Origin of the sequence: Acidovorax sp. Root402 (assembly GCF_001425125.1) — a bacterium.
GTDB lineage: Bacteria > Pseudomonadota > Gammaproteobacteria > Burkholderiales > Burkholderiaceae_C > Acidovorax > Acidovorax delafieldii.
Genome location: NZ_LMDQ01000013.1, coordinates 220,590 through 277,024, shown reverse-complemented (window position 1 = coordinate 277,024; position 56,435 = coordinate 220,590). Strand labels below are relative to the sequence as shown.

The following is a 56,435-nucleotide window of genomic DNA, read 5'->3' as shown; positions in this document are numbered from 1 at the left end:
ACCGGTGCGGGGCGCATCCACACAATGGCGCCCACGATCACGGCCACACCCACCAGCGCATACGGCAGCGGGTTGCCGTTGCGGCCCAGCTTGTAGCCGTGGCGCATCACGAAGAACTGGCGGATGGCCGCGCCCGCGAACATCATCAGGATCAGCACCAGCCAGTTTTGCGGGTGGCTCCAGGTGAAGCTGTAGTGGTTGCTCAGCATGGCAAACAGCACCGGCAGCGTGAAATAGGTGTTGTGCACGCTGCGCTGCTTGCCGCGTTTGCCGTGGATCGGGTCCACGGGCTGGCCGGCCTTGATCTGGCTGATGACGGTGCGCTGGCCAGGGATGATCCAGAAGAACACGTTGGCGCTCATGGATGTGGCGATCATCGCCCCCACCAGCAGGAAGGCCGCACGGCCCGCAAACCAGTGGCAGGCCAGCCACGAGGCCACGCACACCAGCACCAGGACCAGCGCGCCCACAATGGCGTCGCCGTTCTTGCGCTGACCGAAGATGCGGCAGATGGCGTCGTACAGCAGCCAGAACACCACAAAGAAGCCCAGCGCCACCACGATGGCGGTGGCGGGCGCCCAGTCCATGCGCGACTTGTCGATGAGGTAGGTGCTGGCGCTGTAGAGGTAGGACACGGTGAACAGCGCAAACCCGCTGATCCAGGTGCTGTAGCTCTCCCAGAAGAACCAGTGCAGGTGTTTGGGCAACTGCGGCGGCGACACCGCGAACTTGACGGGGTGGTAGAACCCGCCGCCGTGCACGGCCCAGAGCTCGCCGCTCACACCTTGTTTCTTGAGGTCTTCGTCCTCAGGCGGCGTGAGGCTGCTGTCCAGAAAAACGAAATAGAACGACGAGCCGATCCAGGCGATGGCCGTAATGACATGGACCCAGCGCAAAAGCAGGTTGGCCCAGTCGAGAAAGTAGCTTTCCATATCTCAACCTTGGTAGCGCGTGCGCGCCACAACAGCAAACCTGCTCACCACTGCGGGCGCTCTGAGCAGACATTGAGGTCGCGCACCTTGGCCATTGGGTTGCTGGCCGGGGCACCGCTGCGACCGGTACGTCAAAGTGTATGCAGGAATTGTTCCCGATTCCAGCCCCAACCTGGGGCATTCGGGGCCGGAGTTACCCTCATTTCCCGGCCTTTGGCATGGGCGGTAGCGTCTGCAGCAACTGCGCTGCCACGGCCACGGCAATCACCTCGGGCTCCTTGCCCCCGATGCCGGGAATGCCGATGGGGCAGGTCACCTGCGCCAGCTCCTCGGGCGCGAACCCGCGCCCATGCAGGCGGTTGCTGAAGGTGGCCCACTTGGTTTGGCTGCCGATCAGCCCGATGAACGGCAGGTCGCCCTGCTCGCGCTGGCGGCGCAGGCAGGCGGCCACCACGTCCAGGTCTTCGGCGTGGCTGAAGCTCATGATCAGCACGCGGCTGCCGGGTGCCAGGCGGGGCACGGCCAATTGCACCGGCTCCGAGTGTTCGCAGACCACGCCCTCCGGCGGGTCGGGCGGGAAGATGCCATCCCGGCTGTCGATCCAGGTCAGGGCAAAGGGCAGTGGCGCCAGCACGCGGGCCAGCGCGTGGCCCACATGCCCGCCACCAAACAGGGCCACCGGGTGCACGTTGGGTGTGAGGCGCTGGGCCAGCCCCGGGGCGTCTTGCGCCGTAAGCAGCTCAAACCCCAGGTGCACCACCCCGCCGCAGCACTGGCCCAGCGCCGGGCCCAGCGCAAACCGCATCGGCCCAAGCGCCGTCACCGGCCCGCCCGCCAGGCGGCGGCGCGCCTCGGCAATCGTCTGCAGCTCCAGATGCCCGCCGCCGATGGTGCCCACCAGCTGGTCGGCAAATACCGCCATCCAGGCGCCGCGCTCCCGGGGCACGGACCCTTGGGTAGACTCCACGGTCACCAGACAGGCTGGCGCGGCCCCCAGGCCGTCCAGCAGCATTTGCAAATTTGTCACCGCGATCCTTTTCTTAACGGACGCAAAACGGGGCCAGGCAAGCGGCTCACCCTCCGGTGAGTCTGCTGCTGCATCCCCTTTGCAGCCGTCGTCATTTTGTAACGTACCACCTTCGCCGCTGGGTTATCGTGCCCGCAGCCTCAGGAACCTTTCACACCATGCCCGACACGCCCTCTCCCCGCTCCACCGGAAAGCGCAGCCACTGGTTGCTGGCAGGCATCATGGCCGTGGGTGCGGCGCTGGTCTCGGCCTGCAAGTCCCCGCCAGAGCCCACGCCAGCCCCCGCGCCCGACAGCGTCCCCTCCACCGGCCCCGATGCCAGCGGCGTCAAGGGCCCCGTGCCCGCCACGGCCGGGTCTGCGCGCCCCTCGGCCGCTGCCACACCGCTGGCCTACCGCCAGGATGCCGCCACGCACCTGTATGGCCTGAACCGCGAACGCATCTTCAAAGGCAAACTGCCGCCGCAGCTGTATGCCATTGGCGTGCTGCAGCTCGACATCGACCGCGCGGGCAAGATCACCCGCCTGCACTGGATGCGCGCCCCGCGCCATGCCCCCGAGGTGGTCACCGAGATCGAGCGCACAGTGCGCGCTGCAGCCCCGTTCCCTGTCCCGGCCCGCATGGGCAAGGTCACGTACACCGAGACCTGGCTGTGGGACAAGAGCGGGCACTTTCAGCTCGATACGCTGACCGAAGGGCAGCTGTAGCGACATCCCCCTGAGCGGCTAGGCCGCTTCCGCCTTCTGGCAGCGCTTGCTACGAGCCTCTGTAGGTCGAATAGCTCCAGGGGCTGACCAGCAGCGGCACGTGGTAGTGCTGGTCGGCATGCGCAATGCCGAAGTCCAGGCTCACCTGGTTCAGAAAATTCGGCTCGGGCAGCTGCACGCCCCGGGCCTTGAAGTAACCCGCCACATCAAAGCGCAGCCGGTAGGTGCCGGTGCGCAGGCTGGCGTTGTCGAACAGCGGCGCATCGGTGCGGCCGTCGTGGTTCAGCACCAGGCGCTTGATGAGGGTGGCGTTGTCGCCGTCGGTGGAATACAGGGCCACTTCCATGCCGGCCGCAGGGCAGCCGTTCATGGTGTCCAGAACGTGGGTGCTCAATCCCATGGGGGAATCTCCTGAAGTAAGAGTCTGTCCAATCGGCGACGATTGCCAGATCGCAGCGTGTAGACCAAAAGTGTATACACTTTTCACCATCCACCGTATCATGCAGCCATGGAATCTTCCTCGACCAGCGCCATTGTTGAAGCGCTGACCCGCGCCATCGTAGAGCACCGCCTGCAACCCGGTACCAAGCTGGCCGAGCAAAAGCTGGCCGACCATTTTGGCGTGTCGCGCACGCTGGTGCGCCAGGCGCTGTTCCAGCTGGCGCAAAACCGGCTGGTCACGCTGGAGCCCGCACGGGGCGCATTTGTGGCCACGCCCTCGGTCGAGGAGGCACGCCAGGTGTTTGCCGTGCGCCGCATGCTGGAAACCGAAATGACCCGCGCCTTTGTGCGCAGCGTGACGCCCGCCAAGCTCAAGGCCCTGCGCGCCCACGTGGCCAGCGAAAAGACCGCCATGGGCACGCAGGACGCCAGCACCCGCACCGAGTTGCTGGGCGACTTTCATGTGCGCATGGCCGAACTGATGGGCAACGAGGTGCTGGCGCAGATGCTGGGCGACCTGATCTCGCGCTGTGCCCTCATCACGCTGATGTACCAGTCGGCCAGCGCCGCCGAACACTCGCACGAGGAGCACGCCGACATCGTGGCGGCCCTGGCCGCGCGCGACGAAGAACGTGCCGTTGCCCTGATGCAAAGCCACCTCGAACATGTCGAAGCGAGCCTGACCTTTGACCGCAAGCGCCCTGCCAGCGATCTGGCCGCCGCCCTGGCCTCTTGAAAACCACCCCACCATGATCTACGACACCACCCAGGCCTACCCCCGCGACCTTATTGGCTACGGCAAGACCCCGCCCCATGCGCAGTGGCCCGGTAGCGCGCGCATTGCCGTGCAATTCGTCCTGAACTACGAAGAGGGCGGCGAAAACGCGGTGCTGCATGGCGATGCGGGCAGCGAGCAGTTCCTGTCCGAAATGTTCAACCCGGCCAGCTACCCCGAGCGGCACATGAGCATGGAAGGCATTTATGAATACGGGTCGCGCGCTGGCGTGTGGCGCATCCTGCGCGAGTTTGAAAAGCGCCAGCTGCCCCTCACGGTGTTTGGCGTGTCCACGGCCCTGCAACGCCACCCTGACCTCACTGCAGCCTTTGTGGAGCTGGGCCACGAGATTGCCTGCCATGGCCTCAAGTGGATCCACTACCAGCACATCCCCGAAGACATCGAGCGCGCGCACATGGCCGAGGCCATGGCCATCATCGAGCGCCTGACGGGCCCACGAGGAGGCTCGGAAGGCCAGGTGCACGGCCTGGGCTGGTACACCGGCCGCGACAGCCCTAACACCCACCGCCTGGTGGCCGACTACGGCGGCTTTGAATACGACAGCGACTACTACGGCGACGACCTTCCCTTCTGGATGAAGGTGCAAAAGACCGACGGCAGCGTGGTGCCCCAGCTCATCGTGCCCTACACGCTCGATTGCAACGACATGCGCTTTGCGCTACCCCAGGGCTATTCGCACGCCGATCCGTTCTTCCAGTACATGAAGGACACCTTCGATGCGCTGTATGCCGAGGGCGATCCGGCCGGCGACAACGCGCCCAAGATGATGAGCATTGGCATGCACTGCCGCCTGCTGGGCCGCCCGGGCCGCATCACGGCGCTGCAGCGCTTTCTGGACCACATTGCACAGCATGACAAGGTGTGGGTGGCCCGCCGCATCGACATCGCGCGCCACTGGAAGGCCGTGCACCCCTACCCCACCACAAAGGCCTGACGACCATGGCATGGACCCTTGACCAACTGAATGCCGCCACGCCCGCGCAGGCCCTCGAGGCACTGGACGGCGTGTACGAGCATTCCCCCTGGATTGCAGAGCAGGCGCTCACGCAGCGGCCATTCCGCTCGCTGGCACACCTCAAGCACGCCCTGGCCCACGCGGTGCGCACCGCCAGCACCGAGGCGCAGCTGGGCCTGATCCGCGCCCACCCCGAGCTCGCGGGCAAGGCCATGGTGGCGAAAAGCCTCACCGCCGAATCGACCAACGAGCAGTCCAAGGCGGGCCTGACGCAGTGCACGCCCGAAGAATTTGCGCGCATCCAGCAGCTCAATGCCGACTACAACGCACGCTTTGGTTTCCCCTTCATTCTGGCCGTGCGCGGACCGCGCGGCGCGGGGCTGAACAAGCAACAGATCATCGACACCTTTGCGCGGCGGCTCGACAACCACCCGGAGTTCGAGGTGGCAGAGGCCTTGCGCAACATCCACCGCATCGCCGAGATCCGGCTGAACGACAAGTTCGCCGCCGAACCTGTGCTGGGCAATGACGTGTGGGACTGGCATGAAAAGCTGGCCGAACACTCCGACCCCGGCTTTGCCGAAAAGGGCCAGCTCACCGTCACCTACCTCACCGACGCCCACCGGGCCTGCGCCCAGCGCATCAGCCACTGGATGCGCGACTGCGGCTTTGACGAGGTCGAGGTGGACGCCGTGGGCAACGTGGTAGGGCGGTATCGCGCCGCAACGCCCGGGGCGAGGTACCTCATGACGGGCTCGCATTACGACACCGTGCGCAATGGCGGCAAGTATGACGGGCGCCTGGGCATCTTTGTGCCCATGGCTTGCGTGCGCGAACTGCACCGCGCGGGCCGGCGCCTGCCGTTCGGCATCGAGGTGATTGCCTTTGCAGAAGAAGAAGGCCAGCGCTACAAGGCCACCTTTCTGGGTTCGGGCGCGCTCATCGGGCACTTCAACCCGGCCTGGCTGGACCAGAAGGATGCGGACGGCGTGACCATGCGCGCGGCCATGCAGCACGCGGGTCTGTGCATTGACGACATTGCCAAGCTGCAACGCGACCCGGCGCAGTACCTGGGCTTCATTGAAGTCCACATCGAACAGGGCCCGGTGCTCAACGAGCTGGATCTGCCGCTGGGCGTGGTCACCTCCATCAATGGGGGTGTGCGGTTTGTGGGCGAGATGATCGGCACCGCGAGCCACGCAGGCACCACCCCCATGGACCGCCGCCGCGATGCGGCCGTGGCTGTGGCAGAGCTGGCGTTGTACATCGAGCAGCGCGCCGCCCAGGACGGGGACTCAGTGGGCACGATCGGCCTGCTCAACGTGCCCGGCGGCTCCATCAATGTGGTGCCGGGCCGCTGCCAGTTCAGCCTGGACCTGCGTGCGCCCACCGATCCGCAACGGGACGCACTGGTGCGCGATGTGCTGGACCAGCTGGGCCAGATCGCTGCCCGGCGCGGCCTGCGCTACACGCTGGAGGAATCCATGCGCGCCGCCGCCGCCCCCAGCGCCCCGGCCCTGCAGCACCACTGGGAGCGCGCGGTGGACCACCTGGGCGTGCCCGTGTTCCGCATGCCCAGTGGGGCAGGCCACGATGCCATGAAGCTGCACGAAATCATGCCGCAGGCCATGCTGTTTGTGCGCGGAGAAAACTCCGGCATCAGCCACAACCCGCTCGAATCCACCACCAACAACGACATGCAGCTGGCCGTGGACGCCTTCACCCAGGTGCTGCACCAGCTTGCCGAGGAACAACAACCATGACCACCCCGAACCACCACGCCGCGCTGGACGCCTGGATCGACCAGCACTTTGACGAAGAAGTGCGCTTTCTGCAGGCCCTGGTGCGCGTACCCACCGACACGCCCCCCGGCAACAATGCGCCTCATGCGGAGCGCACCGCCGAGCTGCTGAAGGACTTTGGCTACGAGGCCGAAAAGCACGCCGTGCCCGCCGCCGATGTGTTGGCCTACGGCATGGAATCCATCACCAACCTCATCGTGCGCAGACCGTACGGCAGCGGCGGCAGGACCATCGCCCTGAACGCCCACGGTGACGTGGTGCCGCCCGGCGAAGGCTGGACACACGACCCCTATGGCGCCGAGATCGTCGATGGCGCCATGTACGGCCGCGCCACCGCCGTGAGCAAGAGCGACTTTGCGAGCTTCACCTTTGCCGTGCGGGCCTTGGAAGCCGTGGCCAGGCCCACCCAGGGCGCGGTAGAGCTGCACTTCACCTACGACGAAGAGTTTGGCGGCGAACTCGGCCCCGGCTGGCTGCTGCAAAAGGGACTGACAAAGCCCGACCTGATGATTGCCGCCGGCTTCAGCTACGAAGTGGTCACCGCCCACAACGGCTGCCTGCAGATGGAAGTGACGGTGCACGGCAAGATGGCCCATGCCGCCGTGCCCCACACCGGAGTGGATGCCCTGCAGGGCGCCGTGCACATCCTGAACGCGCTGTACGCACAGAACGACGAGTACAAGAAGGTCACGTCCAAGGTCGAGGGGATCAAGCACCCCTACCTGAACGTGGGCCGCATCGAGGGCGGCACCAATACCAACGTCGTACCCGGCAAGGTGATGTTCAAGCTCGACCGCCGCATGATCCCCGAGGAAAACCCGGTGGAGGTTGAAGCCAGCATCCGCCGCGTGATTGAACAGGCTGCAGGTGAGCGCGCCGGTATCAGCGTGGAGATCAAGCGCCTGCTGCTGGCGAATGCGATGACGCCGCTGGCGGGCAACAAGCCCCTGGTCGATGCGATCCAGCAACATGCCCAGGTCGTGATCGGTGAACCGGTCCCCGCCGTGGGCACGCCGCTCTACACCGATGTGCGTCTGTATGTGGAGCGCGGCATTCCCGGCGTGATTTACGGTGCAGGCCCCCGCACGGTCCTCGAATCGCACGCCAAGCGCGCCGACGAGCGCCTGCAGCTCGAAGACCTGCGCCGCGCCACCAAGGTGATTGCACGGACATTGAGCGACTTGCTCGCCTGAGGTCCCACAGGGCAGTAAGTAATGCACGCAGCACATCAGTGCTGCGCTTCAATGTCATGGCGAGATTGCCTCTGGCAGCCCTTTGACCGACCTACACTGGCGCGGGCGCATCCTTCGGCTGGGTGCGCCCGTTGTCATTTCCAGATTCCACACACCAGGAGATATCCCATGAACATTCGTCATACGCTGCTGGCTGGCAGCGTTGTGCTGGCCCTGGCCAGCCTCACGGCCTGCGGCAGCACGCCGCCGGTAGCCACGGCTGCACCCGCGCCCGCAGTGCAGCAGACCGCCTCGGCCCAGGCCGCCAGTGCAGCCTACGACTTCGACATGGATGTGTTCCACCCCGTGGTGGCACGCAATGGCATGGTCGCCTCCGAGCAGGAGCTGGCCTCGCAGATTGGCCTGGACATCCTCAAGGCCGGTGGCAACGCTGTGGATGCGGCCGTGGGCATTGGCTTTGCGCTGGCCGTGGCCCTGCCCAATGCGGGCAACCTGGGTGGTGGCGGCTTCATGATGGTGCACGACGCCAAGACCGGCAAGAGCGTGGCCCTCGACTTCCGCGAAGTGGCGCCATCGAAGGCCACGCGCGACATGTACCTGGACGCCAAGGGCAATGTGGTGGACGGCAAGTCGCTGTACACCCACTATGCCGTGGGCGTTCCCGGCACCGTCGCGGGCATGGAACACGCGCTCAAGAGCTGGGGCACCCTGCCCCTGTCGCGTGTGGTCGCTCCGGCGATTGAACTGGCGGACAAGGGCTTCCCGGTGAGCGAAACGCTCGCCAAGATCCTGCAGCAAGAGAAGAAGAACATGGGCAAGTGGCCCGCCACCCAGGCCATCTTCTGGAAGAACGGCGAGCCGCTCAAGGTGGGCGACGCGCTGGTGCAAAAAGACCTGGCGCAGTCCATGCGCCTGATTGCCCAGCAGGGCGCCAAGGCGTTCTACGAAGGCGAGATCGCCCAGAAGATCGCGGCTGAAATGGCACCCCACGCAGGCGCCTTCACCCTGCAGGACCTGCGCGAATACAAGGTGGCCGAACGCGTCCCCACGCGTGGCACCTACCGTGGCTACGAGATCGTGACCATGCCCCCACCCTCCTCGGGCGGCCCGCACCTGGTGCAGATCCTGAACATGCTGGAGCCCCTGCCCCTGGCCCAGTGGGGCCCCAACAGCGCGCAGACCATCCACCACATGGCCGAGAGCAGCAAGCTGGCATACGCCGACCGCTCCGAATACCTGGGCGACCCGGACTTCGTGAAGATCCCGCTGAAGGGCCTGACCTCCAAGCGCTATGCCGAATCGCTGGCCAAGGGCATCGACCCCAACCGCGCACGCCCGGCCAAGGAGATCAAGCCCGGCCAGCCCCAGCCGTATGAGAGCGACCAGACCACCCACTACTCGGTGGTGGACAAGGCGGGCAACGCCGTGGCCGTGACCTACACGCTGAACACCAACTTCGGCAGCGGCATCGTCGCCAAGGGCACGGGCATCCTGCTCAACAACGAGATGGACGACTTCTCGGCCAAGCCCGGTGTGGCCAATGCCTATGGCCTGGTCGGTGGCGACGCCAACGCAGTGGCCGCCAAGAAGCGCCCCCTGTCGTCGATGACGCCCACCCTGGTGCTCAAGGACGGCAAGCCCACGCTGGTCACTGGAAGCCCTGGCGGCGCGCGCATCATCACCACGGTGCTGCAGACGGTGGTCAACACCATCGACTTCGGCATGAACCCTGCGGAGGCCGCAGCGGCACCCCGCGTGCACCACCAGTGGACACCGGACGAGCTGCGCGTGGAAAAGGGCCTCTCGCCCGACACCATTGCCCTGCTCAAGCAACGCGGCCACAACATCGCGGTCAAGCCTTCGATGGGCCGCACGCAGACCATCCAGATCCGTGGCGGCGCGCTGTACGGCTACTCGGACCCCCGCAACCCCGACGGCAAGACCCTCGGCTACTGATTGCCAGCGCCCGCTTCATGCGGGCGGTCTGTACTTGTCAACATTTGCGAGGCCACGCCCCACAAGGGCGTGGCCTTTTTATTGCCGCCTCTGGCAACCCCATGCGGGCATACCCTCATACCGCCACTCTTCAGACTTGCCTACAGTTCTTGTATGCAAGATTTGCGTTCAAAAAGCTACTGAAGGAGTTGGCATGCCCCGGTTTTTCAAATCCCTTTTTGGTCAGGTGGTGCTGGCCTTGATAGCCGGTGTGGTGGTGGGCCTTGTGTGGCCCGACACTGCCATTGGGCTCAAGCCCCTGGGAGACGGCTTCATCAAGCTCATCAAGATGCTCATCCCGCTCATCGTCTTCTGCGTGGTGGTGCATGGCATTGCAGGCACTGGCGACCTGCAGCGGGTAGGCCGGGTGGGCGTCAAATCGCTGATCTACTTCGAGGTGGTCACCTCCATCGCCCTGGTGCTGGGCCTGGCACTGGCGTTCTGGTTCGAGCCCGGCGTGGGCATGAACGTGGACCCCAAGGCGCTGGACCCCAAAGCCATGGGCGCCTACGCGGAAAACGCCAGCAAGCTCACCGGCGGCGGCTTCACCGACTTCTTGCTCAAGCTCATTCCCACCACCGCCGTGAGCGCGTTTGCCAACGGCGATGTGCTGCAGGTTCTGCTGTTTTCCATCGTTTTTGGCTGCGCCCTGGCATTGATCGGTGAGCGCGGGGCGCGGGTCACCGGCCTGATCGACGACCTGTCGCATGTGCTGTTCAAGACCATGGGCCTGATCATCAAGCTGGCTCCGTTGGGTGTGCTGGGGGCCATCGCCTTCACCGTGGGCAAATACGGCCTGGGTTCCCTCAAGCAGCTGGGCATGCTGGTGGCGCTGTTCTACGCCGCGGTGGTCATCTTCGTCGTGGTGGTGCTGGGCCTCATCATGCGGGTGTCGGGCTTCAGCCTGTTCAAGCTGCTGCGCTATCTGCGCGAGGAACTGGCCGTGGGGTTTGCCACCACGTCGTCCGACAGCGTGCTGCCCCAGATCATGGCCAAGCTCAAGCACATGGGCATCCGCGATTCGACCGTGGGCCTGGTGATCCCCACGGGCTACTCGTTCAACCTGGACGCGTTCTCGATCTACATCACACTGGCCGCCGTGTTCATCGCCCAGGCCACCAACACGCCGATTTCCATGGCCGACCTGCTGACGATCCTGGCGATCTCGCTGGTCACCTCCAAGGGCGCTCACGGCGTGCCCGGCTCGGCCATCGTCGTGCTGGCAGCCACCTTGCAGGCCATCCCCGCCATCCCGGCGATTGGCCTGGTGCTGGTGTTGTCAGTGGACTGGTTCATGGGCATCGCCCGCGCGCTGGGCAACCTCATTGGCAACTGTGTCGCCACCGTGGCCGTGGCAGCCTGGGAAGGCGACATCGACCGCGAACGCGCCCACGCCGTGCTGGATGGTCGCGAGCCACCCTCGCCGCGTGCCTGATCGGGCAAGCCCCGACACAGCACGCGACAATCCGGCCATGAGCATCAACCAGACCCAGATCGCCCAGCAGGTGGTGGAATCCATCCTGGCGCAAAAACTCTCCCCCGGCGAGCGCCTGGGCGAGCAGGAGCTGGCCGATCTGTTCGGCGTGAGCCGCACGCTGGTGCGCGAGGCCCTGATGCAGCTGCAGGCACGGGGCTTTGTGGAAGTGCGCTCGCGCCGGGGCTGGTACGTGGTGGAGCCCTCGGTGGAGGATGCGCGCGACGCGTTCTCCGCCCGGCGCATCATCGAATCAGGCATCCTGGCCGATGCGGGCCGCCCGCTGCAGAGCGTGACCCGCCGCCTGCGTGCGCACATCGCCGACGAACAGCAGGCCATCGAAGGAGCTGACGCTGCCACACGCGCCTTTTTGCTCGCAGACTTCCACGTCTGCCTGGCCGAGGCGATGGGCCACCGCAGCCTGAGCGACATCCTGCGCGACCTCACGGCCCGCACCACCCTGGCGGCATCGCTGTACCAGTCGCAGCACGCGGCCGGCCAGTCTTGTGCGGAGCATGCCGCCATTGTGGAGGCGCTGGAGGCCGGCAACACCACCCTGGCCCGCGAACGCATGCTCGCCCACATTGGCCATGTGGAAGGCGCCCTCAACCCCGGCCAGCCGCTGGTGCGCGACCGCCTGCGCGAGTCGCTGGCACCGCTGACCAGTCAACGCACCAAGGCTGCATCCACGGACCTGGGCTAGCTGACGCCGGACGCGCCCGGCCCCCAAGCTTCCCATCGCCTGCGTCCACAGCCGGCGGGTACTTTGCTGCGCCCCTCTAAGGGTTAACCGGGATAAGCTTGCCCGGTCATTTTGTATACGATTTTTGTATGGACATCTGTGCACCATTCGGCACAGGTTTCCATTCCGTATTCAAAACCCAACCCCCGAAGGACACCCATGAACCCGCCCGTACACCCCGTGGACGAACACCTGCCCCTGGGGCGACTCACGGCGCTGGGCCTGCAGCATGTGCTGGTGATGTATGCGGGTGCCGTGGCAGTGCCGCTCATCGTGGGCCGTGCGCTCAACCTCACGCCCGACCAGGTAGCCAAGCTGATCTCGGCCGACCTGTTTGTGTGCGGGCTGGTCACGCTGATCCAGGCGCTGGGCGCCTCGCGATGGTTTGGCATTCAGCTGCCGGTAATGATGGGGGTGACCTTTGCCTCGGTGGCGCCCATGATCTCGATGGCGCAGACCACCGGCGGCACCGCCGGGGCCGGGCTGATCTTTGGCTCGGTGATTGGCGCGGGGGTGATCTCCATCCTGATCGCGCCACTGGTGAGCCGCATGCTCCGTTTCTTCCCGCCGGTGGTCACCGGCACCATCATTGCGGTCATCGGCATCAGCCTGATGCGCGTGGGCATCAACTGGATCTTTGGCAACCCCGTGGGCCCCACGGCGCCCAGCGTGCCCAACCCCGAGCACCTCAAGTGGCTGGCCGATGCCCAAGCAGCTGCCGGAGCCCCCGGCTCTTCGCTGCCTCCGGTGCCCAAGGGCTTTGCGGTGGTGCCCACGGTGCCCAACCCCAAGTACGCGGACCTGACCGGCGTAGGCATCTCGGCCCTGGTGCTGCTGTCTATCCTGCTGATAGCCAAGTTCGCCAAGGGCTTCATTGCCAACATCTCGGTGCTGTTGGGCATCGTGATCGGCGCAGTGGTGGCCGTGGGCATGGGACTGATGAACTTCGACAAGGTGGCCAAGGCACAGTGGTTTGACCTGGTGCTGCCGTTCGAGATTGCCAGCCCTGTCTTCGACCCCATCCTGATCCTGACCATGACCCTGGTGATGATCGTGGTCATGATCGAATCCACCGGCATGTTCCTGGCCCTGGGGGAGATGACCGACCGCAAGGTGGACCAGGCGGCCCTCACGCGCGGCCTGCGCACCGACGGCCTGGGCACGCTGCTGGGTGGCATCTTCAACACCTTTCCGTACACCAGCTTCTCGCAGAACGTGGGGCTGGTCGCCGTCACCGGCGTCAAGAGCCGCTTTGTGTGCGTGGCCGGCGGCGTGATCCTGATCGTGCTAGGCGTGCTGCCCAAGATGGCCGCGCTGGTCGAGTCGCTGCCCACCATGGTGCTGGGCGGCGCGGGCCTGGTGATGTTCGGCATGGTGGCGGCCACAGGCATCCGCATTCTGGGCGGGGTGGACTTCAAGACCAACCGCTTCAACGCCATGATCGTGGCCGTATCCATCGGCGTGGGCATGGTGCCGCTGATCGCGCCCAACTTCCGCCAGTGGATGCCGCATGCCATCCACCCGCTGATCGAATCCGGTATCCTCCTGGCCTCGATCACGGCGGTGGCCCTGAACGTTTTCTTTAACGGCGCCAGCCGCGACACCTCCGCCGCTGTCAACGCCGCACGCCAGGCCGACGCCCACTAGCGTCCCGCTTGCACGCTGCCGAAAACCTGACACCGCCCGCGTGGCTCCGCCCCCTGTCCGCCATGGCTGCCAGGGGGTTTTGGCTTCATGCTGCATACGCATAAACCTGCATGCCAGCCGCCCACGCCATCGGGTACCCTTGTTTTGCATTCCGCCGAGGACTTCCAGGATTTCCGTATGACACAGAACATTTCCGCCGCCGAACAGGCCCTGCGCGACGCTGCGCGCGAATACCACCGCAATCCCACCCGGGGCAAGATTTCGGTCACCCCCACCAAGCCGCTGTCCAACCAGCGCGACCTGTCGCTGGCCTACTCGCCAGGCGTGGCCTATCCGTGCCTGGACATCGCGGCCGACCCCTCCAAGGCGTTTGACTACACATCGCGCGGCAACCTGGTCGCGGTGATCACCAACGGCACGGCGGTGCTGGGCCTGGGTGACATCGGCCCGCTGGCCAGCAAGCCGGTGATGGAAGGCAAGGGCTGCCTGTTCAAGAAGTTCGCCGGGGTGGACGTGTTCGACATCGAACTGGCCGAACGCGACCCCGACAAGCTCATCGAGATCATCGCGGCGCTGGAGCCCACGCTGGGCGGCATCAACCTCGAAGACATCAAGGCGCCCGAGTGCTTCTACATCGAGCGCGAACTCAGCAAGCGCATGAACATCCCGGTGTTCCATGACGACCAGCACGGCACGGCCATCATCAGCAGCGCGGCGCTGCTCAATGGACTGGAGCTGGTGGGCAAGCAGATCGACCAGGTGAAGATTGCCGTGTCGGGCGCGGGAGCGGCCGCCATTGCCTGCCTGAACGTGATGGTGGGCCTGGGCGTGAAGATCGAGAACGTCTTCGTGTGCGACTCCAAGGGCGTGATCTACGAAGGCCGCCCCGGTGGCTACGACGAGTCCAAGGCGCGCTATGCCCAGAAGACCGACGCGCGCACGCTGGCCGATGCGGTCAACGGCGCCGACGTGTTCCTGGGCTGCTCGGCCCCCGGCGTGCTCACGGCCGAGATGGTCAAGACCATGGGTCCCAAGCCCATCATCCTGGCGCTGGCCAACCCCGAGCCTGAAATCCGCCCAGAACTCGCCAAGGCCATTCGCCCCGACTGCATCATCGCCACGGGCCGCTCGGACTACCCGAACCAGGTCAACAACGTCCTGTGCTTCCCGTACATCTTCCGCGGCGCGCTGGACTGCGGCGCCACCAAGATCACCGAGGCCATGAAGCTGGCCTGCGTGCGCCAGATCGCCGACCTGGCCAAGGCCGACATCAGCGAAGAAGTGGCCAGCGCCTATGCAGGCAAAGAGCTGACCTTTGGCCCTGACTACCTCATCCCCACGCCGTTCGACTCGCGCCTGATCCTCAAGATCGCGCCCGCCGTGGCCAAGGCCGCTGCTGAATCGGGCGTGGCCACGCGCCCCATCGAAGACATGGAGGCCTACAAGGAAACGCTGTCGCGCTTTGTCTACCAGACCGGCATGCTGATGCGCCCCGTGATCAACGCGGCCAAGGCCCTGCCCGATGCACAAAAGCGCGTGGCCTACGCCGACGGTGAAGACGAACGCGCCCTGCGCGCCGCGCAGATGGCCATCGACGACAAGATCGCCACGCCCATCCTCATCGGCCGCCCCGCCGTGATTGCCGCGCGCATCGCCAAGGCCGGCCTGCGCATGCAGCTGGGCAAGGATGTGGAGGTGTGCAACCCCGAGGACGACCCGCGCTTTCGCCAGTACTGGGAGCACTACCAACAGCTCATGAAGCGCAACGGCGCCTCGCCCGAAGTGGCCAAGGCCGCCGTGCGCCGCTCCAACACCATCATCGCCTCGCTGATGGTCAAGCTGGGCGATGCCGACGCCATGATCTGCGGCCTGGTGGGCACGTATGAAACGCACCTGGAGCGCATCCACAGCATTATCGGCCGCCAGGAAGGCGCCAACAACTACGCGGCGCTGAACGCGCTGATGACCAACCGGGGCACGCTGTTCATTGCCGACACCTATGTGAACGAAGACCCCACGGCCCAGCAGCTGGCGGACATCGCCTGGATGTCGGTGCAGGAGGTGCAACGCTTTGGCATCCCACCCAAGGTCGCCTTCCTGTCGCACTCCAGCTATGGCTCGTCCAAGCGCGCATCGGCCCGCAAGATGCGCGAGGCGCGCGACCTGTTCGTGGCCGCCCACCCCGAGATCGAGTGTGATGGCGAGCTGCACGGCGATGCCGCGCTGGAGCCGAACATCCGCAACGCCTACATGGCGGATTCGACCCTGACGGACTCGGCCAACCTGCTGATCTGCCCTAACCTGGATGCTGCCAACATCCTCTACAACGTGCTCAAGACGACCACCAGCGGTGGCGTCACGGTGGGCCCCATCCTGATGGGCGCCGCTGCCACGGCCTACATCCTGACCCCGGCCGCCACCGTGCGCCGCGTGCTCAACATGACGGCCCTGGCCGTGGCCAGCGCTGCCGCCCGGCCACGCTGAGCGCGCTGTGCCGTGCTGACCTGAGCGCAGGCCGTGAGCAGGCCTGCCCACACACCGTTGCAACGGGGCCCTCGGGCCCCGTTTTTCATGGGCAAGCCAACCCCTGGCCCTGCGCATGCACCATTTCGGGAAACCCAGCATGCTGACGCGCACCACTTCGGTGAACAATGGGGCGCAGCAAAGCACCCGCGTACACAAACCGGGCATCGTTTTTGCTGACTGCAGGACCATGGCCCATCAAAGGGGCCAGTGCCTTCCCTCACCGAATTTCCCCTCGCCCGACAGGAGCCCCGAATGAAAAAAAGACTGTTCATGCAAACTGCCGCCGCCCTGGCCCTGATCGGCAGCACCTCGCTGGCCCAGGCGCAGGCCACCACGCCCATCAAGTTCCAGCTCGACTGGCGTTTTGAAGGCCCTGCCGCGCTGTTCCTGCAACCCGTGGCCAAGGGCTACTTCAAGGCCGCAGGCCTGGATGTGACGGTGGACGCAGGCAACGGCTCCGGCGGCGCGGTGCAGCGCGTGGCCTCGGGCACCTACGACATGGGTTTTGCCGATCTGGCCGCCGTGATGGAGTTCCACGCCAACAACCCCGACGCGCAGAACAAGCCCGTGGCGGTGATGGTGGTCTACAACAACACGCCCGCCTCGGTCATGGCGCTGAAAAAGAGCGGCATCGCCAAGCCCGCCGACCTGGCTGGCAAGAAGCTGGGCGCCCCCGTGTTCGACGCAGGCCGCCGCGCGTTTCCCATTTTCCAGAAGGCCAACGGCATCGGCGCCGTGACCTGGACCGCCATGGACCCCCCACTGCGCGAAACCATGCTGGTGCGCGGCGACGTGGACGCCATCACCGGCTTCACCTTCACCTCGCTGCTCAACCTGGAAGCCCGGGGCGCCAAGGCCGCCGATGTGGTGGTGCTGCCCTATGCCGACTTCGGCGTGAAGCTGTACGGCAATGTGATCATCGCATCGCCCAAGCTCATCAAGGAGAACCCGGCCGCGATCAAGGCGTTCCTGTCGGCCTTCACCAAGGGCGCCAAGGAAGTCATTGCCAACCCCGCAGCCTCCATCGAATACGTGAAGGCGCGCGACGGCATCGTGAACGTGCCGCTCGAAACCCGCCGCCTGCAGCTGGCCATCGACACGGTGATCAACAGCGCCGACGCCCGCACCGAAGGCTTTGGCCAGCTCAAGCCCGGACGCCTCTCGCTGATGGCGTCGCAGGTATCGGATGCGTTCAACACCAAGACCCGCGTGAACGCCGACGATGTGTGGAACGCCAGCTTTCTGCCCAGCGCGGCCGAGCTGAACATCCTGCCGAAGAAGTAATTACTATTAATTTGATAGCTGCAAGCGCATGATTCAATAGCGCTTGCGGCCATTCTGAGCATAAAAACTTCCATGCAGGCTGCTGACAACTATTTTGTGGACTTCCGGGACGTCTGGCTCGCCTACAACGACGAGCTGCGCGCCAAGAACCAGTTTGCGGTCGAAGCCATCGACCTGCAGGTACGCCAGGGCGAATTCATCGCCATCGTGGGCCCCTCGGGTTGCGGCAAGTCCACCTTCATGAAGCTGGCCACCGGGTTGAAGATGCCCTCCATGGGCAAGATCCTCATCGACGGGCAGCCGGTGACGGGGCCGCTCAAGGTCTCGGGCATGGCCTTCCAGGCGCCTTCGCTGCTGCCCTGGCGCACCACGGTGGATAACGTGCTGCTGCCGCTCGAAATCGTCGAGCCCTACCGCAGCAACTTCAAGCAAAAACGCAAGGAATACGAAGAGCGCGCCCGCAAGCTGCTGCAAAAGGTGGGGCTGGCGGGCTATGAGGACAAGTTCCCCTGGCAGCTGTCGGGCGGCATGCAGCAGCGCGCCAGCATCTGCCGCGCACTGATCCACGAACCCAAGATGCTGCTGCTGGACGAGCCCTTCGGCGCGCTGGATGCCTTCACGCGCGAGGAGCTGTGGTGCATCCTGCGGGACCTGTGGACCGAGCAGCAGTTCAATGTGATCTTGGTCACGCACGACCTGCGCGAGTCGGTTTTCCTGGCCGACACGGTGTATGTGATGAGCAAGAGCCCCGGCCGGTTTGTGGTGCGCAAAGAGATCGAGCTGCCCCGCCCGCGCGACCTGGAAGTGACTTACACCAAGGAGTTCACCGACATCGTCCACGAACTGCGCGGCCACATCGGCGCACTGCGCAAGGCCGGCGCGCCCATCCAGCAATAACAAGAAAGCGCCTCATCCCATGCACAAGAAAACCGTCGAGCGCTGGTCTCCCTGGCTGCTGCTGACCGCCACCATCCTGCTGTGGCAGATCATCTGTTCGGCCTTCAATGTCTCCGAGTTCATCTTCCCCAGCCCCTGGGCCATTGCCACCCAGCTGGTGGAGTTTGGCGGCGTCATCGCAGGCCACGCCTGGCGCACCTTCTGGGTCACCATGGCCGGGTTTGGCATCGCCATCGTCGTGGGGGTGCTGCTGGGCTTTGTGATCGGCTCTTCGCGCCTGGCCTACGCCGCCGTGTACCCGCTGATGACGGCCTTCAACGCACTGCCCAAGGCCGCCTTTGTGCCCATTCTGGTGGTGTGGTTCGGCATTGGCGTGGGCCCGGCCATCCTCACGGCGTTCCTCATCAGCTTCTTCCCCATCATGGTCAACATCGCCACCGGCCTCGCCACGCTGGAGCCCGAGCTGGAAGACGTGCTGCGCGTGCTGGGCGCCAAGCGCTGGGACGTGCTGACCAAGGTGGGCCTGCCGCGCTCCATGCCGTACTTCTACGGCTCGCTCAAGGTCGCCATCACGCTGGCCTTTGTCGGTACCACGGTGTCGGAGATGACCGCTGCCAACGAAGGCATTGGCTACCTCCTGATCAGCGCGGGCTCGTCCATGCAGATGGGCCTGGCCTTTGCGGGCCTGATGGTGGTGGGCGCCATGGCCATGGTGATGTACGAGCTGTTCAGCTGGATCGAAAAACGCACCACGGGTTGGGCGCACCGGGGTTCTCAAGGTGAATAACCCGACGGCGTTGAGCGAAGCCCAGGCAGCCACGCTGCTGCGCCGCGCCAACGCCGTGGCCCAGCGCGCCAAGGACATGGGCCGCCATCCCTTCGGCGCGCTGCTGGTTGCGCCCGATGGCGAGACCGTGCTGGCCGAGCAGGGCAACATCGACACCGTGAACCATGCCGAGAACACGCTGGCCCGCACGGCGGCGGCCAACTATCCCGGCGCTTATCTCGCCCGGTGCACGCTGGTCACCACCTTCGAGCCCTGCGCCATGTGTGCAGGCACCATCTACTGGGCGGGCATCGGCCGCGTGCTGTATGGCGTCGAAGAAGCCGCCCTGCTCGCCCTGACGGGCGACCACCCCGAGAACCCCACGCTGGCCCTGCCTTGCCGCACGGTGTTTGCGAGCGGCCAGCGCCCCACCGAGGTGCTGGGCCCGGTGCCCGCACTGCAGGACGAGATCACGGCCCTGCATCGCGATTTCTGGCGGTAGTTGGCTCTGGCGCTTGTATGCCAAGCGCAAGCAGCTCCTCTTTCAGGAGCAAAAGACACCACCAACTGGTGACTCGACACCCTGCCGCTATACTGCCCGCCCCGTTTGGACGACAGCAGGATCACCCGGCATGCGCTTGACCATTCTTTTGCGCCTTCTGGCCCTTGGGGCCGCAGCAGGTCTGGCCGCATGCGGCGGCACGGCCCCGACCCAGCCCGCGGCGGGCGACGCGCCACCTGCCACTACGACCACATCCACCACTCCCCCCATCCGCATTGGCATCGCCCTGGGCGGTGGCGCGGCCAAAGGCTTTGCGCACATCGGCGTGATCAAGATGCTGGAGGCCAATGGCCTGGCGCCCGCCGTGGTCTCGGGCACCAGCGCCGGCAGTGTGGTCGGCGCGCTGTATGCCAGTGGCATGAACGCGTTTGAGATGCAGGAAAAGGCCGTGGCGCTGGACGAAGCCAAGATCCGTGACCTGCAGCTGTCGTCCGGCGGGTTGGTGCTGGGCCAGAAGCTTGAAGACTATGTGAACGAGCAGGTGCGCCGCAAGCCGCTGGAACAGATGGCCAAGCCCTTCGTCGTGGTGGCCACGCGGCTGGAAGACGGCGAGCGCACGGTGTTTGCACGCGGCAACACGGGCCAGGCCGTGCGCGCATCCAGCAGCGTGCCCGGTGTGTTCCAGCCCGTCACCATCGGCAAATACCATTTTGTGGATGGCGGCATCGTGAGCCCTGTGCCTGTGGATGCCGCACGCCAGCTGGGCGCCGACATCGTGATCGCGGTGGACATCTCCAACAAGGCCCGGGGCCAGACGCCGGGCAACATGCTGGGTGCGCTGAACCAGTCGATTGCCATCATGGGCCAGAAGCTGGGCCAGGCCGAGCTGGCGCGGGCCGACGTGATCATCCGCCCGCAGGTGCTGGACATTGGCGCCGCCGACTTCAGCCAGCGCGCCAATGCCATCGTGGAAGGCGAGAAGGCCGCGCTGGCCGTGATGCCGCAAATCCGCGAGCGTGTGGCCCAGCTCCAGGCCGAGCGCAGCAAGGCGGCGGCGCAGGCCCAGCAGAAGGCGGCCGAGGCGCAGTACCAGGCCTGCCTGGACAACCGCAGCCGGCTGCAGAAGCTGGCGGGCCTCGCCAAACTGGACGACTCCTGCCCGGCGCCCAAGTAGCGCGGCAAACAAACGATTCCGGCACAGTGCCCTTCGGGTAAAGTCAACTGCGCCCCGGCCTGCCAGCACATCCCGGCACAGACTTCACGCCCCACTGCCCGCCCTACCCATGTCTTCGCCGTTCTCCGCCGTCAAACCCAGCGCCAAGCTCTCCGACCAGGTGGCCAGCGCGCTGGAGGCCGAGATCCGCGCGGGCCGCATCCAGGCGTCCGACAAGCTGCCCACCGAGGCGGTGCTGGCGCAGCAGTTCCAGGTGAGCCGCACAGTGGTGCGCGAGGCCATCTCGCGCCTCAAGTCGCTGGGGCTGGTGGACTCGCGCCAGGGCAGCGGCGTGTATGTGCTGGCTCCGGGCATCGAGCCGCTGCAGTTCGATGTACCCCTGGCCGCATCGCGCGAGGCGGTGATGCAGATCGTGGAGGTAAGGCGTGCGCTGGAGGCCGAGGTGGCCGAGCTGGCGGCCCTGCGGCGCACCGATGCAGACATGGCCGCCATACGCGCCGCCATGCAGCACATCGCCGACGCCGTGCGTGCAGGCCGCGACGGGGTGGAAGAAGATGTGCTGTTCCACCGCGCCATCGCCCGGGCGGCAGGCAACCCGTTCATGATCAGCACGCTGGACTATCTGGCGCAGTTCCTCAAGGGCGCCACCCGCGTGACCCGTGCCAACGAAGCGCGTCGCACCGACTTTGCCGATGCGGTGACCCACGAGCACACCCACATCGTGCGCGCCATCGAGGCGGGCGACCCGGTGGCAGCGCGGGCGGCTGCCGCGCAGCACATGAAGAACGCACTGGCCCGCATCGAGCAGGCCGACCTCACGTTCTGGGCCCAGGACGGCGCTCGGCTGGCCCAGCCGCTGGTGGCGGCATCCATACCGCTGGTGTTCTGAGCCACGTCCCAAACCTGTGCGCCGGGCTTGCGTCCCAACACATCGGTGATTTGCTACATATTTGGTAGCTACTCAGGCATATCGCACTAGCGCTTGAGCACCAAAACGCCTCAAAACCGCTTCCCCCTCCATGCCCACGCACTGGCAGACGCGGGTTAACCCGTAGCAGTGCCGTGCGCGATAATTTGTATGATAACCATATAAACATACCAACCAAGGTGCAGATGAAAACCCCTGCAAGGCCGTTTTGAGCGGCTCCAGCCTGGGTCAGCCCCTTCCATCCCGGAGATATCTCGTTCATGTCCACCCTCGCACTTCTCGGCATCGGCGCCGGCAGCATTGGCCTGCTCCTGTTGCTCATCATCCGCTGGCAGGTCCACGCCTTCGTGGCGATGATGCTGGTGAGCTTTCTGGTGGCGTTTGCCACGCAGATGCCCATTGGCGACATCATCAGCACGCTGATTGCGGGCATGGGCGGCACGCTGGGTTCGGTCGCCATCCTGGTGGCGCTGGGCTCCATGCTGGGGCGCATGATCGAGGTCTCGGGCGGTGCGGCCAGCCTGGCCAACCGCTTCACACAGCTGCTGGGTCCCACACGGGTGCCCATGGCGCTCACGGCCGCCGCGCTGGTGCTGGCCATCCCGGTGTTTTTTGACGTGGGCTTCATCATCCTGGTGCCCATCGTCTATGGCTTTTGCAAGGCAGCGGGCGTCAACCCCATCAAGTTCGGCCTGCCCGTGGCGGGCATCATGCTGGCCGCGCACGTGGTGGTGCCGCCGCACCCCGGCATCGTGGGTGGGGCAGCCATCGTCAAGGGCGACATTGGCTGGATCACCATCATTGGCCTGGCCATCTGCATCCCGCTCGCAGCGCTGTCGCAGGTCGTGTCGGGCTGGCTCAACCGCAAGGGCTACCCCCTGCTGCCCACCACGGCCGAGCAGTTTGCGGCCTTTGGCAGCAGCCAAGAAGGCGCGGACTCCAAGGCCCCCAAGGCTGCCGCTGCCCCCGGCGTGGGCACCATCATGGCGCTCATCCTGATCCCGCTGGCCCTCATCATGGCCGGCACCACCGGTGCCACGCTGCTGCCCAAGGGCGACAGCCTGCGCAATGTATTGGGCTTCATCGGCTCGCCCATCTTTGCGCTGATGGTGGCCGTGGGCCTGGCGATGTTTCTGCTGGGCCGCAACCAGGGCTGGAACCGTGAGCGCACCAACGCCATCATGGAATCTGCCCTGCCCCCTGCCGCCACCGTGATCCTGGTGACGGGTGCGGGTGGCGTGTTTGCCAAGGTGCTCACGGCCAGCGGCATTGGCGCTGCGCTGTCGCAAAGCCTCACCGCTACTCACCTGCCGCTCATCCTGCTGGCGTTCATCATCTCTCTGGCCCTGCGCGCCGCCCAGGGCTCGGCCACCGTGGCCATCATCACCACCTGCGGCCTGCTGGCCGATGCGATGGCGGGTGGCGGGTATTCCCCCTTGCAAGTGGCGCTGCTCACGGTTGCCATCGGCTTTGGCAGCCTGGGCCTGTCACACGTCAACGATTCGGGCTTCTGGATCGTGACCCGCTACCTGGGCCTGAGCGTGGGCGATGGCCTGCGCACCTGGACCGTGCTGACCACCGTGCTGGGCCTGGCGGGTTTTGCACTCACGGCTTTGCTTTGGTTGCTGGTGGCCTGAACGCCCCCTTTTTGAATTTCTTTGAAGGACTGACAACATGACACAACCCACCGTCGGCATCATCGGCCTGGGCGCCATGGGCGCTGGCATTGCCAAGACTCTGCGCAACAACGGTTTCACCATCCACGTGTGCGACGTGCGCCCCGGCGTGGCCGAGGCCTTTGTGGCAGACGGTGGCACGGCCCACGCCACCACTGCTGCGCTGGCGGCGGTGAGTGATGTGGTGGTGTCGGTGGTGGTCAACGCCGCGCAGACCGAGAGCGTGCTGTTTGGCGACGATGGTAAAAGCGGTGCGGCCAGCACCTCGCGCCCCGGCAGCACCTTTGTGATGTGCTCCACCGTGGACCCCAACTGGTCCGTGGCGATGGAAGCGCGCCTGAACGCCCTGGGCCTGCACTATGTGGACGCCCCCATCTCCGGCGGCGCAGCCAAGGCTGCCTCGGGCCAGATGACCATGATGACCTCGGCCAAGCCCGAGGCCTATGCCGCTGCAGGCGCGGTGCTCGACGGCATGGCTGGCAAGGTGTACCGCCTGGGTGACAAGGCGGGCGCGGGCAGCAAGGTCAAGATCATCAACCAGTTGCTGGCCGGTGTGCACATTGCCGTGGCCGCCGAAGCCATGGCCCTGGGCCTGCGCGAAGGCGTGGAGGCCAGCGCCTTGTATGAAGTGATCACGAACAGCGCGGGCAACAGCTGGATGTTTGAAAACCGCATGGCACATGTGCTGGCGGGCGACTACACACCGCTTTCAGCCGTCGATATTTTTGTGAAGGACCTGGGCCTGGTGCTGGACACCGCACGCGCCAGCAAATTCCCCCTGCCTCTGGCGGCCACCGCGCACCAGATGTTCATGCAGGCATCCACCGCAGGCTTTGCCAAGGAAGATGACAGTGCCGTGATCAAGATCTTCCCTGGCATCACGTTGCCCGAAGGAAAGGAGAAGGCATGACACGCGCGTTGCTGGGCTGCATTGCCGACGACTTCACGGGCGCGACCGACCTGGCCAACAACCTCGTGCGCGCAGGCATGCGCGTGGTGCAGGCCATGGGCGTGCCCACGGCCCCGCTGGATGCGGAGGCCGATGCCATCGTGGTGGCACTCAAGTCGCGCACCGTTCCCAAAGACGAAGCCATCGCCCAGTCGCTGGCCGCACTGCAGTGGCTCAAGGCGCAGGGCACCGAGCAGATCTACTTCAAATACTGCTCCACCTTTGACAGCACGGCCGAAGGCAACATTGGCCCCGTGACCGATGCGCTGATGCAGGCCCTGGGCACCGACTTCACCATCGCCACGCCCGCCTTCCCCGACAACAAGCGCACCGTGTTCAAGGGCTATCTGTTTGTGGGCGACGTGTTGCTGAACGAGAGCGGCATGCAGAACCACCCGCTCACGCCCATGACCGACCCCAACCTGGTGCGCGTGCTGCAAGCGCAGACACCCAGCCGCGTGGGTCTGATCGACCACAGTGTGGTCGCACAGGGCGAGGCTGCCATCCGCGCACGCATCGACCAACTCAAGGCCGAGGGCGTGCGCATGGCCGTGGTCGATGCGGTGTCGAACGCCGACCTGATGCGCCTGGGCCCTGCCCTCAAGGGCATGCCGCTGGTCACAGCGGGCTCGGGCGTGGCCATTGGCCTGCCGGGCAACTTTGGCGTAGCCTCCAGCAACGAGGCAGCCCGCCTGCCCGCCGCGCAAGGGCTGCAGGCCATCGTGTCGGGCAGCTGCTCGGTGGCGACCAACCAGCAGGTCATGGATTTCATCAAAGCGGGCCAACCCGCTCTGGCCATCGACCCACTGCGCATTGCCGCAGGCGTGGACGTGGCCGCCGAAGCGCTGGCCTGGGCCGAAGGCCACCTCGGCAAAGGCCCGGTGCTGGTGTATTCCACCGCCGAGCCATCGGCCGTGCGCGCCATTCAGGGCAAGCTGGGTTCTGAAAAAGCCGGTGCCATGGTGGAAGACACCATTGCCGCCATTGCACGCGGCCTGGTGCAGCGCGGTGTGCGCCAGCTCATCGTGGCGGGTGGCGAAACCTCGGGTGCCTGTGTGCAGGCCCTGGGCATCACGCAAATGCGCATTGGCGCGCAGATCGACCCCGGCGTGCCGTGGTGCCATGCCGTGGCGCCCGACGCCAAGGACGGGCTGCACATCACGCTGAAGTCGGGCAATTTCGGTAGCACCGACTTCTTCACCAAGGCTTTTGCACAATTGCTGGCATGACCGCTACCCCCGCCTTCATGGATGAGCCCCAAGCCCGCGACGAAATATGCCGCGTGGGCCGCAGCCTGTTTGAGCGGGGCTATGTGCACGCCACCGCCGGCAACATCAGCGTGCGCCTGGCCGATGGCTACCTCATCACCCCCACCGATGCCTGCCTGGGCACGCTGCAGCCCGAGCGGCTGGCGCACCTGGACGCACAAGGCCAGCAGGTGGCAGGCGACCGGGCCAGCAAGACCATTGCCTTACATCGGCAGATTTACGAGGCCTCGGCATCGACTGCGGCTCCTGCGCGCTGCGTGATCCACACCCACAGCACGCATCTGGTGGCCTGCTCGCTACAAGCCGACACCGCCGCAGGTGGGCAACTGGCACCGGATGCGCAATTGCTGCCTCCCATCACGCCCTACTTCGTCATGAAGGTAGGCCGCGTGCCGCACATTCCCTACCACCGCCCTGGCGACCCGGCTGCGGCAGCGCTGGTGGCGCAGACCATTGGCCGCTATGCCGCACAGGGCAGTCCGGTGCGCGCCGTGATGCTGGCGCGCCTGGGACCCAACGTGTGGCACGACACGCCTGCCGCCGCCATGGCCGTGCTGGAAGAGCTGGAAGAAACCGCACGCCTGTGGATGCTGTGCCAGCCCCGCCCCACGCCGCTGACCGAGCCCCAGATTGAAGAGCTGCGCCAGAGCTTTGGTGCCCACTGGTAACGGGCGGGCTGCGCCCATGGCGCGGGGGACGAAAGAACACACACAAGGAGACAAACCATGACCCTTTCTTTCTGGCGCAAAGCCTTTGCTCCCATGCTGCTGGGCGTGCTGGCCACGGACGGTGCATCGGCTGCGGACTACCCCGCCCCCAAGCACGGCGAGTGGGTCGTCAAGGATTTCCGCTTCCACGCCGGCCAGACCCTGCCCGAACTCAAGCTGGCCTACTCCACCGTGGGCGATCCCACAGGTGAGCCGGCGCTGGTGCTGCATGGCACCAATGGCTCGGCAGAGAGCATGCTCACGCCCGGCTTTGCAGGCACGCTTTTTGGCCCCGGCCAACCGCTGGATGCGCGCAAGTACTTCATCATCCTGCCGGACGCCATCGGCACCGGCCGCTCCAGCAAGCCGTCAGACGGCCTGCGCGCCGCCTTTCCGACCTACAACTACGACGACATGGTGCAGGCGCAGTACCGCCTGCTGACAGAGCACCTGGGCGTGCGCCATGTGCGCGCCATCATCGGCAACTCCATGGGCGGCATGCACACGTGGGTGTGGGCCCAGCGCCACCCCGACTTCATGGACATTGCCGTACCCATGGCCTCGCTGCCCGCCGCCATGTCAGGCCGCAACTGGATGATGCGCCGCCTGCTGGTCGATGCCATCCGCAACGACCCCGAATGGCAAGGCGGCAACTACACCCGCCAGCCCCGCAGCCTGCAGTTTGCATCGGTGTTCTTTGGCACGGGCACCAACGGGGGCAACCAGGGCCTGCAAAAGCTGGCCCCCAACCGCGCTGCGGCCGACGCGCTGGTGGAGCAACGCCTCAAAGCGCCTTTCCGTGGCGATGCCAACGACCACATCTACCAGTGGGAGGCATCACGCGACTACGACCCCGAGCCCGGGCTGGAACGCATCACCGCGCGCGTGCTGGCCATCAACTCAGCAGACGATGAGCGCAACCCACCCGAGCTGGGCGTGCTGGACAAAGCCATCGCCCGCATCCCGCACGCACAGGCCTACGTGATCCCTGCCAGCGCCGACACCCTTGGCCACAGCACGGTGGGCCTGGCGCGCTTTTACCAAGACCGGCTGGCGCAGGTGCTCACCAGCGCACCGCGCCGCTGACCCGTACTTTTCAGGAACCCTTTTCATGCCCCGCTTTGCCGCCAACCTGTCCATGCTCTACAACGACGTGGACTTTCTCGACCGTTTTGCCGCAGCTGCCCGCGATGGCTTCCAGGCGGTGGAGTACCTTTTTCCCTACGCCTACTCTGCGCAAGAACTGTCCGCGCGCCTGCAAGCCACCGGCCTGCAGCAAGTGCTGTTCAACGCCCCGCCCGGCAACTGGGACGCGGGCGAACGCGGGCTGGCCTGCCTGCCCGGGCGCGAGGCCGAGTTCCGCGAAGGCATTGCCAAAGCGGTTGAATACGCCCAGGCACTGCAATGCCCCCGCATCCACGTGATGGCCGGGCTGGTGCCCCAAGGGGCCGATGCAGCCACCGTGCGCGCCACCTACATCGCCAACGTGCGCTACGCTGCCGAACAAGCCGCGCCGCACGGTATCCAGATCCTGCTGGAACCTATCAATGGCCGCGACATGCCGGGCTTCTTCCTGAGCCGCCAGGACCAGGCCCATGCGCTGATCGCCGAGATCGGCGCCGCCAACGTGAAGGTGCAGATGGACCTGTACCACTGCCAGATCGTGGAAGGCGACCTGGCCATGAAGGTGCGCCAGTACCTGCCCACAGGCAACGTCGGCCACTTCCAGATTGCCGGTGTGCCTGAGCGCCACGAACCCGATGTGGGCGAGATCAACTACACCTATCTGTTCAAGCTGTTGGACAGCCTGGACTACGACGGCTGGATTGGCTGCGAATACCGCCCCGCGCGCGGTGCCGCCGCCCACGCCACCAGCGACGGGCTGGGCTGGCTCAAGCCCTGGCTGTAAAGACCTACCTCGCACCACAGTTGCCGTTGCACGCCTGACGCTGGTGCAGCGCGCACCATGGCGCGGCACGCGGGGGCGTTCGGGCATGGTTTCTCCTTGAGTTGGCATGGCACAGATCCTGCAAATACGCAGACGCCAAGAGTAGAAGCGTTCAGCGGCCACCGCCCGGAAATTGCTCTTGAAGCATGCAATGGACTGACGCCACCACGGGCGCGCAGGACTGTGCGTCTTCAGGAGGCCGGTGCCCCCACCTCGCAGCCCCAGCGCCCTGTCGGTTGATTGCATGCACCCCGTTCGGAGGGGTGTGAAGCCTGGCTTTTCACTCCCCCGTGGTTACCCGCCAACGACCAGGAGTGCTCCACCATGCAACGCCGTTCCCTCATCCGCGCCACCGGCGCCGCCGCCCTTCTGTCTGCCACACCGTTTGTGCGCGCCCAGGGCAATCTGCAGAAGTTCAAGTTCAACCTGGGCTGGAAGATCGAGGCCTCGGGCGCAGGCTTTTTGTTGGCGCAGCAGCGGGGCTATTACAAGGATGCGGGCCTCGATGTCACCATCGACACCGGCAACGGGTCTGCCTCGGCCATCAGCCTGGTGGCGGGCGGTGCGTATGACGTGGCATCGGCCGACCTCTCGACCATGATCGAGTTCAACACCGCCAATCCGCAGTCCAGGCTGGCAGCGGTCGCCATCCAGTACGACCTGAACCCCAACTCGGTCATGGTACGCAAGGACGGCGCCATCAAGAAGCCCGCCGACCTGGCGGGCAAGACCATCCTGGGCCAGCCCTTCAACGCTTCGCGCAAGCTCTTTCCCGCCTTTGCCAAGGCACAGGGCTTTGATGGCAGCGGCGTGAAATGGGAAAACGTGGCACCCGACATCGGCGACACACGCTTCGTCAAAGGCGATTTCGACGCAGCGGCGTACTTCTTCTTCACGGGTCTGCTCAACCTGAAGGCGCGGGGCCTGACGCCGGATCAGATCACGGTGTTCCGCTTTTCGGACTATGGCCTCAAGTCGTATGGCAATGGGCTCATTGCCAACGCCAAGAGCATGCAGGACAACCCGGACGCCATGAAGGCCTTCGTCAAAGCCACCACACGCGGCTGGGTCGATGCGATTGCCGACCCGCGCGCCGGCGCTGCCGCCATCAAGGCCCGAGAGCCCCTGGCCCATGAAGAGATCGAGTTCGAACGCCTGCAGCTCATCGTGGACGGCACCATGAAGACCGCCGAGACACGCGCCAACGGCTGGGGCGCTGCCACGCCTGCGCGCCTGCAGGCCACCATCGATGAGACCGTGGCAGCCTTTGGCCTCAAGAGCAGCCTGGCGGTGGCCGACATCTGGACCGACCGCTTTCTGCCCCCGGCCGTAGACCGCAAGCTCAAGGCCTGACCGGGGGAAAGCCATGGGCATCCCCCTCCTCGACCTCAGCGGCGCCCTGCAGCCGGGCGCGCCGCGCAGCCCCGCCGTGATGGCCGTGGCCGCCCAACTGCGCCAGGCCTGCACGGGCCCGGGGTTCTTCTACGTGCGCCACCACGGTGTGCCGCAGGACACCATTGCGCGCCAGTTTGCCTTGGCGCAGCAGTTCTTCGACCTGCCGCTGGCCTCCAAGGAAGCGATTTCGCTGCACCACTCACCCGCGATGCGGGGCTACGAAAGCCTGGGCGGGCAGACCCTGGACGCGAATGCGCGCCCGGACCTCAAGGAGAGCTTCTACTGCGGGCTGGACTACGCGGCAGACCATCCGTATGTGCAGCGCGGCTACCACTCCTACGGCAGCAACCAGTGGCCGGAGGCGTTGCCCGAGCTGGCCACCCAGAGCCGCACCTACATCGCCGCCATGCGGCAACTGGCCCTGCGGCTGATGCAGCTGCTGGCGCTTTCGCTCGACCTGCCCGAGGATTACTTCGACCACACACACCAGAGCCCCATGCTCACGCTGCGGCTGCTGCGCTACCCACCCCATCCTGAGAGCGCCGATGCGCTCACCTTTGGCGCGGGCGAGCACACCGACTGGGGTGCCATCACCCTGCTGGCCCAGGACCACCATGGCGGGCTGGAGGTGAAACTGCCCACCGGCGAATGGGTGGCTGCCACACCCATCGAGGGAGCGCTGGTGGTGAACCTGGGCGACATGATTCCGCGCTGGACGAATGGGCTGTACCGATCCAACCCCCACCGCGTGCGCAATGTGCACAGCGGGGGCGCACCGCGCCACTCCATTCCGTTTTTCTACACGCCCGACTACGAGGCCCAGGTGGTCCCCGTCCCCACCTGTGTGCCTGCGGGTGAGTCGCCGCGCTTTGCACCCTGCACCGTGGGCGAGCACCTGCAGGCCATGTACCGCAAGACGTACGGCCTGGGTCAAGCCACCACCCCAGCCAGCGCGGCGGTGATGGCATGAGGCTCTGGTTCAACCTGCTGTGCCAGGACATCGAGGCGCAGCTTCAGTTCTATCAAGCCCTGCTGCAATTGCCCGAGGCGTCGGGGACGCGCTCGGCCATCTACCGGGCGGTGGAGACCGAGCACTTCCAGCTCGGCTTCAATGCCCCCGAGGCCTATGCCCTGCTGGGCCTGGCCGACCGGCAGCCTGGCGCAGCCTTGCCGTCACCACGCGGCGTGACAGGCTATGCCACCTTCATGCTGGACACACCGGACGCCGTGGAGGCTGCCACCGAAAAGGCCAAAGCTCTGGGCGGACAGGTCATCAAACCACCCTACGCCACCTATTACGGCCAATGGCAGGCGGTGCTGGCGGACCCGGAGGACAACGTGTTCCGGATAAGCGCTGTGGGTGTACCGCGCCACGTCGCTTGAGCCTGCCCCTGCCCGGCCGCGCCATCGACGGCAGCCGCCCACCCAGGCATCGGCGGGGCGGACAAGCGTCCACCCCTGCCTCCCAAGTCACGCGTCAATAAACCTTGAAGTTGGCCGCCACCCGCTGGTTCAGGTATTCGCCCGCGGCAATCGCCGGGTACTTCTTGCCGGGCCCTTCGATGATGGCGTCGCGGTTGGCCTGGGCAAAGAAGGCGATGCTGTAGCGCGGCCCCATGTAATCGCCGGGCAGAGGGTTCTTCACACGGTGGAAGTTGCTGGGCAGCTGGTCGTCGCTCCAGCGCATCAGCATGTCGCCGATGTTGCAGGTGATGGCCTGCTCGTCGGGCTCCACCGAGGTCCAGGCCTGGGTGCCCATCTCCTTGCCTGGGCACACCTGCAAGCCGCCCTGGCCCTGGCGCTGAAAGAGCAGGGTCAGGCAATCAAAGTCGGTATGTGCCCCGGCGCGCCACAGGCCCAGGTGGGCTTGCTGCTCGGGCGGGGTCGCAAAGTAGTGCAGCAGGCGCAAGGTGCTTTGGTAGCTGGCCTGCGCAGGGTCGTGCGCGCGGGCAAAGAAGGCCTCGTCAAACCCCAGCTTCCACGCAAAGCACGACAGCACCTGCATGGCCACCTGCCAGCACTGGCCTTCGAAGGCGAGCATGGTGGCCTGAAAGCCCGCCAGCTCCTCGCCGGAGGGCCACAGGCCCGCCATGTGCGGGCGGGTGATCTGGTACGACTCCTTCTGGTCCGGCGTGCCGGTGGAGGGGCGCACCTGCGCGCGGCTCTCCCAGCCCACATTCAGCGCTTTCTTGAGCGGGTACTGCGCCTTCACGGCGTCGGGCAGCGCAAAGAAGCGCTCGGTCATCGCAAAGGCGTTGCGCACCTCGGCCAGGTCAATGCCGTGGTTCACGATCTGGAAAAAGCCAACATCGACGGCGGCGTCCCACAGCTGGTCGGCAATCTCGGTCTTGCGCTGCGCAAAGTGGCTGAGGTCGATGCGGCGGATCTCGCGGCTTGCGGTTTCCGAGCCCATTGCGCCCATGCGCGTTTCTTTTTGCAGCTCGGCGAGGTCGTAGGTGGCAGTGGTGGTCATGCAGTTCTCCTGAAGACAAGTGGAAGGAAGAAAGGCCCTCCCGCTGGGCGCTTCAAGAGCGTTTGGCACCGCCTGCGGCAGCCGCCCGTTCAACCCTTGAAGCCACGGTGTGCCAACGCACACCGCTGTGCGCACAGCGGGCTTCAAGAGCAATTTCCGACTGGCATCGCCCCGCGCAGGATGGCACAGGGGCAACGCAGTGAACGCTTCTACTCTTGCCAAAAGCGATGCAAGAAGAATGCCCACGGCTCCTTGCTTGTGTGTCCAAGCAGGGTGAGAGCGCTTGTGTACAGCGCATCAAAAGCCATGCATACATGTCACTGATTGTGATTGGCATGCCAAATGCATAGCGCCCTGCACTACAGCGGCGGACGTGCAGACAGTCCGGCGTTGCACAACGACAGCCACCCACCCACCATCGACGGAGACACCTACACCATGCACGCGCTCATGTCTGCACCCCCGGCCAGCTTTGACGACCCCACCCCCATCAACGACACCGACGGCACCTACCTGCGCCAGGCCATCGCGTGGTCGTGCACGGCCCGCGCGCGCGGCAACCGTCCGTTTGGTGCCGTGGTCATCAGTGCCGAAGGGCGCCTGCTGGCCGAGGCCTACTGCAACACCACCGAGACCGGCGACTGCACCGGCCACGCCGAGACCAATGCCGTGCGCCAGCTCAGCCCGCGTGTGGGCCGCGATGCCCTGGCCAAGGCCACGCTGTATTCCTCGGCCGAGCCCTGCGTGATGTGCGCGGGCGCCATCTTCTGGTCGGGCATTGGGCGCGTGGTGTTCGGCATTGATGCCGAACGCCTGCGCGTGTTCCGGGGCGAGCGGGCCGAACAGCGCGACGCCGAGCTGTCGTGCCGCGACGTGTTTGCCGCCTCGCCCCACGCCATCGAATGCATCGGCCCGGCGCTGGTCGAAGAAGCCAGCGCACCGCATATCGGGTTCTGGAAAGTCTGACCCACTCCTGCGCGGGCAGAATCTGCGGCGCACACTCTGCAATCCCCCCATGCCTCGCACCAAAGCCATGACCGAATCCGAAGCCGAAGCCGCCTCCGGCGCGCTGCTCAGCCGCGCCAAACAGGGGCGCGAACGCATCCTGGGCGCCATCCGCGAGGCAGCCATTGCCGAGTTCAGTCGCCATGGTTTCAAGGGGGCATCCACCAAAGCCATTGCCGAGCGCGCCGGCCTGACCAAGCCCCAGCTGCACTACTACATCAGCAGCAAGGAAGAGCTGTACGAAGAGTTGCTGTACTCGGTGCTCAACGGCTGGTCGGGCGCCTTCATTTTTGACAGCAACAGCGACGATCCCAAGAAGGTGTTGAGCAGCTATGTGCGCAAGAAGCTCGACTACGCACTGGACAACCCGGGCCTGTCGCGCATCTTCACCACCGAGGTGCTGGGCGGTGGGCGCAACCTGGGCAAGTACTGGCCGGTGGCCGTCAAGTCCACCCAGCAGAAGGTGGACCTCATCAACCGCTGGATTGCCGAAGGCCGCATGCGCAAGGTGGACGCCAAGGTTTTGCTGATGCAGATCTGGGGCATGACGCAGCACTACGCCGACTACGGCGTGCAGGTGCACATCATGCTGGGCCTGGCGCCCGACGAGCCCATCGACCGCGAGCCCATCGTGCGTGAACTCACCACCTTTGTGCTGCTGGGCTGCGGCCTCGCACCAGACTAAGGCCCCCGCCCCATTCTGGGCATGCATCGGGTGCCCGAGGGACGAGTCCCGGGAAATTTGCACCAGCACGCGGCGTCAAAAGCCGCTTTCAGGCCGCGTTGATCCACCACAAAGACGTTTGACCGCTTTTTGTGGCTGGCACAGCCTTTGCAATAGTTTGACCAATCGATCAAATCACATGGTCAAACAATGCAGACAGCCCCTGACACCGCCAGCAGTACCTGCGCCACCCGCACAGAACACGCATTCGAGCTGATCCTGCAGCGCAGCCAGATGCGCTTGCCCGTCGCCCCCGGCGAGAGCATGGCCGATGTGCTGCAGCTCGCTGGCGTACCGCTGGAAACCCTGTGCGAGCAGGGTATGTGCGGCACCTGCGTCACCCGCTGGCTGGACGGCGAGCCCGACCACCGCGACAGCTGCCTGAGCGCTGCAGAGCAAGCCACCCACGTCGCCGTGTGCTGCGCGCGCAGCCACAGCGCCACGCTCACGCTGGACCTGTAGGCCCATCCCCCACAACCCGAAGGCCCCCCGCCATGCGCATCCTCGTGATCTATTGCCACCCGGTAGAGACCAGCTACAACGCAGCCCTGCACACCGAGGTGGTGCAGCAGCTGCGCGGCGCGGGCCATGAGGTGGACGACTGCGACCTGTACGCCGAGGGCTTCAACCCCGTGATGACACGCGAAGAGCGCCTGGGCTACCACGAGGTGCCCAGCAACCAGTTGCCCGTGCAGGGCTATGTGGACCGCCTGCTCTGGGCCGAAGCCGTGGTGTTCTGCTTTCCCACCTGGTGCTTTGGCATGCCGGCGATGCTCAAGGGATTTTTCGACCGCGTGCTCATGCCCGGCGTGGCCTTTGACATCAGCGATCCGCACAACGTCAAGCCCTCACTCACCCACATCAGGCGCATCTCGGCCGTGGTCACTTACGGGCGCCCCCGCTGGACGGCCCTGTTCATGGGCGACCCGCCGCGCAAGTCCATCACCCGCTACATGCGCCTGCTCACGGGCGGCAAGGCGCGGGTGGACTACCACGCCTATTACCACATGAACGTGGCCACACCGCCCCGGCTGGCGGCCTTCAAGGCCCGCGTGGGCCAGGCGATGGCGCGCTTTGCATAAGACAACGTTCTAAGGGCCACGGCATGCACGCATCCAACACCCCCGACCACATCCTGCGCGCCCGGTTGCCGCGCTGGCTGCTGCCCTCCGCGTGGCCGCAGCAGGGCCACCAGCCCGCACTGGCCGATCTGCGCCTGGCCCAGGGCCGCATCGTGCAGGTGCTGCCCCACGGCACCCAGCCTGCGCTACACGGCGCTGTGTGGGACGTGGCAGGCGCGCTGGTGCTGCCCGGCCTGGTCGATGCGCACACCCACCTGGACAAGGCCTTCACCCTGCCGCGCATGGGAGAGGTCAAACCCGGCCTGCTGGGCGCCATCGAGGCCATGATGTTGGATCGCCAGGGCTGGACCGAAGCCGACATCCACGCCCGCGCCAGCCGCGCGCTGCAATGGGCCTACGACGCAGGCACCGTCCACCTGCGCACCCACTGCGACTGGTGGGAGCCCGACGCGCAGCCGCTGGCCTGGAACGTGTTGCACGCACTGGCCCACGACTGGGCCGACCGCATCACGCTGGAGCGCGTGAGCCTGATCCCCTTGCATCTGTACACGGACCGCAGCGCCGCCCTGCGGCTGGCGGCCACCGTGGCTGCGAGCGGCCCTGGCGCCTTGCTGGGCGGGTTTGTGCACTCTACCAACTGGGACCCGCAGGCGCTGCGCCACCTGTTGGAAGCCGCACAACACCACGGGCTGAACGTGGACCTGCATGTGGACGAAGAACTGCACCCCGGCGCACAGGGCTTGGCGACCACGGCCGCACTGCTCAAGGAGCTGGGTTTCGAAGGCCATGTGGTCTGCGGCCACACCTGCGCCCTGGCCGCACAGGACGAGGCCACGGCCCTCGCCACGCTCGACGCCGTGGCACAAAGCCCGATCACGCTGGTCACGCTGCCCATCACCAACCTGCTGCTGCAGGACGCCACCACCGGCCGCACACCGCGCCAGCGCGGCCTGACGCTGGTGAAGGAAGCCCGTGCACGTGGCATCCCGGTGCTGGTGGCCAGCGACAACGTGCAAGACCCGTTCTGCCCCGTGGGCAGCTTTGACCCGCTGGAAGCCCTGGCCACGGGCGTGCTGGCTGCGCAGCTGGATGCACCTTTCGACCAATGGAGCGAATCGCTGTGCCGCGCCGACTGGCTGTGCACCGGCCGCACTGGCACCACGGCGCTGCCGCTGCAGCCTGGCACGGTGGCTGACCTGCTGGTCTTCACGCAGGCTGACCACTGGGGCTTTCCATCGCGCGCACAAAGCCGTGTGGTGCTGCGCCAGGGCCGCGTCGCCAGCGGCCATGCACCGGCTGCCTGGCATGTGCCAACCACCCAATCCGCAAGGAGCCTCGCATGAGCCCCACATCTGCGCCCGTACCTGCGCCAGGTATCGCCCAGCCCCTGGCCCGCTACGCCGCATGGCGCCGCGCAGGCGACTTCATCTACCTGAGCGGGATCATTGCCGTGGACCCTGCCGCCAGCCGCATCGTGCGTGGCTACGACGACATCCCGCATGAGGCCGCCACGCTGATTGGCCGCACGGGCGAGTTCAGCAGCGACATCAAGGAAGGCCCCATCCTCGCGCAGAGCTGGTATGTGCTCGACCGCATCCGCCAGACCATCGAGGCCGCAGGCGGCCAGATGTCCGACGTGTTCAAGCTGGTGCAGTACTTCAAGAACCTGGACCACTTCCCACAGTACAGCCGCGTGCGCAAGCTGTTCTTCCCCGGCGAGCCCCCCGCATCCACCGTCGTGGAAGTGAGCGGCATGTTACCCACGCCCGACATCCTGATCGAGGTCGAAGCCACGGCCTATCTGCCACAGCGCTGATACAGCCCCAACACCCTCACGAAAGTCTTTCATGCTGCACGGCTACAACCCGCCCCACCGCTACCTGCCCTACCTGAGCTGGACCGAGATCGCCGACCTGCCGGACAAGGAGAACACCGTCATCGTGCTGCCCACGGGCGCCACCGAGCAGCACGGCCCGCACCTGCCCTGTGCGGTGGACACGGTGATCAGCGCGGGTGTGGTGGGCCATGCGCTGGCGCGCCTGCCGGCCGATGTGCCTGCGTTTGCGATGGCGCCGATCACCTACGGCAAGTCCGAAGAGCACCTGCACTTCCCCGGCACCGTCACGCTGAGCGGCGAGACCCTGCTGGCCACCATGAACGAAGTGGGCGAGTCGGTCTACCGCGCGGGTTTTCGCAAGCTGCTGTTTGTCAACGGCCACGGCGGCCAGCCGCAGGTGATGGAGATGTGTGCGCGCGAGCTGCGCCTGCGCCATGGCGACTTCATTGTGGTGCCCAGCTTCACCTGGCGTGTGCCACATGTGGCGGGCAAGTACCTGTCCGACACCGAAAAGAAACTGGCCATGCACGCAGGCCATGCCGAGACCGCGTTGATGCTGGCGCTGGCCCCCGACACCGTGCACATGGAGCGTGCGGTCGTCAACTACCCGCCCGTTTTTGACTCGCCCCTGCTCTCACCCGACGGCCGCCCGGCCTGTGCCTGGAGTGCGCGCGACTTCGGCCCCAGCGGAATCATTGGCGACCCGCTGCCCGCCACGGCCGAACAGGGGCACGCCATCCTCGACTCGCTGGCCGTGAGCTGGGCCGCCGCCATTACCGAGCTGCACAAGCTGCAGTGGGCACCGCGCACTGAGCCCACCTGGGGCCGCGCCCATCACACCGGCCACGTGGAGCACTCCAGCGCACTGGCCTGAAACCTGCGAACGCCACCGCAAAACCTTTTCGCCTTCCCCTTCGTTGTCCCTTCGTTCCACCTCCACCACCCTACCGGAGTACCACCATGATGAAGACCGCCTCCCGCCTTTCCAAACTTGGTGCAGCCGCGCTGCTCGCTGTTGGTGCCGTCGGCACCATGCAAGCCCACGCGCAGGAAAAGTTCACCTACATGACCAACTGGTATGCGCAGGCCGAGCATGGCGGCTTCTACCAGGCGGTGGCTACGGGCCTGTACAAAAAGTACGGGCTGGATGTGACCATCAAGATGGGCGGCCCGCAGGTCAACATCGTGCAGATGATGGCCGCCGGCCAGGCCGAATGCGTGATGGGGTCGAGCGACCTGCAGATGATCCAGATGCGTGAAGGCGGCGTGCCCGTGGTCAATGTGGCGGCCGTATTCCAGAAGGACCCGCAGGTACTCATCGCGCACGAGGACGTGAAGAAATTCGAAGACCTCAAGGGCAAGACCATCCTGATCGCCTCGTCGGCCCAGCGCGGCTACTGGCCCTGGCTCAAGGCCAAATACGGCTTCACCGATTCGCAGACCCGCCCCTACACCTTCAACATCCAGCCCTTCGTGGCCGACAAGAACGCCGCCCAGCAGGGCTACCTGACATCCGAGCCGTTTGCGATTGCCAAGGCGGGCGTCAAGGCGAACACGCTGATGTTCAGCGACCAAGGCTACCCAGCCTACGCCACCACCATCTCGTGCATGGAAAAGACGGTGAAGGACCGCGGCGCCGCCGTGGCCTCGTTCGTGAAGGCATCGATGGAAGGCTGGAAGAGCTACCTGGCCGACCCCGCCCCGGCCAACGCGCTCATCAAGAAGGACAACCCCAACATGACCGACGAGCAGCTCGCCTACAGCGTGGCCAAACTCAAGGAAATGGGCATGGCCACCGGGGGTGACGCGGCCACCATGGGCATCGGCATCATGACCGACGCACGCGCCAAGGCCAGCTACGACTTCCTGGTGGACGCCAAGCTCATCGACCCTGCCAAGGTGAAGCTGGCCGAGACCTACACAACTTCGTTCGTCAAAGACCTCAAGGTTCTTCCTTGATCCCCCCTGAGTCGCTTCGCGCCTTCCCCCAAGGGGGACAACGCCCTCGCTGCGGGGCGGCCCTTGCTCGGCGTTCGCTGGCTCGGGCCGCGCCAGTTTCCAGCGGCTGGCGCCAAGCCAAGCGCTACGACAGATAAGCCCCAACGCCCTGACACAGCGGCCAGCCTCCCCGGCCACATCCATCGAAAGGCACCACCATGTCCATTCCCGCTGCCTCGCCACCTCTGGCACCCGCGCCGCGCCCCACACCCGCCGTGGAGGTGCTCTCGGCCGAAAAAACCTACCCCAATGGCACCCAGGCCCTGCTGCCGGTGGACCTGACCATTGAGGAAGGCGAGTTCGTCACCCTGCTCGGCCCCTCGGGCTGCGGCAAGAGCACGCTGCTGAAAATGGTGGCGGGGCTGCTGGAGCCCACCGACGGCCGCCTGCACCTGTGGCGCAAGCCCGTGGCGCAGCTGGAAGAGAGCGGCAAGAAGATGGCGTTTGTCTTCCAGTCGCCCACGCTCATGCCCTGGGCCAGTGTGCAGACCAATGTGCGCCTGCCGCTGGACCTGGCGGGCGTGCCCCGCGCCGAGGCGGATGAGCGCGTGACCGAAGCGCTGGCGCTGGTGGGGTTGTCGAAATTTGCCCATGCGCTACCCCGAGCGCTGTCCGGCGGCATGCAGATGCGCGTGTCGATTGCGCGCGGCCTGGTCACCCAGCCCGACCTGCTGCTGATGGACGAGCCCTTTGGCGCACTCGACGAAATCACGCGCCACAAGCTCGACGCCGACCTGCTCGACTTGTGGCGCAAGAAAAAACTCACCGTGATCTTTGTGACGCACTCGATCCACGAGGCGGTGTTCCTCTCCAGCCGCGTGGTCATGATGGCCGCACGCCCCGGTCGCGTGGTCGAAGAGTTCCGCATCGACGCGCCCTACCCCCGCACGGCCGACTTCATGGTGTCGCCCGAATTCAGCCGCTACGCCAAGCTGCTGCAGGACAGCCTGCTGCGCGCCAGCGTGGACACCGAGGAGACCGTGGCATGAGCACCCCCTTCCCTTCCGCACCGATGGCGTCGCCCGTGGTCACCGCCCACCCCTCAGCCGCCCCGCGCTCAGCGCCTGCACCCGTCGCTGCCAAACCTGCCGCCAAGGCCACACCCAAACGCCCGCCGCTCATGGCCCAGCCCCGCGTGCAGCGCGTGGTCTACCCAGTGCTGGTCGGCTTGGTGCTGATTGCGCTGTGGCAGGGCCTGGTCACGGCCATGGAGCTACCGCCCTACCTGGTGCCCTCGCCCATCCTGATGATGAAGACGCTGTTCACCGATTGGGCCGCACTGGGCGGCTCGCTGTGGGTCACCGTCAAGATCACGGTGCTGGCCTTTGTGGTGGCCACCGTGGCGGGTGTGCTGATCTCGTTCCTGTTTGTGCAGAGCAAACGCATCGAGACCGCGCTCTTCCCCTACGCCGTGCTGCTGCAGGTCACGCCCATCGTGGCCGTGGCGCCGCTCATCATCATCTGGGTGAAGGACCCGACCGCGTCCATGGTGATCTGCGCCGCACTGGTCGCCCTGTTCCCCATCATCAGCAACACCACGCTGGGTTTGCGCAGCGTGGAGCCTGACCTGCAAAGCTACTTCCAGCTCAACCGCGCCACGCGGCTGCAGACGCTGCTGCGCCTGCGCATCCCGAGCGCGCTGCCCTACTTTTTTGGCGGGCTGCGCATTTCCAGCGGCCTGGCGCTCATAGGCGCCGTGGTGGCGGAGTTTGTGGCGGGCACTGGGGGCCAGGGTGCGGGGCTGGCGTACCAGATTCTGCAGGCCGGCTTTCAGCTCAACATCCCGCGCATGTTTGCTGCACTGCTGCTGATTTCGCTCACTGGCGTCGCCTTGTTCGTGCTGATGGCCTGGCTCACCCGTGTCGCCCTGGGCGGCTGGCACGCCAGCGAAACGTCGCACGACTAGCCCTTTCAACCCCATCGCCAACACACCGCGCGCAGCCACTTGCGCGCGGCAAGGGCTTTCTTTTGCCCAAAACGGCCACCAGCGGCCAAGGAGATACCGACATGACCACCACCGCCCATCAACTGCCCGACCTGCTGCCCGGCCTCGACTGGATCGCCGACCCGCTGCGCGTGGGCCGCCTCTCACAGGACTTTGCCTGGTTCAGCCCCGTGCTCAAGCGTGACCTGGCGGGCAAGCGCGGCGACATCGCCGTGCGCCCGCGCACCGAAGCAGAAATCCGCCAGGTGGTGGCCGCCTGCGCCAGCGCGGGCATCCCCCTCACCGTGCGCGGCAGCGGCACCGGCAACTACGGCCAGAGCACGCCACTGCACGGCGGCGTGATCCTGGACCTGTCGGGCTACAACGCCTTTGGCTGGGTGCGCGGCGGTGTGGGCCGCGCGCAGTCGGGCATCCGGCTGGCAGACTTTGATGCGCAGGCCAAGCCCCATGGGCAAGAGCTGCGCTGGCTGCCCAGCACCTACCGCAGCGCCACGCTGGGCGGGCTGTTTGGCGGCGGCTTTGGGGGGGCAGGCTCCATCAACCACGGCCCGCTGGCCGCGCCTGGCAACGTGCTGGCCGTGCGTGCGATGACGGTGGAGCCCGAACCGCAGATCATCGAACTGCACGGCCCCGAAGCCATGCTGCTGCACCACACCTACGGCACCAACGGCATCGTGCTGGAGCTGGAAGTGGCCCTGGCCCCGGCCGTGGAGTGGACCGAATGCATCGCTACCTTCGACAAGTTTGACGCCGCGCTGGACTTTGCCGACCGCTTTGGCAGCGCCCCCGGGCTGGAGAAGAAAGAGGTGTGTTTTGTGGCCGCGCCCATCCCGCAGTACTTCACCAGTCTGGCAGAGCACCTGCCTGCCGACCAGCACGCGGTGCTGCTGCTGGTGGCCCCGCACTCCGAGGCCGGCATGCGCGACATGGTGGCCCAGCACGGCGGCCAGGTCACCTACCGCAAGACGGCCGACGAAGTGGCCAGCAGCCACAAGACGCTGCTCGAATACACCTGGAACCACACCACCCTGCACGCCCTCAAGGTGGACAAGGGCCTGACCTACATCCAGAGCGGCTTCAACCCCATGCACCGCCTCAAGCAGGTGAAGGCGCTGGAGGCCGCGCTGAAAGGCGAGGTGATGATGCATCTGGAGTTCTTGCGCACCAAGGAGGGCGCCTTCAACTGCAGCGGCCTGCAGATCATCCGCTACACCACCGAAGAGCGTCTGAACCAGATCATGCAGATCTACCGCGACCACGGCGTGCAGATCAACAACCCACATGTGTACATCGTGGAAGACGGCAAGCAGAACAACCTGGACCCGGCCGTGGTGGGCATGAAGCGCCGCTTTGACCCCCAGGGCCTGCTCAACCCGGGCAAGCTGCGCAGCTGGTACACGGCCGAACCCACAGCCCCCGTGCAGACACCTGTACGCCAAACAGCGTAGAGAAAACGGGTGGCGCGTGTCGCACCCACGGGCCTCTACCGCTTGCCTGCAGGGCATAATCAGCTACTCATTTAGTAGCAAACCATCGAAACATGCCCTGGCACGCCCGCCTTCAGCTCGACTACACGGCAGAACATAGCGCCCGCACGGTAGCCCGCTACGAGCACAACGGGCCGCTGCGCATCCTGCAAAGCCTGTACCCCGAGGGCGACGCCATCTGCCACAACGTGCTGGTGCACCCGCCCGGCGGCTTGGTGGGCGGCGACACGCTGGACATCACCGCCACCGTGGGCCCAGGCGCCCACGGCCTGGTCACCACGCCCGGCGCCACGCGCTTTTACCGCTCCACCGGCCCGCTGGCACTGCAGCGCAGCCACCTCACCCTGGCCGAAGGCGCGCGCCTGGAATGGCTGCCGCTGGAGGCCCTGTGCTACAGCGCCTGCCACGCTGAAAACCACCTCACGCTGAACCTCGCCTCCGGCGCCGAATGCATCGCCTGGGACGTGACCGCACTGGGCCTGCCGCACGCGGGCCAGCCGTTTGAACAAGGCCGCTTCACCCAGCACCTGGAAGTGCCCGGCCTGTGGCTGGAGCGCGGCGTCGTCGACGCCGCCGATGACCGGCTGCTGAGCAGCCCCTTGGGCTTGGGGGGCCACCGCTGCATGGCCAGCATGTTCTTTGCCGCAGGCACCCCACTTGACCGGACGCGCCGCGACACCTCACTGGACGCGGCCCGTGCGGTGATGGATCAGCACCCCCTGGTCAAGGCCACCGCAGGCGCCACCAGCCCCAACGACCGCATGGTGGTGGTGCGCGTGCTGGCGCCGCAGGTGGAACCCGCGATGAAACTGCTCAAGGCCGTGCGGGTGGCGTGGCGCCAGGCGATGTGGTCGCTGGAAGGGGAAGCACCCCGGATCTGGGCGATGTAAGGAGCCGATCAACACTGCCCTGGAGGAGGTCAGCGCTGCCCGGGATCCAGTGTGAGCCTGGAGGCCAGCAGGTCAGCGGTGTACCGCAGACGGCCGATGTCCACGTCGGCCTGCACGCCACGGCTGAAGCAGCACAACGTGCCATATATCTCCCCGCCCGAAAGCCGCACCGGCGTGCTCAGATGCGTGCCGATGGGAAAGCCGGGGTTGGGTGCCCGGCCCGCCACCACCAGGGGCCCGGCGTCCTTGATCGCTTCAGGCAAGCGCCCCTCGATCACCCACTGACACCAGCTTTCCTCCACGGGGTCCGATCTGCCCGGCTGCACTGCGGAAAAGTCTGCGGCGCTGTCCACCGCCTTAATGGTTCTGCGCCCCTCGGTGATCTGGGACACGAAGGCCACGTCCATGTTGAGGCGGGTGCGCAGCAGCTTCAGCACCTGCGGTACAGCCGCTGGCAGGTCGGGGTCGGCAGCGTCGCTGGTGGCCACCAGCAGTTCGGAAATGGTGACGTCGAGGTCGTCGGGGTTGTAGTCCAGAAACATGCGCCGCAGTCTACGCGGCGGCGCACGCCGATGCCGTAAGCAGTCGTTGCAACGGGTTTCAGCGCCGCCTTGCGGCGCCTTTCTCAGGCGGGTATCACCGGGGGCAGCTTCAACAACCCATCCGCCTTGAACATGGCACGAATCCCCCGCACCGCCTGCCGAATCCGCGCCTCATTCTCGATGAGAGCAAAGCGCACGTACTCATCCCCCTGGTCGCCAAAGCCGATGCCTGGCGACACGCACACCTTGGCCTTGTCCAGCAGCTGCCGCGCAAACTCCAGCGAGCCCAGCGCGCGATACGGCTCGGGGATGCGGGCCCAGATGTACATGCTGGCCTTGGGGCAGTCCACGGCCCAGCCTGCTTCGGTCAGGCCCTTGTAGAGCACGTCGCGGCGGCGCTGGTACTGGGCGGCGATGTCTTTCACGCACTGCTGGTCGCCCTCCAGCGCGGCGATGGCGGCCACCTGCAGGGGCGTGAAGGTGCCGTAGTCGTGGTAGCTTTTGATGCGGGCCAGCGCGGCCACCAGGTCGGGGTTGCCCACCATGAAGCCCACGCGCCAGCCAGCCATGTTGTAGCTTTTGCTGAGCGTGAAGAACTCCACCGCCACGTCCTTGGCGCCGGGCACTTCCATGATGCTGGGCGCGCGGTAGCCGTCGTACACGATGTCGGCATAGGCCAGGTCGTGCACCACCAGGATGTCGTGCTTCTTGGCCAGGGCGATGACGCGCTCGAAGAACGAGAGGTCCACGCACTGCGCGGTGGGGTTGCTGGGGAAGCCAAAGATCATCATCTTGGGCTTGGGGTAGCTGCCGCGGATGGCCTTTTCCAGCTCGGCAAAAAAGTCCACATCGGGCGCCACAGGCACGCTGCGGATGTCGGCACCGGCAATCACCGCGCCGTAGATGTGGATAGGGTAGCTGGGGTCGGGCACCAGCACGGTGTCGCCCCGGTCCAGCGTGGCCAGCATCAGATGGGCCAGGCCTTCCTTGGAGCCGATGGTGACGATGGCCTCGGTGTCGGGGTTGATGTCCACCGCGTAGCGGTCTTTGTACCAGTGGCTGATGGCGCGGCGCAGGCGCGGGATGCCTTTGCTGGCGCTGTAGCCATGGGTGTCCGGCCGCTGGGCAACTTCGGTGAGTTTGGCGACGATGTGCGGTGGTGTGGCCCCGTCGGGGTTGCCCATGCTCATGTCGATGATGTCTTCGCCCCGGCGGCGGGCGGCGAGCTTGAGCTCGGCCGTGATGTTGAAGACGTAGGGAGGAAGGCGATCGATGCGCGCAAAACGGCGCTTGCCCTGCGATGCAGACATGCGGTGTGACTTTCACGTAAGCGCCCGGAACCGTCCGAGCGACGTGGCTGGCAGAAAGGCCAGCCCGCAGCCAATGTAGCGCAAGCTGCGGGCAGCACTCCAGCCCTTTGTGCGCAGTGTGGCGGCAATGCCGCAGTGGGGACGAGGGCTTGCCGCCGCCTCTACGATGGGCGCATGAACACCCTCCCATCCACCAACCCCACTGCCCTGCCTGCCGACCATCCCTTTGCCCAGGTGCAGGTGCTGGCCTTCGACATCTTTGGCACCGTGGTGGACTGGCACGGCAGCATTGCGCGCGAGGTGCGGGCACTCTATCCCCAGGTGGATGCCGATGCGTTTGCACTGGCGTGGCGCGCGGGCTACCAGCCCGCCATGGCGCGGGTGATGCGCGGCGAACAGGGCTGGACGCTGATCGATGCCCTGCACCGGCAGATCCTGGACGAGATCCTTCCGCGCTTTGGGCTGGCACACCTGGGCGAGGCGGAGCGCCACCACCTCAACCGCGCGTGGCACCGGCTCCATGCCTGGCCCGACAGCGTGCAGGGGCTGACGCGGCTCAAGCAGCGCTACACCATCACCACGCTATCGAACGGCAACATCGGCCTGCTGACCAACATGGCCAAGCGCGCCGGGTTGCCCTGGGACTGTGTGTTGAGCGCCGAGGTGTTCAAGGCCTACAAGCCGCATCCCGACACCTACCTGGGCGTGGCGCGGGTGTTTGACCTGCCACCACAGCAGGTGGCGCTGGTGGCGGCGCACCACGACGACCTGGCCGCTGCGCGGGGCTGTGGCCTGCGCACGGCGTACATCGAACGGCCACACGAGTTTGGCGTGGCACAGCCCAAGGATGTGTCGCCGCAGCCCGGCAATGACTTGCACGCCAAGGACCTGACCGATCTGGCCAGCCTGCTGGGATGCTGAACGGCCAGCGGTGCGGTGCTGTGTGCGCGCGCGTCAGTGCGCCACCAGCAGCTGCACAAACATCTGCACCTTGGCGCGGCACTCGGCGCTGATGGAGGTGAACTCCAGACCGGCCACCCATTCGTCGCCCTCTTGCTTGAGGGTGATGACCCGCGCATACACATCGGCCACGCGGTAGTCCACCAGCGGCAGCTCGAACTCCAGCTTGATCTCGCTATGGGGTTCCAGCGGCTCGATCAGCTCGACCAGCAGGCCGTGGTAGCCAATGTCGCGGATGGCACCGTGCACGATGTGGGGCACCACGATCTTGTCCTGCATGCGCTGGCACAGGCAGGGCAGGCGCGCGTCCACGCGGTGGCTGCGGCGGAACTCCTGGCGGGGCACCTTGAGCTTATGCGACGGGATGGCGATCAGCTCGCGCAGGCTGACGGGCTGCGTGCGCCCCTTGACGAACACCTGCATGGGCGCGGACGCCGACACCAGCCCCCAGCAGCGCTGGTAGGTGGAGTCGCTGATGAGCACCTGGCCCCGCAGGCTCAGCGCCTCGATGCGCGACGCCAGGTTCACCGCCTCGCCGATCACCGTGTATTCGGAATACACATCCGAGCCAAAGCGCCCGGCCATCACCGTGCCAGTGTTCACGCCAATGCCCAGAAACACCTCCGGCAGGCGCTCGGTCAGGTGGGCCAGGTTCAGCTCGCGCATGGCGATCTGCATCTCCACCGCACACAGCAGCGCGCGGTCCACATCGTCGTCTCGAGCCACCGGGGCACCGAACAGCACCATGATCGAGTCGCCCATGAATTTGTCGATGGTGCCTTGGTACTTGAACACCACCTCCGACAGCCGTGCCAGGCAGCGGTTGAGCGCCGCAATGACCACCGATGCGGGCTGTGATCCCGACAGCGCAGTGAACCCGCGAAGGTCGGCGAGCAGGATGGTGACTTCGCGCGGCGCCACCTCCAGGCCATTGGCGGCAGCACCTTCGGGGTTTTCCATACCGTGCAGGATGCCCGCCATCTCGGCCTGCGCCGCCTCGCCAAGCGGCTTGCCGGTTTCGCGTTCGATCAGCGCCTGCAGGCGGCGCACAGCGTCGTGGTGGAATTCTTTGTGCATGGAGGTCTGGGGCGTGGAGCGGCCGGGTTTTTGTGGGTGGGGTAAGAACCTGCTCAAGATCTTGAACAGGTTCTAAAGGCAATGCCTGCCATTCACCACCCAGAATAGGCGCCGCCCCACGGCTGGTCAACCGGTGAAAACACCCCGGGCAAAGCAGCAACAGCGAGGTCAGCGGCACCTGCCCGCTATCAGCAAACCGGTGTGGGGCGTGCCAGCAGCGCCGCAGCGCTTCCCGGTAGAAGAATTCGGTCTTTTTGGCTGGAAGCGCTACATCCATATGCATCAAATGCTATCAACAACATAGCAATTGATGCATCTTCCGCCGTCACCTGGCAGCCACCCGGTCCACACACACAAACTCGCCCACCGCGCCGTCATAGTCCCACCGTGCCGCCACCCTCGCCTGGCCGTCTGGCGCAGCGCCCGATGCCTCGGTGCTGAGCACCACCAGGCTGTTGGGGCTGCCGTGCCGCAGGCGGTGCGACACCGCCGTGCCCGCGCTGCTGGCCCACAGCCCCGGCATTGGCTGCAACAGGCGCGGCTGGTGCACGTGGCCGGACAGCAGCATTTGCGCGCCGGCAATGCGCCAGCGCTCCACGGCTTCGTCGGCGCGATGGGGGCGGTGGTCGCGGTCCTCGGCGTCGCGGGCCACCAAGGGGTGGTGGCTGGCCACGATGCGCCATGCACCAGGTGGGGCGCGCGCCAGCAGCAGCGCCACATGCTCGATCTGGGCAGACGACAGGCTGCCGCGCTCGTGCCGCCAGGCACGCGTGGTGTTCACGCCCACCACGTAGAACGCTCCCATCTGCCGTACCGGCTCTTGGTCCATGCCGAACTGTTCAGAGAACCTTTCGTACGAACGGCCCCAGCGCATCCACCACGCAAACAGGGGCAGGTCGTGGTTGCCCGCCAGCACCAGGGTGCTGCGCGCATGCAGGCCCTGCACAAACCGCGCGGCCTGCTCAAACTGCTCGGCCGTGGCGCGCTGCGTGAGGTCGCCCGACACCACCACCATTGCCACCCCCAGGCGTTGCGCCAGCCGCTGCACAGCGGCACACGCCAACGGGTCGTGCGCACCGAAGTGCAAGTCCGACAGGTGCATCAGAACAGTCATGGCAGGTGGTCGCAGGCAGTGGGCTGGCGCAAGGGGGACCCCATCATGCAGGCAGCAAGCCTGGGGCGGGGGTAATGCCGGGCGCAGGCGTGTCGGTTGCGGAGGCTGCGAAAGCGGTCTCTTCTGGTGGCGGGGTCTGCGCTGCGCCATCGCGCGCCAGCGGGCTCGGTGCCACCAGCCACAGCGGCCGCGCACTGATGCGGAAATGCAGGGGCGGCGCCATCCACTCCCGCTCGCCGTCAAACGCCACCTTGACCTGCGGGGGCCGCCAGCTGGCGGGCGCCACGGTCAGCTCGGCACACGCCATGCTGACCACCGCGTTGTCCTTGTCGAGCTGGCCGGTGGCCGCGTTCCACACGGTGCGGGCGATGGCCCAACGCCCCTGGGGCTTGAGCATCACCACGGCCAAGTGCCCGCCGTCTGCCACCTTCTGCGCCTGCGGCAGGCCCATGCGGTCCAGCTGCAAGGGGTTGTTGCCCACAAACAGGGTGGTGACCAGATGCTCCTCCTGCTGCGCCTCGGCGCCCTGGTGCGTCTTCATCACCACGCGCCAGCGGCGGCCCGATGCGGGACGAAACAGGCTCCACACCGCCGCCGCTATGGCCACCCAGCGCTTGCGGCCAAAGCGGCGCGATGCCATCTCGCGGTCGGCCAGCATCTTGGGGTACAGGCCCACGCTGGCGTTGACCACAAACATGCGGCGGTTCACAAACCCCACCTGCACCGGCCGCAGGTCCCCGGCATGCAGCGCCTGCAGCAGGTCCTGCACGGCGGTCTCGGGGTCCAGCGCCAGACCGTGCTCGCGGCTGAAATAGTTGAAGGTGCCCATGGGTACCACCCCCAGCGGCACCCCGGCGCCCAGCGCGGCCGACGCCACCGCGTTGATGGTGCCGTCACCCCCGGCGGCCACCACCAGTCCGCCATCGTCCTGCGCGGCCTGGGCGGCTTGCTCGGCCAGCTGCACGATGTCGGCGCGCCGGTCAGGCACGTGCCACACGACGTCGTGCGCCTGCAGGGCAGGCACACCTTCGAGTTTGGCGCGCAGCAGGTCCAGGTCGGCACCTGGCCGCCGGGGCACCACCAGATGGATGGGGCCACGGGGCTGGGGAGGGAGGGTGTGTTCCGAAGGTGTCATTCAAAAACTCTGCAACAAACAAGAGCAACCCCACACCGCGCTGAGCCAATCGCAGCGACCGGGCGAGCCCGCAGGGCCACACCACGCGATGATTGCCAACACGGATTGCAGGGCACTCCATGGTGACAAACGGTTGTCCCCCTCGCAGCCGGTAGCCACGCCTACCCTTTGTCAGCCGGCGCCGACAGCGGCAGTGACGATGCAATACACCCACCACGCAACGGGATGTTGGGAACTTCGGTACAACCCGCGGCTTCTCTCCAGGGGCCGCCCACCCTGCGGGTGCATCCAAAAAAAGGACCCACTATCTCCATGACCACAACCTCCAGCGCTTTGGCCGCCACCGACATCGGCGCCCTGCTGGCGCAACACCCCCTGGGCTGGTGGATGGCTGGCGTGCTGTCGTTTGCCCTGCTGGGTAGCGTCGCCTTGACCGGCTTGCGCCTCCTGCGACAACACGCAGGCGCCCCGCTGGGCCGCATGTTTCCGGCGCAAGCGCGCTGGGTGTTGGTGGCCGCCATGGCCACCTCGGCCTGCACGCTGGCTCTGGCAGGTGCCGCGCTCGCGGAGCTGGCCGAAAGCGGGCGCGCCCCGGGCACCTGGGGCGCACTGGACGACGCACTGGCTGCAGGCCTGCAAGCACAGACATCCGTCGCCGTGCTGCAATGGTTTGCCACCCTCACCCACCTGGGCGACACCTGGGTGCTGACCACGCTGGCGCTGGGCGTGGCCGCCCTGCTGTGGCTGCGCCGGCACCGCCTGCTGGCCACCGGCTGGCTGGTGGCCATGGCGGGCAACGGCGCGTTGACCAAGGTGCTGAAGCGTCTGTTCGAGCGCGTGCGGCCCGAGCACACGCACGGCATCGCCGAGGCCAGCGGCTACAGCTTTCCCAGTGGGCACAGCAGCGCATCGATGGTGGCCTATGCCATGCTGGCCTACTTGGCCACGCGGCTATTGCCCCGCGCCTGGCACCTGCCTGCGGTGGTGCTGGCCGGCGCGCTGATCTTCACCACCGGCTGGAGCCGTGTGGTGCTGCACGTGCATTACGCCAGTGATGTGCTGGCAGGCTGGCTGCTGGGCAGCACATGGATGGTGTGCACGGTGCTGATCATGGAGAGTGTGTCGCGCTGGCGCGGCGCTGCGCCCCCGGCGACGCGCCGCTGAGCCGCCGCCCGGGCGCCCCGGTTTACCGTGCGGGGGAGTCCTCGGCAGACGCCATGGGCTGCATCGGCAAGACCACACAGGACTCACGCCCCGGCCCCATGTGCACGGTGTTGAACGCCACCACCCGTGGCCCCGCACTGCCCTCCGGAGCGCCGGTGTTGGGGTTGACGTCGAACCGCGGGAAGTTGCTGCTCGAGATGTCCAGCCGTATCCGATGGCCCCGGCGGAAGAGGTTGGACGTGGGCATGGGCTCGATGGTGATCTCCACCACCTCGCCAGGTGCCATCAGCCCCGGCTGCTCCCACGAGTCGCGGTAGCGGCAGCGCAGGATGCCGTCGGTCAGGTTCATCGCATACCCCTCGGGGTAGTCCTCGCTGGGCGGGTACTGGTCGATCAGCTTGGCCGTGAAGTCGGTGTCGGGTGCGGTGGACGACACCCACAGCGCGATGGTCACCGGCCCGGTGATCTCCACATCGCTGTCGAGCGGCGGCGTCTGGAACACCAGCACGTCGTCGCGGCCCGCCAGCGGCCCGAACGGCGCCTGCGCACCGAACAGCCCGTCGTGCGTGCGCTGGTCGTAGGCACCGGCCACCATCAGCGGTTCGCCCGAGGTGACGGAGCCCCCGACGGTGGGCACCGGCCTTGCGGGGTCGAAGCAAAAACCGGCCTGGGCCTCGGCCTGCGGTACGGACTGCGACAGCAGCCCGCCCGGTGCGAGGTACCAGGGCACCAGAGTGGTCGCCGGCACGGGCCAGCGGGCCGCGCTGCGCCAGGCCCCGCCGTGGTCGAGCCGGCCCTGCGGCGTGCGCCGACCCGTGCCCCCGCCCATGCGGAAGTAGCGCACGGCTTCGTCCTGCCGCTCGGGCAGCGGCTGCCCGCGCAGCCAGTGGTTGAACCACGCGAGCCGCATGTGCACGTAGTCGGGTGCAAGCGTGCCATCCAGCACCGCATCGCGGCCGAAGTCCACATCGCCCGCGTACGGCACGCTGCGCTCGCCATGCGTCCAGGGGCCCAGCACCATGCGCACGTCGCCCTGCCCGCGCTGCGAGAGCCCGAGGTAGTTGTCGGTGGTGGTCTGCGCATAGGGGTCCCACCAGCCGCACATCAGCATCACGGCCACGCCTTCGAAGGCGCCGTAGTGGCCTGCCGCATACAGCTCGGGCTGGCGCCAATGGTCGTCGAAGCTGCCGCGCTCCCACTGGCCGAAGAGATAGTCCTCGTACTCGGGCGCCCACTGCAGCGGCGAATCGCCGCGCGTCCAGGGCAGGCGCAAGAACCATTCGCCGATGTCTGCCTGGTCGAGCGCCTGGCGCGCGGCGTCGCTCAGGCTGTTGCTTCCGCTGCGCGCATTGCGCAGGGCCCACACGGCCTGCTTGAGCTCGAAAGCACCCCCATGGCGGATGCCGCCCCGGTAGGCATTGGCAAAGCCGCCGCATTCGAGAAACATGGCCTTGAGCCCGGCGGGCCGCTGGCTGGCCAGCGCCGTCTGAGTGTGTGCCGCGTACGACAGGCCGTAGGTGCCCACGGCGCCGTTGCACCAGGGCTGCGCCACGATCCAGGCCATGGTGTCGGCGCCGTCGTGGGCCTCGCCCAGGTACTTGGTGAACTGCCCTTCGGAGTCGAAGCGGCCCCGGCAGTCCTGCACCACCACCGCGTAGCCCTCGCGGGCAAACCGCTCGGCCACCTCGCCGCGCCGCAGGGGTGCGGGGTTGGCGGCGGTGCGCTCGCGCCGGGTGGGTTCGTCTTTGCCGTAGGGTGTGCGCTCCAGCAGCACCGGCAGGGGGCCGGTGTGGCCGGCCGGCAGATACACATCGGTGGCCAGGTGCACGCCGTCGCGCATGGGCACCCGGCAGGTGTGCCGCACCACCCCGCCCACACCGGCCGGGGCGGCGGACGGCGCCATTGGATTCATCATCGTGGTCATGGAAGGTCCTGCCTCAGTCGAGCTTGAGGTTGCGGTCCTTGACCAGCTTGGCCCAGCGCGCAGTGTCTTCCTGGATGAAGCGGCCGAGCTCCTGCGGCGTGGTGGGCGCGGGCTCCGCACCCTGTGCCACCAGCGAGGCGGTCACCTCCGCATCGGCCAGCGATGCGCGCAGCACCTTGCTGATTTTTTGCACCGCCTCCGCCGGCGTGCCCGTAGGCGCGAACAGGGCGTACCAGATGTCGTACTCGAAGTCCTTGAGCCCCGCCTCGGCCATGGTCGGCACCTGCGGGAAGGCGCGCGAGCGCTTGGCGCTGGCCACCGCCAGCGGCACCAGCTTGCCCGCCTTGATATGCGCCGCCACGCTGGGCACCGCATTGATGCCCAGCTGCACATGCCCGCCCGCCAGCTCGTTCACCGCCGGGCCGCCGCCCTTGTACGGGATCTGCACCATGCGCGTGCCGGTGGCCGCCTGGAACATCTCCATCGACAAATGCCCCGGACTGCCGTTGCCGCTGGTGCTGTAGTTCAGGCCGCCGGGGTTCTTGCGTGCCAGCTCGATGAGTTCCTGCACCGTGCGGACCTGCAGGCTCGGGTGCGTGGTGAGGATGGGCACGTTGACCACCACCCGCCCCACCGGCACGAAGTCGCGCGACGGGTTGTACGTGAGCTTGCTGGACAGCAGCGGCGCCGTCACCATGCCGGAACCTGCGCCCATGAGCAGCGTGTACCCGTCGGCCGGCGCCGAGGAGACCGCCTGGAAGCCGTGCGCACCGGGCCGGTTGTCGATGACGACAGGCTGCCGCCACTGGTCCGACATCTTGCGTGCCACCACACGCATGGCCGTGTCCGCAGCTGCCCCTGCTGGAAACGGAATCACGATGCGCACGGGCTTCTCGGGGAACTCGGCCGCGCCCGCGATCAGCGGGTGGCACAGCATGAAAGAACACAACAGCGCGAGCGTTTGCGGAATGCGGGACATCCAGGGAATCATGCGGTGCTGGTCATCAGAAATCATGGCGAACTCCTGCGCCGATGGCGCGCACGGACACATTGCTGCGGCTCGAATCGACGCCGTCGCGGTCGATGAAGGCCTGCAGCTCGGTGCGTTTGGACAGGGCATAGGTATAGGCTACCTGCTGGCGCTTGCGCAGGCCGCGCAGCGACGCCTGCACATCGCGCTGCATCACGTTGACCACGATGGCGTGCTGGCCGGCCGAAAAGCGCGTTCCCACCAGCCAGTAGTCCACATCGGCGCGGGTGGTCGCCGATGTCCTGGCGTACGTATCGCGGCCCAGCAGTACATAGGGCTCGACCGCGCCGAAGTCGTAGCGCACGCCGGCCTGCCATTTGCTCGAAAATTCGTTGGCCAGCAGGCCGCCCGGGCGCGTGTCCTTGCCGTAGCCGATGCCTGCCGACCAGGGCCCATCGGCATAGTTGAGGCCCAGGTCCAGCGACTTGGCGCCGTTTTCCTGCTCGGGCGTCTTGGCATCGCCGCGCAGGTAGTAGCGCGCCCGCAGGTTGACGCCGCCCCAGGTGGGGCTTTGGTAGCCGATGGCGTTGGACGTGCGGTTGCGCGCGTTCAGGATGGAGGTGCCGATGGCCGTGGCCCCGGCGTCGTTGGCGGCGAACGAGGTGATGCGCGTGACTTGCGAGTACAGCGGCGAACCGGTCGGGTTGGCGGAGTCGAGCCGCCCCAGCGCCACCGTGCCCAGGCTGCCGCGCAAGGCGGCATAGCTGTTGCGAAACGCTGGCGTGGTGGCGGCGCCGGAGTCGGCTTCGAGCCCCATCTCCAGGCCGAACAAGGCGGCCAGGCCATCGCCCAGGTCTTCCTTGCCGCGAAAGCCCAGGCGGGATGCGTTGTCGCGCTCTTCCGTGACGGAACCGGCGTTGCCGGTCTTGACATTGTTGACGGTGAGCCTCACCTGGCCATAGACCTGCAGGTCCTGTGCGGCAGCGGGCCCCGCAGCCGAAACGGAAAGGCCGCAGGCGGCCAGCGCGAAGGGAAATGAGCGCCTCATGAAATCTTGCTCCTTGAAGGGGTGGTGCCAGGTTGGCTGATGACGCCGCCGATTCTGTGGAGCGAGGTGCTCGGCCACAACGCTATGACGAACGCTGATGACCCTATGCAATAGACCGCAGGTTTGCGCTGGGGTGGCAGCAGTGCAAAGATGCAGGCTGGCTGCCTGCATACCCGAATGTCTGCCCCTTTTCCACCCCATGAACTTCAAGCAACTCGAGGCCTTCCAGGCCATCATGCTCAGCGGCTCCACCACCGGCGCGGCCGAGCGCATGGGGCTGTCGCAGCCCGCCATCAGCCGTTTGCTGGCGCAGCTGGAGGAAGACCTGGCCCTGCGTCTGTTCGTGCGCGAAAAGGGTCGCCTGAGCCCCACGGCCGAAGCCCATGCGCTGCTGCACGATGCCCAGGTGCTGATGGACTCGGCGCAGTGCTTTCGCCGCCATGCCGAACAGTTGCGCCTGGGCGGCTTCAAGCGGCGCCTGCTGAAGGTGGCAGTGCCCAGCACGCTGGCCACCACGCTCATGCCGGTGCTGGCCAAGCGCTTCATGCAGGCGCACCCGGACGTGGTGCTGGAGGTGCTGTCAGGCTCGTACAACGACACCGAGCGCGCGCTGCTGAGCCGCGATGCGGACATCGGCCTGGTGCGCCTTCCCACGGAGATGCAGGGACTGAGCACCCGCGCCAGCCTGGACTCCGAAGCCGTGTGCATCATGCCCCGGGGCCATGCACTCGAAGGCCTGGCAGAGGTCAGCCCCACCGACCTGATCGACGTCAGCTTGATTCTGCTGGGGCGCCAGCGGCAGATCCGCCACGACATCGACATGGCCTTTCGCCAACGGCGCGTGCAGCCGCGCGTGGCGCTGGAGGTGCACTCCATCAGCGAGGCCTGCGCCCACGTGGCCCAGGGGCTCGGGGTCTCGATCGTGAACGCCTTGCTGGCGCAGCACTGCCCGTACGAGGCGATCACGTCGCGCCCGTTCAGGCCCCGTATCGCCTACCAGCTGGGCATCGCCACGGTGAACAACGCACCGGCTTCGCCGTTGCATGACACTTTCACGCGACTGCTGGTGGAGGCGATGGAAGCACCGTCCCCCGCCGTGGCATAGCCTTCAGCTCTCTGAAACTGGTACGCCCCTCGCCAGTGCCCCCGTGGAACTGGCCTCGCCGGGCCACCGGGTGCATCCCCCTCCCACGCAGCAAGAGAGGGGGAAGGCGCCGCAGGCGACTCAGGGGGTGTGGTCTTAAATCGCCACGAGGTTGCGAATGCCCTTGGCTTCCATCTCGCTACCTGGCCCGCGGGCGATGACCTCGCCGCGCTCCATCACCAGGTACTCATCGGCCAGTTCCTGCGCAAAGTCGTAGTACTGCTCGCACAGCAGGATGGCCATTTCTCCCTGGTCGGCCAGCATGCGGATCACGCGGCCGATGTCCTTGATGATGCTGGGCTGGATGCCCTCGGTGGGCTCGTCCAGGATGAGCAAACGCGGGCCGGGGGCCAGCGCGCGGGCAATGGCCAGCTGCTGTTGTTGCCCGCCCGACAGGTCACCGCCCCGGCGCTTGAGCATCTGCTTGAGCACAGGGAAGAGCTCGTACAGGTGTGCAGGCACCGGCGTCGATCCGCTTTTGTAGGCCAGGCCCATGCGCAGGTTTTCTTCCACGGTCAGGCGGCCGAAGATTTCGCGGCCTTGCGGCACAAAGCCGATGCCTGCGCGCGCCCGGTCGTAGGGCGTGGCTTTGTCGATGGGTTTGCCGTCGAAGCTGATGCTGCCGCTCTTGATGGGCACCAGCCCCATGAGGCTTTTGAGCAGCGTCGTCTTGCCCACGCCGTTGCGACCGAGCAGCACGGTGACCTTGCCCGGGGTGGCGGTGAGGCTCACGTCACGCAGGATGTGGGAGCCGCCGTAGTACTGGTTGATGTTCTGGACGGTGAGCATGGTGACTTGGGGTGTTTTGGGCCGCTAGCGCTAGTTCAATATGCGCCGGCAGCTATATTTTTGATAGTGAATACTTTCACCGGCCG

Annotated in this window: 54 protein-coding genes and 1 pseudogene (2 of these 55 cut by a window edge); 41 read left to right on the top strand and 14 right to left on the bottom strand. The window is 66.4% G+C overall.

The genetic code is table 11. From position 1 onward, the window contains the following. Together ASC83_RS08760 and xdhC are read right to left on the bottom strand one after the other, a co-directional pair. Positions 1-932, bottom strand: the 5' portion of a protein-coding gene (locus ASC83_RS08760; protein ID WP_056060770.1) for a urate hydroxylase PuuD. The gene continues 313 nt to the left of window position 1, outside the view; only the first 932 of its 1,245 coding nucleotides appear in the window; it begins with the start codon at positions 930-932; its stop codon lies off the left edge, out of view. 199 nt (positions 933-1,131) lie between these two features. After that, positions 1,132-1,959 (bottom strand): xanthine dehydrogenase accessory protein XdhC, encoded by an 828-nt coding sequence (gene xdhC, locus ASC83_RS08755; protein WP_056060767.1) that lies wholly within the window; start codon positions 1,957-1,959, stop codon positions 1,132-1,134. Between the two features lie 158 nt (positions 1,960-2,117). Between xdhC and ASC83_RS08750 the strand changes: the two genes are divergently transcribed. Continuing rightward, positions 2,118-2,666 (top strand): hypothetical protein, encoded by a 549-nt coding sequence (locus tag ASC83_RS08750; RefSeq protein ID WP_082522390.1) that lies wholly within the window; start codon positions 2,118-2,120, stop codon positions 2,664-2,666. A gap of 49 nt (positions 2,667-2,715) precedes the next feature. On the opposite strand, the gene uraH is transcribed toward ASC83_RS08750, so the two are convergent. After that, positions 2,716-3,066, bottom strand: a complete 351-nt coding sequence (uraH, locus tag ASC83_RS08745; RefSeq protein WP_015012870.1) for a hydroxyisourate hydrolase — start codon at positions 3,064-3,066, stop codon at positions 2,716-2,718. A gap of 108 nt (positions 3,067-3,174) precedes the next feature. Here uraH and ASC83_RS08740 point away from each other — a divergent pair, with 108 nt between their 5' ends. From ASC83_RS08740 to ASC83_RS08625, 24 genes are all read left to right on the top strand, one after another. Beyond that, a complete protein-coding gene (locus ASC83_RS08740; protein ID WP_056060765.1) occupies positions 3,175-3,843 on the top strand; it encodes a GntR family transcriptional regulator in 669 nt (222 codons plus the stop codon). Positions 3,844-3,856: 13 nt separating this feature from the next. Continuing rightward, entirely contained in the window at positions 3,857-4,837 is a 981-nt protein-coding gene (gene puuE / locus ASC83_RS08735; RefSeq protein ID WP_056060762.1) for an allantoinase PuuE, read from the top strand. A 5-nt stretch (positions 4,838-4,842) separates the two neighbouring features. Then, positions 4,843-6,621 carry a 2-oxo-4-hydroxy-4-carboxy-5-ureidoimidazoline decarboxylase gene (gene uraD / locus ASC83_RS08730; protein ID WP_056060758.1) on the top strand — a complete coding sequence of 593 codons (1,779 nt, stop codon included), beginning with the start codon at positions 4,843-4,845 and terminating at the stop codon, positions 6,619-6,621. Beyond that, a complete protein-coding gene (locus ASC83_RS08725) occupies positions 6,618-7,853 on the top strand; it encodes an ArgE/DapE family deacylase (protein ID WP_056060755.1) in 1,236 nt (411 codons plus the stop codon). The genes uraD and ASC83_RS08725 overlap by 4 nt, the downstream gene beginning before the upstream one ends. Positions 7,854-8,021: 168 nt before the next feature. Further along, entirely contained in the window at positions 8,022-9,809 is a 1,788-nt protein-coding gene (gene ggt, locus ASC83_RS08720; RefSeq protein WP_056060752.1) for a gamma-glutamyltransferase, read from the top strand. 193 nt (positions 9,810-10,002) lie between these two features. Further along, positions 10,003-11,283, top strand: a complete 1,281-nt coding sequence (locus ASC83_RS08715) for a C4-dicarboxylate transporter DctA (protein WP_056060749.1) — start codon at positions 10,003-10,005, stop codon at positions 11,281-11,283. 37 nt (positions 11,284-11,320) lie between these two features. Next, complete coding sequence (locus ASC83_RS08710; RefSeq protein ID WP_056060747.1) at positions 11,321-12,025, top strand: GntR family transcriptional regulator; 705 nt, start codon at positions 11,321-11,323, stop codon at positions 12,023-12,025. A 198-nt stretch (positions 12,026-12,223) separates the two neighbouring features. After that, the gene (locus ASC83_RS08705) at positions 12,224-13,711 is read left to right on the top strand and encodes a nucleobase:cation symporter-2 family protein (RefSeq protein ID WP_056060744.1); all 1,488 of its coding nucleotides are present in this window, start codon (positions 12,224-12,226) and stop codon (positions 13,709-13,711) included. Positions 13,712-13,888: 177 nt separating this feature from the next. After that, a complete protein-coding gene (locus ASC83_RS08700; RefSeq protein ID WP_056060741.1) occupies positions 13,889-16,195 on the top strand; it encodes an NADP-dependent malic enzyme in 2,307 nt (768 codons plus the stop codon). A 294-nt stretch (positions 16,196-16,489) separates the two neighbouring features. Next, positions 16,490-17,521: an ABC transporter substrate-binding protein gene (locus ASC83_RS08695; RefSeq protein ID WP_056060738.1), complete on the top strand. Its 1,032-nt coding sequence runs from the start codon at positions 16,490-16,492 to the stop codon at positions 17,519-17,521. A gap of 72 nt (positions 17,522-17,593) precedes the next feature. Further along, on the top strand, positions 17,594-18,418 hold the full coding sequence (locus tag ASC83_RS08690; RefSeq protein WP_056060735.1) for an ABC transporter ATP-binding protein: 825 nt from the start codon (positions 17,594-17,596) through the stop codon (positions 18,416-18,418). 19 nt (positions 18,419-18,437) lie between these two features. After that, positions 18,438-19,205 (top strand): ABC transporter permease, encoded by a 768-nt coding sequence (locus ASC83_RS08685; RefSeq protein ID WP_056060732.1) that lies wholly within the window; start codon positions 18,438-18,440, stop codon positions 19,203-19,205. Then, entirely contained in the window at positions 19,198-19,686 is a 489-nt protein-coding gene (locus ASC83_RS08680) for a nucleoside deaminase (RefSeq protein WP_082522389.1), read from the top strand. Before ASC83_RS08685 ends, ASC83_RS08680 begins: the two co-directional genes overlap by 8 nt. 130 nt (positions 19,687-19,816) lie before the next feature. After that, on the top strand, positions 19,817-20,860 hold the full coding sequence (locus ASC83_RS08675) for a patatin-like phospholipase family protein (protein WP_056060726.1): 1,044 nt from the start codon (positions 19,817-19,819) through the stop codon (positions 20,858-20,860). A gap of 109 nt (positions 20,861-20,969) precedes the next feature. Then, positions 20,970-21,749, top strand: coding sequence for a FadR/GntR family transcriptional regulator (locus ASC83_RS08670; protein WP_056060723.1), 780 nt, complete (start codon positions 20,970-20,972; stop codon positions 21,747-21,749). A 299-nt stretch (positions 21,750-22,048) separates the two neighbouring features. Beyond that, positions 22,049-23,425: a GntP family transporter gene (locus ASC83_RS08665; protein ID WP_056060720.1), complete on the top strand. Its 1,377-nt coding sequence runs from the start codon at positions 22,049-22,051 to the stop codon at positions 23,423-23,425. A 37-nt stretch (positions 23,426-23,462) separates the two neighbouring features. Continuing rightward, positions 23,463-24,374 (top strand): L-threonate dehydrogenase, encoded by a 912-nt coding sequence (gene ltnD, locus ASC83_RS08660; RefSeq protein WP_056060717.1) that lies wholly within the window; start codon positions 23,463-23,465, stop codon positions 24,372-24,374. After that, positions 24,371-25,642, top strand: a complete 1,272-nt coding sequence (otnK, locus tag ASC83_RS08655; RefSeq protein ID WP_056060714.1) for a 3-oxo-tetronate kinase — start codon at positions 24,371-24,373, stop codon at positions 25,640-25,642. The genes ltnD and otnK overlap by 4 nt, the downstream gene beginning before the upstream one ends. 17 nt (positions 25,643-25,659) lie before the next feature. Continuing rightward, entirely contained in the window at positions 25,660-26,349 is a 690-nt protein-coding gene (locus ASC83_RS08650; protein WP_056062063.1) for an aldolase, read from the top strand. 57 nt (positions 26,350-26,406) lie between these two features. Continuing rightward, on the top strand, positions 26,407-27,474 hold the full coding sequence (locus ASC83_RS08645) for an alpha/beta fold hydrolase (RefSeq protein ID WP_056060712.1): 1,068 nt from the start codon (positions 26,407-26,409) through the stop codon (positions 27,472-27,474). Positions 27,475-27,499: 25 nt separating this feature from the next. Then, on the top strand, positions 27,500-28,297 hold the full coding sequence (gene otnI / locus ASC83_RS08640; protein ID WP_056060709.1) for a 2-oxo-tetronate isomerase: 798 nt from the start codon (positions 27,500-27,502) through the stop codon (positions 28,295-28,297). A 363-nt stretch (positions 28,298-28,660) separates the two neighbouring features. Further along, entirely contained in the window at positions 28,661-29,689 is a 1,029-nt protein-coding gene (locus ASC83_RS08635; RefSeq protein WP_056060706.1) for an ABC transporter substrate-binding protein, read from the top strand. A 13-nt stretch (positions 29,690-29,702) separates the two neighbouring features. Further along, complete coding sequence (locus ASC83_RS08630; protein WP_056060703.1) at positions 29,703-30,701, top strand: isopenicillin N synthase family oxygenase; 999 nt, start codon at positions 29,703-29,705, stop codon at positions 30,699-30,701. Continuing rightward, on the top strand, positions 30,698-31,114 hold the full coding sequence (locus tag ASC83_RS08625; protein ID WP_056060700.1) for a glyoxalase/bleomycin resistance/extradiol dioxygenase family protein: 417 nt from the start codon (positions 30,698-30,700) through the stop codon (positions 31,112-31,114). Before ASC83_RS08630 ends, ASC83_RS08625 begins: the two co-directional genes overlap by 4 nt. A gap of 94 nt (positions 31,115-31,208) precedes the next feature. Here ASC83_RS08625 and ASC83_RS08620 read toward each other — a convergent pair whose 3' ends face one another. Beyond that, positions 31,209-32,204, bottom strand: a complete 996-nt coding sequence (locus tag ASC83_RS08620; RefSeq protein ID WP_056060697.1) for an isopenicillin N synthase family oxygenase — start codon at positions 32,202-32,204, stop codon at positions 31,209-31,211. A gap of 450 nt (positions 32,205-32,654) precedes the next feature. Between ASC83_RS08620 and ASC83_RS08615 the strand changes: the two genes are divergently transcribed. The 12 genes from ASC83_RS08615 to ASC83_RS08560 all read left to right on the top strand — a co-directional run bounded on the left by ASC83_RS08615 (position 32,655) and on the right by ASC83_RS08560 (position 43,172). Next, on the top strand, positions 32,655-33,170 hold the full coding sequence (locus ASC83_RS08615) for a nucleoside deaminase (RefSeq protein WP_369750496.1): 516 nt from the start codon (positions 32,655-32,657) through the stop codon (positions 33,168-33,170). Positions 33,171-33,237: 67 nt separating this feature from the next. After that, entirely contained in the window at positions 33,238-33,894 is a 657-nt protein-coding gene (locus ASC83_RS08610) for a TetR/AcrR family transcriptional regulator (protein WP_056062060.1), read from the top strand. Between the two features lie 189 nt (positions 33,895-34,083). Then, on the top strand, positions 34,084-34,395 hold the full coding sequence (locus ASC83_RS08605) for a 2Fe-2S iron-sulfur cluster binding domain-containing protein (RefSeq protein WP_056060694.1): 312 nt from the start codon (positions 34,084-34,086) through the stop codon (positions 34,393-34,395). Between the two features lie 32 nt (positions 34,396-34,427). After that, positions 34,428-35,015, top strand: coding sequence for an NAD(P)H-dependent oxidoreductase (locus ASC83_RS08600; RefSeq protein WP_056060691.1), 588 nt, complete (start codon positions 34,428-34,430; stop codon positions 35,013-35,015). A gap of 23 nt (positions 35,016-35,038) precedes the next feature. Then, positions 35,039-36,358 carry an amidohydrolase family protein gene (locus tag ASC83_RS08595; protein ID WP_056060688.1) on the top strand — a complete coding sequence of 440 codons (1,320 nt, stop codon included), beginning with the start codon at positions 35,039-35,041 and terminating at the stop codon, positions 36,356-36,358. After that, the gene (locus ASC83_RS08590; protein ID WP_056060685.1) at positions 36,355-36,831 is read left to right on the top strand and encodes a RidA family protein; all 477 of its coding nucleotides are present in this window, start codon (positions 36,355-36,357) and stop codon (positions 36,829-36,831) included. Before ASC83_RS08595 ends, ASC83_RS08590 begins: the two co-directional genes overlap by 4 nt. Positions 36,832-36,862: 31 nt before the next feature. Next, a complete protein-coding gene (locus ASC83_RS08585) occupies positions 36,863-37,726 on the top strand; it encodes a creatininase family protein (RefSeq protein WP_056060682.1) in 864 nt (287 codons plus the stop codon). An 86-nt stretch (positions 37,727-37,812) separates the two neighbouring features. Continuing rightward, positions 37,813-38,811: an ABC transporter substrate-binding protein gene (locus ASC83_RS08580; protein ID WP_056060679.1), complete on the top strand. Its 999-nt coding sequence runs from the start codon at positions 37,813-37,815 to the stop codon at positions 38,809-38,811. A 197-nt stretch (positions 38,812-39,008) separates the two neighbouring features. Continuing rightward, on the top strand, positions 39,009-39,839 hold the full coding sequence (locus ASC83_RS08575; protein ID WP_056060676.1) for an ABC transporter ATP-binding protein: 831 nt from the start codon (positions 39,009-39,011) through the stop codon (positions 39,837-39,839). Then, entirely contained in the window at positions 39,836-40,756 is a 921-nt protein-coding gene (locus tag ASC83_RS08570) for an ABC transporter permease (RefSeq protein WP_082522388.1), read from the top strand. Before ASC83_RS08575 ends, ASC83_RS08570 begins: the two co-directional genes overlap by 4 nt. A 101-nt stretch (positions 40,757-40,857) precedes the next feature. Further along, entirely contained in the window at positions 40,858-42,243 is a 1,386-nt protein-coding gene (locus tag ASC83_RS08565; protein ID WP_056060673.1) for an FAD-binding oxidoreductase, read from the top strand. Positions 42,244-42,335: 92 nt separating this feature from the next. Further along, positions 42,336-43,172 carry an urease accessory protein UreD gene (locus ASC83_RS08560; RefSeq protein WP_056060669.1) on the top strand — a complete coding sequence of 279 codons (837 nt, stop codon included), beginning with the start codon at positions 42,336-42,338 and terminating at the stop codon, positions 43,170-43,172. Positions 43,173-43,201: 29 nt separating this feature from the next. Here ASC83_RS08560 and ASC83_RS08555 read toward each other — a convergent pair whose 3' ends face one another. Further along, on the bottom strand, positions 43,202-43,714 hold the full coding sequence (locus ASC83_RS08555; protein ID WP_056060666.1) for a GAF domain-containing protein: 513 nt from the start codon (positions 43,712-43,714) through the stop codon (positions 43,202-43,204). A gap of 83 nt (positions 43,715-43,797) precedes the next feature. Continuing rightward, on the bottom strand, positions 43,798-45,024 hold the full coding sequence (gene alaC, locus ASC83_RS08550; RefSeq protein WP_056060663.1) for an alanine transaminase: 1,227 nt from the start codon (positions 45,022-45,024) through the stop codon (positions 43,798-43,800). 174 nt (positions 45,025-45,198) lie between these two features. On the opposite strand from alaC, the gene ASC83_RS08545 reads away from it, so the two are divergent. Then, the gene (locus tag ASC83_RS08545; RefSeq protein ID WP_056060660.1) at positions 45,199-45,945 is read left to right on the top strand and encodes a haloacid dehalogenase type II; all 747 of its coding nucleotides are present in this window, start codon (positions 45,199-45,201) and stop codon (positions 45,943-45,945) included. A gap of 33 nt (positions 45,946-45,978) precedes the next feature. On the opposite strand, the gene ASC83_RS08540 is transcribed toward ASC83_RS08545, so the two are convergent. Both ASC83_RS08540 and ASC83_RS08535 read right to left on the bottom strand, forming a co-directional pair. After that, a complete protein-coding gene (locus tag ASC83_RS08540) occupies positions 45,979-47,061 on the bottom strand; it encodes an adenylate/guanylate cyclase domain-containing protein (protein WP_056060658.1) in 1,083 nt (360 codons plus the stop codon). 325 nt (positions 47,062-47,386) lie between these two features. Further along, positions 47,387-48,175: a metallophosphoesterase gene (locus tag ASC83_RS08535; RefSeq protein ID WP_056060655.1), complete on the bottom strand. Its 789-nt coding sequence runs from the start codon at positions 48,173-48,175 to the stop codon at positions 47,387-47,389. Between the two features lie 74 nt (positions 48,176-48,249). On the opposite strand from ASC83_RS08535, the gene ASC83_RS24540 reads away from it, so the two are divergent. Continuing rightward, positions 48,250-48,990, top strand: a complete 741-nt coding sequence (locus tag ASC83_RS24540) for a DUF2694 family protein (RefSeq protein WP_369816966.1) — start codon at positions 48,250-48,252, stop codon at positions 48,988-48,990. On the opposite strand, the pseudogene ASC83_RS24535 reads toward ASC83_RS24540, so the two are convergent. After that, positions 48,936-49,310: pseudogene (locus tag ASC83_RS24535) on the bottom strand (diacylglycerol kinase family protein); the annotation flags it as partial. The gene ASC83_RS24540 and the pseudogene ASC83_RS24535 sit on opposite strands and share 55 nt — an antisense overlap. Before the next feature lie 312 nt (positions 49,311-49,622). Between ASC83_RS24535 and ASC83_RS08525 the strand changes: the two are divergent. Continuing rightward, positions 49,623-50,474, top strand: a complete 852-nt coding sequence (locus ASC83_RS08525; RefSeq protein WP_056060650.1) for a phosphatase PAP2 family protein — start codon at positions 49,623-49,625, stop codon at positions 50,472-50,474. Positions 50,475-50,496: 22 nt separating this feature from the next. Here ASC83_RS08525 and ASC83_RS08520 read toward each other — a convergent pair whose 3' ends face one another. Genes ASC83_RS08520 through ASC83_RS08510 form a run of 3 tightly spaced genes read right to left on the bottom strand, consistent with a single transcriptional unit; the run spans position 50,497 to position 54,416 of the window. Then, positions 50,497-52,398, bottom strand: a complete 1,902-nt coding sequence (locus ASC83_RS08520; RefSeq protein WP_235509338.1) for a CocE/NonD family hydrolase — start codon at positions 52,396-52,398, stop codon at positions 50,497-50,499. 13 nt (positions 52,399-52,411) lie between these two features. Next, positions 52,412-53,377 carry a tripartite tricarboxylate transporter substrate binding protein gene (locus ASC83_RS08515; RefSeq protein WP_056062055.1) on the bottom strand — a complete coding sequence of 322 codons (966 nt, stop codon included), beginning with the start codon at positions 53,375-53,377 and terminating at the stop codon, positions 52,412-52,414. 25 nt (positions 53,378-53,402) lie between these two features. Next, entirely contained in the window at positions 53,403-54,416 is a 1,014-nt protein-coding gene (locus tag ASC83_RS08510) for a porin (RefSeq protein WP_056060643.1), read from the bottom strand. A 199-nt stretch (positions 54,417-54,615) separates the two neighbouring features. Here ASC83_RS08510 and ASC83_RS08505 point away from each other — a divergent pair, with 199 nt between their 5' ends. After that, complete coding sequence (locus tag ASC83_RS08505; RefSeq protein WP_056060639.1) at positions 54,616-55,521, top strand: LysR family transcriptional regulator; 906 nt, start codon at positions 54,616-54,618, stop codon at positions 55,519-55,521. A gap of 135 nt (positions 55,522-55,656) precedes the next feature. Here ASC83_RS08505 and urtE read toward each other — a convergent pair whose 3' ends face one another. Together urtE and urtD are read right to left on the bottom strand one after the other, a co-directional pair. Beyond that, positions 55,657-56,349 (bottom strand): urea ABC transporter ATP-binding subunit UrtE, encoded by a 693-nt coding sequence (urtE, locus tag ASC83_RS08500; RefSeq protein ID WP_056060636.1) that lies wholly within the window; start codon positions 56,347-56,349, stop codon positions 55,657-55,659. Positions 56,350-56,425: 76 nt separating this feature from the next. Continuing rightward, positions 56,426-56,435 carry the 3' portion of an urea ABC transporter ATP-binding protein UrtD gene (gene urtD / locus ASC83_RS08495; RefSeq protein WP_056060633.1) on the bottom strand. Its footprint extends 866 nt past the window's final position, so only the last 10 of its 876 coding nucleotides appear in the window; the start codon falls outside the window, past its right edge; its stop codon occupies positions 56,426-56,428.

Bases quoted from the DNA above. Each gene is read 5' to 3' on its own strand.
- ASC83_RS08630 (WP_056060703.1), top strand. From the start codon at position 29,703: ATGGGCATCCCCCTCCTCGACCTCAGCGGCGCCCTGCAGCCGGGCGCG.
- ASC83_RS08715 (WP_056060749.1), top strand. From the start codon at position 10,003: ATGCCCCGGTTTTTCAAATCCCTTTTTGGTCAGGTGGTGCTGGCCTTG.
- ASC83_RS08610 (WP_056062060.1), top strand. From the start codon at position 33,238: ATGACCGAATCCGAAGCCGAAGCCGCCTCCGGCGCGCTGCTCAGCCGC.
- ASC83_RS08600 (WP_056060691.1), top strand. From the start codon at position 34,428: ATGCGCATCCTCGTGATCTATTGCCACCCGGTAGAGACCAGCTACAAC.
- ASC83_RS08575 (WP_056060676.1), top strand. From the start codon at position 39,009: ATGTCCATTCCCGCTGCCTCGCCACCTCTGGCACCCGCGCCGCGCCCC.
- urtE (WP_056060636.1), bottom strand. From the start codon at position 56,349: ATGCTCACCGTCCAGAACATCAACCAGTACTACGGCGGCTCCCACATC.
- ASC83_RS08625 (WP_056060700.1), top strand. From the start codon at position 30,698: ATGAGGCTCTGGTTCAACCTGCTGTGCCAGGACATCGAGGCGCAGCTT.
- uraH (WP_015012870.1), bottom strand. From the start codon at position 3,066: ATGGGATTGAGCACCCACGTTCTGGACACCATGAACGGCTGCCCTGCG.
- puuE (WP_056060762.1), top strand. From the start codon at position 3,857: ATGATCTACGACACCACCCAGGCCTACCCCCGCGACCTTATTGGCTAC.
- ASC83_RS08505 (WP_056060639.1), top strand. From the start codon at position 54,616: ATGAACTTCAAGCAACTCGAGGCCTTCCAGGCCATCATGCTCAGCGGC.
- ASC83_RS08635 (WP_056060706.1), top strand. From the start codon at position 28,661: ATGCAACGCCGTTCCCTCATCCGCGCCACCGGCGCCGCCGCCCTTCTG.
- ASC83_RS08615 (WP_369750496.1), top strand. From the start codon at position 32,655: ATGTCTGCACCCCCGGCCAGCTTTGACGACCCCACCCCCATCAACGAC.
- ASC83_RS08750 (WP_082522390.1), top strand. From the start codon at position 2,118: ATGCCCGACACGCCCTCTCCCCGCTCCACCGGAAAGCGCAGCCACTGG.
- alaC (WP_056060663.1), bottom strand. From the start codon at position 45,024: ATGTCTGCATCGCAGGGCAAGCGCCGTTTTGCGCGCATCGATCGCCTT.
- ASC83_RS08705 (WP_056060744.1), top strand. From the start codon at position 12,224: ATGAACCCGCCCGTACACCCCGTGGACGAACACCTGCCCCTGGGGCGA.
- ASC83_RS08570 (WP_082522388.1), top strand. From the start codon at position 39,836: ATGAGCACCCCCTTCCCTTCCGCACCGATGGCGTCGCCCGTGGTCACC.
- ASC83_RS08515 (WP_056062055.1), bottom strand. From the start codon at position 53,377: ATGTCCCGCATTCCGCAAACGCTCGCGCTGTTGTGTTCTTTCATGCTG.
- ASC83_RS08525 (WP_056060650.1), top strand. From the start codon at position 49,623: ATGACCACAACCTCCAGCGCTTTGGCCGCCACCGACATCGGCGCCCTG.
- uraD (WP_056060758.1), top strand. From the start codon at position 4,843: ATGGCATGGACCCTTGACCAACTGAATGCCGCCACGCCCGCGCAGGCC.
- ASC83_RS08510 (WP_056060643.1), bottom strand. From the start codon at position 54,416: ATGAGGCGCTCATTTCCCTTCGCGCTGGCCGCCTGCGGCCTTTCCGTT.
- ASC83_RS08520 (WP_235509338.1), bottom strand. From the start codon at position 52,398: ATGACCACGATGATGAATCCAATGGCGCCGTCCGCCGCCCCGGCCGGT.
- ASC83_RS08685 (WP_056060732.1), top strand. From the start codon at position 18,438: ATGCACAAGAAAACCGTCGAGCGCTGGTCTCCCTGGCTGCTGCTGACC.
- ASC83_RS08710 (WP_056060747.1), top strand. From the start codon at position 11,321: ATGAGCATCAACCAGACCCAGATCGCCCAGCAGGTGGTGGAATCCATC.
- ASC83_RS08590 (WP_056060685.1), top strand. From the start codon at position 36,355: ATGAGCCCCACATCTGCGCCCGTACCTGCGCCAGGTATCGCCCAGCCC.
- ASC83_RS08540 (WP_056060658.1), bottom strand. From the start codon at position 47,061: ATGCACAAAGAATTCCACCACGACGCTGTGCGCCGCCTGCAGGCGCTG.
- ASC83_RS08585 (WP_056060682.1), top strand. From the start codon at position 36,863: ATGCTGCACGGCTACAACCCGCCCCACCGCTACCTGCCCTACCTGAGC.
- ASC83_RS24540 (WP_369816966.1), top strand. From the start codon at position 48,250: ATGCCGGGCGCAGGCGTGTCGGTTGCGGAGGCTGCGAAAGCGGTCTCT.
- ASC83_RS08560 (WP_056060669.1), top strand. From the start codon at position 42,336: ATGCCCTGGCACGCCCGCCTTCAGCTCGACTACACGGCAGAACATAGC.
- ASC83_RS08555 (WP_056060666.1), bottom strand. From the start codon at position 43,714: ATGTTTCTGGACTACAACCCCGACGACCTCGACGTCACCATTTCCGAA.
- ASC83_RS08690 (WP_056060735.1), top strand. From the start codon at position 17,594: ATGCAGGCTGCTGACAACTATTTTGTGGACTTCCGGGACGTCTGGCTC.
- ASC83_RS08580 (WP_056060679.1), top strand. From the start codon at position 37,813: ATGATGAAGACCGCCTCCCGCCTTTCCAAACTTGGTGCAGCCGCGCTG.
- ASC83_RS08620 (WP_056060697.1), bottom strand. From the start codon at position 32,204: ATGACCACCACTGCCACCTACGACCTCGCCGAGCTGCAAAAAGAAACG.
- ltnD (WP_056060717.1), top strand. From the start codon at position 23,463: ATGACACAACCCACCGTCGGCATCATCGGCCTGGGCGCCATGGGCGCT.
- otnK (WP_056060714.1), top strand. From the start codon at position 24,371: ATGACACGCGCGTTGCTGGGCTGCATTGCCGACGACTTCACGGGCGCG.
- ASC83_RS08665 (WP_056060720.1), top strand. From the start codon at position 22,049: ATGTCCACCCTCGCACTTCTCGGCATCGGCGCCGGCAGCATTGGCCTG.
- ASC83_RS08565 (WP_056060673.1), top strand. From the start codon at position 40,858: ATGACCACCACCGCCCATCAACTGCCCGACCTGCTGCCCGGCCTCGAC.
- ASC83_RS08700 (WP_056060741.1), top strand. From the start codon at position 13,889: ATGACACAGAACATTTCCGCCGCCGAACAGGCCCTGCGCGACGCTGCG.
- otnI (WP_056060709.1), top strand. From the start codon at position 27,500: ATGCCCCGCTTTGCCGCCAACCTGTCCATGCTCTACAACGACGTGGAC.
- ASC83_RS08675 (WP_056060726.1), top strand. From the start codon at position 19,817: ATGCGCTTGACCATTCTTTTGCGCCTTCTGGCCCTTGGGGCCGCAGCA.
- ASC83_RS08670 (WP_056060723.1), top strand. From the start codon at position 20,970: ATGTCTTCGCCGTTCTCCGCCGTCAAACCCAGCGCCAAGCTCTCCGAC.
- ASC83_RS08725 (WP_056060755.1), top strand. From the start codon at position 6,618: ATGACCACCCCGAACCACCACGCCGCGCTGGACGCCTGGATCGACCAG.
- ASC83_RS08605 (WP_056060694.1), top strand. From the start codon at position 34,084: ATGCAGACAGCCCCTGACACCGCCAGCAGTACCTGCGCCACCCGCACA.
- ASC83_RS08695 (WP_056060738.1), top strand. From the start codon at position 16,490: ATGAAAAAAAGACTGTTCATGCAAACTGCCGCCGCCCTGGCCCTGATC.
- ASC83_RS08595 (WP_056060688.1), top strand. From the start codon at position 35,039: ATGCACGCATCCAACACCCCCGACCACATCCTGCGCGCCCGGTTGCCG.
- ASC83_RS08645 (WP_056060712.1), top strand. From the start codon at position 26,407: ATGACCCTTTCTTTCTGGCGCAAAGCCTTTGCTCCCATGCTGCTGGGC.
- ASC83_RS08545 (WP_056060660.1), top strand. From the start codon at position 45,199: ATGAACACCCTCCCATCCACCAACCCCACTGCCCTGCCTGCCGACCAT.
- ASC83_RS08740 (WP_056060765.1), top strand. From the start codon at position 3,175: ATGGAATCTTCCTCGACCAGCGCCATTGTTGAAGCGCTGACCCGCGCC.
- ASC83_RS08650 (WP_056062063.1), top strand. From the start codon at position 25,660: ATGGATGAGCCCCAAGCCCGCGACGAAATATGCCGCGTGGGCCGCAGC.
- ggt (WP_056060752.1), top strand. From the start codon at position 8,022: ATGAACATTCGTCATACGCTGCTGGCTGGCAGCGTTGTGCTGGCCCTG.
- ASC83_RS08535 (WP_056060655.1), bottom strand. From the start codon at position 48,175: ATGACTGTTCTGATGCACCTGTCGGACTTGCACTTCGGTGCGCACGAC.